54 protein-coding genes (2 of these 54 cut by a window edge) are annotated in these 57,671 nt (G+C 44.4%); 31 read left to right on the top strand and 23 right to left on the bottom strand.

Annotated features, from left to right (window positions below):
* From tkt to PN466_RS12410, 3 genes are all read right to left on the bottom strand, one after another.
* On the bottom strand, positions 1-885 hold the beginning of the coding sequence (tkt, locus tag PN466_RS12420) for a transketolase (RefSeq protein WP_271939950.1). The gene continues 1,119 nt to the left of window position 1, outside the view; only the first 885 of its 2,004 coding nucleotides appear in the window; it begins with the start codon at positions 883-885; the stop codon falls past the left edge of the window.
* A gap of 144 nt (positions 886-1,029) precedes the next feature.
* A complete protein-coding gene (fabF, locus tag PN466_RS12415) occupies positions 1,030-2,289 on the bottom strand; it encodes a beta-ketoacyl-ACP synthase II (protein ID WP_271939949.1) in 1,260 nt (419 codons plus the stop codon).
* A gap of 107 nt (positions 2,290-2,396) precedes the next feature.
* Positions 2,397-2,642 carry an acyl carrier protein gene (locus PN466_RS12410; RefSeq protein WP_271939948.1) on the bottom strand — a complete coding sequence of 82 codons (246 nt, stop codon included), beginning with the start codon at positions 2,640-2,642 and terminating at the stop codon, positions 2,397-2,399.
* A gap of 279 nt (positions 2,643-2,921) precedes the next feature.
* On the opposite strand from PN466_RS12410, the gene PN466_RS12405 reads away from it, so the two are divergent.
* A complete protein-coding gene (locus PN466_RS12405; RefSeq protein ID WP_271939947.1) occupies positions 2,922-3,839 on the top strand; it encodes a CoB--CoM heterodisulfide reductase iron-sulfur subunit B family protein in 918 nt (305 codons plus the stop codon).
* 26 nt (positions 3,840-3,865) lie between these two features.
* Here the strand turns inward: PN466_RS12405 and PN466_RS12400 are convergent, their stop codons facing one another.
* The gene (locus PN466_RS12400; RefSeq protein ID WP_271939946.1) at positions 3,866-4,765 is read right to left on the bottom strand and encodes a tRNA (5-methylaminomethyl-2-thiouridine)(34)-methyltransferase MnmD; all 900 of its coding nucleotides are present in this window, start codon (positions 4,763-4,765) and stop codon (positions 3,866-3,868) included.
* Positions 4,766-4,920: 155 nt separating this feature from the next.
* Here PN466_RS12400 and PN466_RS12395 point away from each other — a divergent pair, with 155 nt between their 5' ends.
* Positions 4,921-5,778, top strand: coding sequence for a sulfurtransferase (locus PN466_RS12395; RefSeq protein WP_271939945.1), 858 nt, complete (start codon positions 4,921-4,923; stop codon positions 5,776-5,778).
* Between the two features lie 354 nt (positions 5,779-6,132).
* Positions 6,133-6,648 carry a LabA-like NYN domain-containing protein gene (locus PN466_RS12390; RefSeq protein WP_271939944.1) on the top strand — a complete coding sequence of 172 codons (516 nt, stop codon included), beginning with the start codon at positions 6,133-6,135 and terminating at the stop codon, positions 6,646-6,648.
* 101 nt (positions 6,649-6,749) lie between these two features.
* On the opposite strand, the gene PN466_RS12385 is transcribed toward PN466_RS12390, so the two are convergent.
* Positions 6,750-12,113, bottom strand: coding sequence for a protein kinase domain-containing protein (locus PN466_RS12385; RefSeq protein WP_271939943.1), 5,364 nt, complete (start codon positions 12,111-12,113; stop codon positions 6,750-6,752).
* 182 nt (positions 12,114-12,295) lie between these two features.
* Between PN466_RS12385 and PN466_RS12380 the strand changes: the two genes are divergently transcribed.
* A complete protein-coding gene (locus PN466_RS12380; RefSeq protein WP_278003079.1) occupies positions 12,296-13,900 on the top strand; it encodes a 2-isopropylmalate synthase in 1,605 nt (534 codons plus the stop codon).
* 270 nt (positions 13,901-14,170) lie between these two features.
* Here the strand turns inward: PN466_RS12380 and dacB are convergent, their stop codons facing one another.
* The 5 genes from dacB to PN466_RS12355 all read right to left on the bottom strand — a co-directional run bounded on the left by dacB (position 14,171) and on the right by PN466_RS12355 (position 20,544).
* Positions 14,171-15,622, bottom strand: a complete 1,452-nt coding sequence (dacB, locus tag PN466_RS12375; RefSeq protein ID WP_271939941.1) for a D-alanyl-D-alanine carboxypeptidase/D-alanyl-D-alanine endopeptidase — start codon at positions 15,620-15,622, stop codon at positions 14,171-14,173.
* Positions 15,623-15,751: 129 nt separating this feature from the next.
* Positions 15,752-16,963, bottom strand: coding sequence for an acetate kinase (locus PN466_RS12370; RefSeq protein ID WP_271939940.1), 1,212 nt, complete (start codon positions 16,961-16,963; stop codon positions 15,752-15,754).
* Positions 16,960-19,080: a phosphate acetyltransferase gene (pta, locus tag PN466_RS12365; RefSeq protein ID WP_271939939.1), complete on the bottom strand. Its 2,121-nt coding sequence runs from the start codon at positions 19,078-19,080 to the stop codon at positions 16,960-16,962. The genes PN466_RS12370 and pta overlap by 4 nt, the downstream gene beginning before the upstream one ends.
* A gap of 42 nt (positions 19,081-19,122) precedes the next feature.
* Positions 19,123-19,761: a histidine phosphatase family protein gene (locus PN466_RS12360; protein ID WP_271939938.1), complete on the bottom strand. Its 639-nt coding sequence runs from the start codon at positions 19,759-19,761 to the stop codon at positions 19,123-19,125.
* A gap of 204 nt (positions 19,762-19,965) precedes the next feature.
* The gene (locus PN466_RS12355) at positions 19,966-20,544 is read right to left on the bottom strand and encodes a hypothetical protein (RefSeq protein ID WP_271939937.1); all 579 of its coding nucleotides are present in this window, start codon (positions 20,542-20,544) and stop codon (positions 19,966-19,968) included.
* A gap of 494 nt (positions 20,545-21,038) precedes the next feature.
* On the opposite strand from PN466_RS12355, the gene PN466_RS12350 reads away from it, so the two are divergent.
* The 4 genes from PN466_RS12350 to PN466_RS12335 all read left to right on the top strand — a co-directional run bounded on the left by PN466_RS12350 (position 21,039) and on the right by PN466_RS12335 (position 24,970).
* Positions 21,039-23,447 carry a phosphoketolase family protein gene (locus PN466_RS12350; RefSeq protein ID WP_271939936.1) on the top strand — a complete coding sequence of 803 codons (2,409 nt, stop codon included), beginning with the start codon at positions 21,039-21,041 and terminating at the stop codon, positions 23,445-23,447.
* Between the two features lie 99 nt (positions 23,448-23,546).
* The gene (gene coaE / locus PN466_RS12345) at positions 23,547-24,146 is read left to right on the top strand and encodes a dephospho-CoA kinase (protein ID WP_271939935.1); all 600 of its coding nucleotides are present in this window, start codon (positions 23,547-23,549) and stop codon (positions 24,144-24,146) included.
* Positions 24,147-24,232: 86 nt separating this feature from the next.
* Complete coding sequence (locus PN466_RS12340; protein ID WP_271939934.1) at positions 24,233-24,583, top strand: hypothetical protein; 351 nt, start codon at positions 24,233-24,235, stop codon at positions 24,581-24,583.
* 36 nt (positions 24,584-24,619) lie between these two features.
* The gene (locus PN466_RS12335; RefSeq protein ID WP_271939933.1) at positions 24,620-24,970 is read left to right on the top strand and encodes a cupin domain-containing protein; all 351 of its coding nucleotides are present in this window, start codon (positions 24,620-24,622) and stop codon (positions 24,968-24,970) included.
* On the opposite strand, the gene PN466_RS12330 is transcribed toward PN466_RS12335, so the two are convergent.
* Positions 24,934-25,863, bottom strand: coding sequence for a LysR family transcriptional regulator (locus tag PN466_RS12330; RefSeq protein ID WP_271939932.1), 930 nt, complete (start codon positions 25,861-25,863; stop codon positions 24,934-24,936). The genes PN466_RS12335 and PN466_RS12330 overlap by 37 nt on opposite strands.
* A gap of 222 nt (positions 25,864-26,085) precedes the next feature.
* Here PN466_RS12330 and ycaC point away from each other — a divergent pair, with 222 nt between their 5' ends.
* Both ycaC and PN466_RS12320 read left to right on the top strand, forming a co-directional pair.
* Positions 26,086-26,712: an isochorismate family cysteine hydrolase YcaC gene (gene ycaC, locus PN466_RS12325; protein ID WP_271939931.1), complete on the top strand. Its 627-nt coding sequence runs from the start codon at positions 26,086-26,088 to the stop codon at positions 26,710-26,712.
* A gap of 61 nt (positions 26,713-26,773) precedes the next feature.
* Positions 26,774-27,379: a nitroreductase family protein gene (locus PN466_RS12320; protein ID WP_271939930.1), complete on the top strand. Its 606-nt coding sequence runs from the start codon at positions 26,774-26,776 to the stop codon at positions 27,377-27,379.
* Positions 27,380-27,394: 15 nt separating this feature from the next.
* Here the strand turns inward: PN466_RS12320 and PN466_RS12315 are convergent, their stop codons facing one another.
* The gene (locus tag PN466_RS12315; RefSeq protein ID WP_271939929.1) at positions 27,395-27,706 is read right to left on the bottom strand and encodes an MGMT family protein; all 312 of its coding nucleotides are present in this window, start codon (positions 27,704-27,706) and stop codon (positions 27,395-27,397) included.
* A 142-nt stretch (positions 27,707-27,848) separates the two neighbouring features.
* Here PN466_RS12315 and PN466_RS12310 point away from each other — a divergent pair, with 142 nt between their 5' ends.
* The 5 genes from PN466_RS12310 to PN466_RS25660 all read left to right on the top strand — a co-directional run bounded on the left by PN466_RS12310 (position 27,849) and on the right by PN466_RS25660 (position 32,725).
* A complete protein-coding gene (locus tag PN466_RS12310) occupies positions 27,849-28,367 on the top strand; it encodes a GNAT family N-acetyltransferase (RefSeq protein ID WP_271939928.1) in 519 nt (172 codons plus the stop codon).
* Positions 28,364-30,328 carry an amidohydrolase gene (locus PN466_RS12305; RefSeq protein ID WP_271939927.1) on the top strand — a complete coding sequence of 655 codons (1,965 nt, stop codon included), beginning with the start codon at positions 28,364-28,366 and terminating at the stop codon, positions 30,326-30,328. The genes PN466_RS12310 and PN466_RS12305 overlap by 4 nt, the downstream gene beginning before the upstream one ends.
* 37 nt (positions 30,329-30,365) lie before the next feature.
* Positions 30,366-30,935, top strand: coding sequence for a cytochrome b (locus PN466_RS12300; RefSeq protein ID WP_271939926.1), 570 nt, complete (start codon positions 30,366-30,368; stop codon positions 30,933-30,935).
* Between the two features lie 481 nt (positions 30,936-31,416).
* Positions 31,417-31,980 carry an antibiotic biosynthesis monooxygenase gene (locus tag PN466_RS12295; protein WP_271939925.1) on the top strand — a complete coding sequence of 188 codons (564 nt, stop codon included), beginning with the start codon at positions 31,417-31,419 and terminating at the stop codon, positions 31,978-31,980.
* 31 nt (positions 31,981-32,011) lie between these two features.
* On the top strand, positions 32,012-32,725 hold the full coding sequence (locus PN466_RS25660) for a rubrerythrin family protein (protein ID WP_278003075.1): 714 nt from the start codon (positions 32,012-32,014) through the stop codon (positions 32,723-32,725).
* A 205-nt stretch (positions 32,726-32,930) separates the two neighbouring features.
* Here the strand turns inward: PN466_RS25660 and PN466_RS12280 are convergent, their stop codons facing one another.
* A complete protein-coding gene (locus PN466_RS12280; protein WP_271939924.1) occupies positions 32,931-33,440 on the bottom strand; it encodes a 6-pyruvoyl trahydropterin synthase family protein in 510 nt (169 codons plus the stop codon).
* 91 nt (positions 33,441-33,531) lie between these two features.
* Positions 33,532-34,083, bottom strand: coding sequence for a Uma2 family endonuclease (locus PN466_RS12275; protein WP_271939923.1), 552 nt, complete (start codon positions 34,081-34,083; stop codon positions 33,532-33,534).
* Positions 34,084-34,449: 366 nt separating this feature from the next.
* Between PN466_RS12275 and PN466_RS12270 the strand changes: the two genes are divergently transcribed.
* Positions 34,450-35,313, top strand: coding sequence for a hypothetical protein (locus PN466_RS12270; RefSeq protein WP_271939922.1), 864 nt, complete (start codon positions 34,450-34,452; stop codon positions 35,311-35,313).
* 64 nt (positions 35,314-35,377) lie between these two features.
* Here the strand turns inward: PN466_RS12270 and PN466_RS12265 are convergent, their stop codons facing one another.
* From PN466_RS12265 to PN466_RS12255, 3 genes are all read right to left on the bottom strand, one after another.
* Positions 35,378-36,613, bottom strand: a complete 1,236-nt coding sequence (locus tag PN466_RS12265; protein WP_271939921.1) for an NAD(P)/FAD-dependent oxidoreductase — start codon at positions 36,611-36,613, stop codon at positions 35,378-35,380.
* A gap of 313 nt (positions 36,614-36,926) precedes the next feature.
* A complete protein-coding gene (locus tag PN466_RS12260; RefSeq protein ID WP_271939920.1) occupies positions 36,927-37,355 on the bottom strand; it encodes a hypothetical protein in 429 nt (142 codons plus the stop codon).
* 21 nt (positions 37,356-37,376) lie between these two features.
* Positions 37,377-39,047 (bottom strand): CTP synthase, encoded by a 1,671-nt coding sequence (locus PN466_RS12255; protein ID WP_271939919.1) that lies wholly within the window; start codon positions 39,045-39,047, stop codon positions 37,377-37,379.
* Positions 39,048-39,269: 222 nt separating this feature from the next.
* On the opposite strand from PN466_RS12255, the gene PN466_RS12250 reads away from it, so the two are divergent.
* The gene (locus tag PN466_RS12250; RefSeq protein ID WP_271939918.1) at positions 39,270-40,079 is read left to right on the top strand and encodes a 2-keto-4-pentenoate hydratase; all 810 of its coding nucleotides are present in this window, start codon (positions 39,270-39,272) and stop codon (positions 40,077-40,079) included.
* A 12-nt stretch (positions 40,080-40,091) separates the two neighbouring features.
* On the opposite strand, the gene PN466_RS12245 is transcribed toward PN466_RS12250, so the two are convergent.
* A complete protein-coding gene (locus PN466_RS12245) occupies positions 40,092-40,475 on the bottom strand; it encodes a DUF423 domain-containing protein (protein WP_271939917.1) in 384 nt (127 codons plus the stop codon).
* A 53-nt stretch (positions 40,476-40,528) separates the two neighbouring features.
* Here PN466_RS12245 and PN466_RS12240 point away from each other — a divergent pair, with 53 nt between their 5' ends.
* Positions 40,529-40,786: a hypothetical protein gene (locus tag PN466_RS12240; protein WP_271939916.1), complete on the top strand. Its 258-nt coding sequence runs from the start codon at positions 40,529-40,531 to the stop codon at positions 40,784-40,786.
* Here the strand turns inward: PN466_RS12240 and PN466_RS12235 are convergent.
* Complete coding sequence (locus tag PN466_RS12235) at positions 40,783-41,394, bottom strand: DNA-methyltransferase (RefSeq protein WP_271939965.1); 612 nt, start codon at positions 41,392-41,394, stop codon at positions 40,783-40,785. The genes PN466_RS12240 and PN466_RS12235 overlap by 4 nt on opposite strands.
* Positions 41,395-41,661, bottom strand: a complete 267-nt coding sequence (locus PN466_RS12230; RefSeq protein WP_271939915.1) for a hypothetical protein — start codon at positions 41,659-41,661, stop codon at positions 41,395-41,397.
* A 147-nt stretch (positions 41,662-41,808) separates the two neighbouring features.
* On the opposite strand from PN466_RS12230, the gene PN466_RS12225 reads away from it, so the two are divergent.
* Together PN466_RS12225 and PN466_RS12220 are read left to right on the top strand one after the other, a co-directional pair.
* Positions 41,809-43,335 (top strand): phosphomannomutase/phosphoglucomutase, encoded by a 1,527-nt coding sequence (locus PN466_RS12225; RefSeq protein WP_271939914.1) that lies wholly within the window; start codon positions 41,809-41,811, stop codon positions 43,333-43,335.
* 39 nt (positions 43,336-43,374) lie between these two features.
* Complete coding sequence (locus PN466_RS12220) at positions 43,375-43,575, top strand: hypothetical protein (RefSeq protein WP_271939913.1); 201 nt, start codon at positions 43,375-43,377, stop codon at positions 43,573-43,575.
* 393 nt (positions 43,576-43,968) lie between these two features.
* Here PN466_RS12220 and PN466_RS12215 read toward each other — a convergent pair whose 3' ends face one another.
* Entirely contained in the window at positions 43,969-45,531 is a 1,563-nt protein-coding gene (locus PN466_RS12215) for an NAD(P)/FAD-dependent oxidoreductase (RefSeq protein ID WP_271939912.1), read from the bottom strand.
* Positions 45,532-45,728: 197 nt separating this feature from the next.
* Between PN466_RS12215 and PN466_RS12210 the strand changes: the two genes are divergently transcribed.
* The 8 genes from PN466_RS12210 to PN466_RS12175 all read left to right on the top strand — a co-directional run bounded on the left by PN466_RS12210 (position 45,729) and on the right by PN466_RS12175 (position 53,530).
* A complete protein-coding gene (locus tag PN466_RS12210; RefSeq protein WP_271939911.1) occupies positions 45,729-47,210 on the top strand; it encodes a hypothetical protein in 1,482 nt (493 codons plus the stop codon).
* Between the two features lie 74 nt (positions 47,211-47,284).
* Complete coding sequence (locus tag PN466_RS12205; protein WP_271939910.1) at positions 47,285-47,947, top strand: hypothetical protein; 663 nt, start codon at positions 47,285-47,287, stop codon at positions 47,945-47,947.
* 15 nt (positions 47,948-47,962) lie between these two features.
* Positions 47,963-48,229 (top strand): UPF0175 family protein, encoded by a 267-nt coding sequence (locus PN466_RS12200; RefSeq protein WP_271939909.1) that lies wholly within the window; start codon positions 47,963-47,965, stop codon positions 48,227-48,229.
* Positions 48,226-48,708 carry a DUF3368 domain-containing protein gene (locus PN466_RS12195; protein ID WP_271939908.1) on the top strand — a complete coding sequence of 161 codons (483 nt, stop codon included), beginning with the start codon at positions 48,226-48,228 and terminating at the stop codon, positions 48,706-48,708. Before PN466_RS12200 ends, PN466_RS12195 begins: the two co-directional genes overlap by 4 nt.
* Positions 48,709-48,758: 50 nt before the next feature.
* A complete protein-coding gene (gene purD / locus PN466_RS12190; protein WP_271939907.1) occupies positions 48,759-50,042 on the top strand; it encodes a phosphoribosylamine--glycine ligase in 1,284 nt (427 codons plus the stop codon).
* A 161-nt stretch (positions 50,043-50,203) separates the two neighbouring features.
* Positions 50,204-52,294: an ATP-binding protein gene (locus tag PN466_RS12185; protein ID WP_271939906.1), complete on the top strand. Its 2,091-nt coding sequence runs from the start codon at positions 50,204-50,206 to the stop codon at positions 52,292-52,294.
* 48 nt (positions 52,295-52,342) lie between these two features.
* The gene (locus PN466_RS12180) at positions 52,343-52,873 is read left to right on the top strand and encodes an Npun_F5560 family protein (protein WP_271939905.1); all 531 of its coding nucleotides are present in this window, start codon (positions 52,343-52,345) and stop codon (positions 52,871-52,873) included.
* A gap of 9 nt (positions 52,874-52,882) precedes the next feature.
* Positions 52,883-53,530 (top strand): hypothetical protein, encoded by a 648-nt coding sequence (locus tag PN466_RS12175; protein WP_271939904.1) that lies wholly within the window; start codon positions 52,883-52,885, stop codon positions 53,528-53,530.
* On the opposite strand, the gene PN466_RS12170 is transcribed toward PN466_RS12175, so the two are convergent.
* Positions 53,516-53,872 carry an STAS domain-containing protein gene (locus PN466_RS12170; RefSeq protein ID WP_271939903.1) on the bottom strand — a complete coding sequence of 119 codons (357 nt, stop codon included), beginning with the start codon at positions 53,870-53,872 and terminating at the stop codon, positions 53,516-53,518. The genes PN466_RS12175 and PN466_RS12170 overlap by 15 nt on opposite strands.
* Before the next feature lie 336 nt (positions 53,873-54,208).
* Here PN466_RS12170 and PN466_RS12165 point away from each other — a divergent pair, with 336 nt between their 5' ends.
* From PN466_RS12165 to PN466_RS12155, 3 genes are all read left to right on the top strand, one after another.
* A complete protein-coding gene (locus PN466_RS12165) occupies positions 54,209-54,826 on the top strand; it encodes a DedA family protein (RefSeq protein ID WP_271939902.1) in 618 nt (205 codons plus the stop codon).
* Positions 54,827-54,917: 91 nt separating this feature from the next.
* Positions 54,918-56,252, top strand: coding sequence for a UDP-N-acetylglucosamine 1-carboxyvinyltransferase (murA, locus tag PN466_RS12160; protein ID WP_390889994.1), 1,335 nt, complete (start codon positions 54,918-54,920; stop codon positions 56,250-56,252).
* A gap of 129 nt (positions 56,253-56,381) precedes the next feature.
* Entirely contained in the window at positions 56,382-57,428 is a 1,047-nt protein-coding gene (locus PN466_RS12155) for an adenosine deaminase (RefSeq protein WP_271939901.1), read from the top strand.
* Positions 57,429-57,523: 95 nt separating this feature from the next.
* Here PN466_RS12155 and psb27 read toward each other — a convergent pair whose 3' ends face one another.
* Positions 57,524-57,671, bottom strand: the 3' portion of a protein-coding gene (gene psb27 / locus PN466_RS12150; protein WP_271939900.1) for a photosystem II protein Psb27. Its footprint extends 251 nt past the window's final position; only the last 148 of its 399 coding nucleotides appear in the window; its start codon lies off the right edge, out of view; its stop codon occupies positions 57,524-57,526.

The following is a 57,671-nucleotide window of genomic DNA, read 5'->3' as shown; positions in this document are numbered from 1 at the left end:
TGGGGGCAGTTCAAAGGGAGGATAAGTCCAACCTAAATGGTCGCGGGTTGCTTGGACTTCATCTCCTCCTAGAGCTGCTCCATGGACTCCGTGGGTATTGGCTTTGTTAGGAGAACCGTAACCAATGGTGGTGGTGACTTTAATCAGTGAGGGTTTATCGGTTACGTCTTTAGCGTCTTGGATAGCAGCGGCGATCGCATCTAGACCGGTATTTCCCTCGGGAACGTGCTGTACATGCCAACCATAGGCTTCAAATCGTTTGCCTACATCTTCGGTGAAGGAGATATTGGTATGACCATCAATGGAGATGTGGTTATCATCATAGAGAGCAATCAGTTTGCCCAGTCCTAAGTGTCCAGCCAGGGAACAGGCTTCACCTGACACCCCTTCCATGTTACAACCATCACCTAGGATTACATAAGTGTAATGGTCAATCAGTTTAGCGTCTGGCTTATTAAATTTAGCTCCTAAGTGAGCTTCAGCCATGGCCAAACCGACTCCATTGGCAATCCCTTGTCCTAGGGGGCCAGTAGTAACTTCTACGCCTTCGGTCTCAAAGTTTTCCGGATGTCCGGGAGTAATTGAACCCCATTGGCGGAATTGTTGTAAGCTTTCTAGGGTCACTTGATCGTAACCGGTCAAGTGCAATAGGGCATACTGAAGCATACACCCATGACCCGCCGATAGGACAAAGCGATCGCGGTTGACCCAATGAGGATTTTTAGGATTAAACCGCATAAATTGATCCCACAGCACAAACGCCATGGGAGCGGCTCCCATGGGTAAGCCAGGGTGACCAGATTTGGCTTTCTCAACGGCATCAATAGCTAGAAAGCGGATCGAGTTAATACAGAGTTGTTCAACGGATTGGGTTGCAACGGCCATAGTTCTTTGCTGGTTATACTGTTGTACAGAGGCTGGACAAATTAGACCTCTCCTAATCTCAAGATCTTAGGATTAGCCCATGCTCTACATCCATGTTCCCATTAGGGGGATCGATGGGCAATCAATTGAGGTTATGTGCAAGGTTTAGGAACGATATTTGCGGAAGACCAGGGTCACGTTATGACCTCCAAAGCCAAAGGAGTTAGATAGAGCCACCTCTACGGGCATTTTCCGAGATTCATTGGGGACATAGTCGAGGTCACATCCATGTTCTTCGTCTGGGTTATCTAAATTCAGAGTTGGCGGTACATGATCTTCGGCGATCGTTTTTACCGTAGCTACGGCTTCTATACCTCCTGAACCTCCCAATAAGTGTCCCGTCATGGATTTAGTCGAACTCATGGCGATTTCATAAGCCCTTTTGCCGAGTACCGTTTTTACCGCTTGAGTTTCTGTGGGATCGTTAGCGGAGGTACTCGTTCCATGGGCGTTAATATAACTGACTTGATCGGGCGTAATCCCAGCATCTTTTAAGGCTAAGGAAATTGCCCTAGCGGCTCCTTCCCCTCCAGGAACTGGTTTGGTCATATGGTAGGCATCACAGGTCATCCCATAACCGACCATTTCTGCATAAATTCTGGCTTTACGCTGGAGAGCATGTTCGAGTTCTTCGAGTAACAGAATCCCTGTCCCTTCTCCCAACACAAACCCGTCTCGGTCTCGATCAAAGGGACGAGAAGCTCGACTGGGGTCATCATTGCGAGTAGACAAAGCTTTGGCACTAGCAAATCCAGCGACGGACAAAGGCGTGACGGCTGCTTCTGCACCTCCACAAATCATGACCTTTGCATATCCTTGTTGGATCAGTCTAAAGGCATCTCCAATGGCATGGGAACCGGCAGCACAAGCGGTTACGGTACAAGAGTTCGGCCCCTTAGCCCCTGTTTTAATAGCTGTTAATCCGGCTGCCATATTGGCAATCATCATCGGAATCATGAAAGCACTACATTTCTTCGCGCCTTTTGTCAAGTAAGTTTCTTGTTGATCTTCCAGAACTTTGATTCCACCTACTCCTGTACCAATAATCACACCCACTTGATGAGCATTCAAATCGGTAATTTCAAACTGAGCGTCTTCAAGGGTTTGTTGACTTGCACAGACAGCAAATTGGGCAAAGCGATCCATCCGTTTCGCTTCTTTCTGCCCTAGATACTCATGGGGATCGAAGTTCTTCACCTCTCCCGCAATCTGACAAGCATGGTTAGACGAATCAAAATGGGTAATCGGCCCAATTCCACTTTTGCCCTGTAGCAGTGCGTCCCAATAGTCTTTTAGCGTATTGCCTATAGGGGTGATTGCTCCGAGTCCGGTCACAACTACCCGTTTTTGTTCCAAATGTGTCATGGGTTTTTCTTAAAACTTGCGTCATTCGTCATTTGCCATTCGTCGATTGCCATCTGGACAAAGGACAAAGGACGAAAGACAAAGTTAGCGATCAATAAAAGTCAGATTTAGGCAGGGGTTCCTTGCTTTTCGATATAGTCTACAGCGTTTTTGACGGTCTCAATTTTCTCGGCGGCATCATCGGGGATTTCAAGATTAAACTCTTCCTCTAGAGCCATAACTAGCTCTACGGTATCGAGAGAGTCAGCACCTAGATCTTCAGTAAAGCTGGCTTCTAGTTTGACTTTTTCCGCTTCTACTCCGAGCTGGTCGGCAACGATTTTTTGGACTCTGTCGAATGTTGTCTCTGACATGGCTTAATTTCTTCCTTAATAAATTGGCTTAACTGGTTTACTGTGCAACTTATCATTCTAAGCATTTTTTGATCTTATCGGAAAGGGTTACTTTGGAGGTAATTTTGCAGCGAGTTTTGAAGATGGGCCTCTAGGTTGGCTGGGGTAACCTTCTGAGATCTCGATTATGACGGCTCTTACCTTGAGGTTAGACCTTAACTTTAGATGAAGATTACCCTAGTCGGTTGCCAGAGCGATACAGTGTTAAAGGTCTTGTGTTGTGTGAATAGAGAACAGCCCATGGTTACATCATCCCTCTCCTCCTCCCTGAAATATGCTTATTTTCCTGGCTGTGTTGCCCAGGGAGCTTGTCGAGAGTTATACCAATCAACGGGAGAAGTTGCCAAAGCATTAGGCATTGATTTGTTGGAACTCAAAAAGGCTTCTTGTTGTGGTTCGGGCACGTTTAAGGAAGATTCGCAACTCTTAGAAGATACGGTAAATGCCCGGAATATTGCTTTGGCAGAAGAACTTAATTTACCTCTTCTGACCCATTGTAGCACTTGTCAGGGCGTGATTGGCCATGTGGATGAGCGATTAAAGCACTCTCAAGAGGAGAATCCAGATTACTTGGAACAGGTCAATGGGTTGCTCAAACAACAGGGATGTAGCCCATACCAAGGTTCAACTCAAGTGAAGCATTTACTCTGGGTACTGGTGGCTGATTATGGTTTAGAGGCGATTCAGAAGCGGGTGAGTCGTTCCCTAAAGGGCTTAAATTGTGCGGCGTTCTATGGCTGTTATCTGTTGCGCGGACAGGACACGGCTTGGGAAAATCCCCACGATCCCCGGTCAATGGAAAACTTGTTTGAGGCTGTGGGGGCGAGTCCGGTTTATTATCGGGGCAGGACTCAATGCTGTGGTTGGCCGATTTCTAGCTATGCGACGACGGAGTCGTTTAAGATGGCAGGGGGGCATTTGCAAGAGGCGATCGCCGCTGGAGCCGATTGTTTAGTCACTCCCTGTCCCCTCTGTCACCTGAATCTGGATTCCCGGCAACCGGAAGTTGCGCGGGTGGTTGAGCAACCTTTGGGTTTACCTGTCCTCCATTTACCCCAGTTAGTGGGTTTGGCTCTGGGACTTTCTCCCCAAGACTTGGGGTTAGAGCGCCATGTAGTTTCCACAGAACCCGTTTTAGAGAAATTGGGCTTACTTTAATTAGGGAATAGGTAAAAGACCATGGGTCATTTCTCTGCGTCCTCGCTTCTCCCCCTCCCACTATAATTCCAACGCTTTTTCCAGTGAGAACTTGGCTCTAGGGTACTGGTTTGTTGCTCCTGTTTTCGGCGATCGCGAATTACTTCAGCCGTATCCGCTAAGGTAGGATCTCGATAGGGAATGGCGGCGCGAGTTTGCAGATGTTCCTGTTCTTGCTCGGATAAGCGCATCAGATCGTTAGAGCAAAATCGGGCTAAGGTTCCGGGTGATTTCCTGCCGACTGGGGAGGTTGTTCCGATCTGAAATCCAACTAACTTCAGAGCAGTACGAACTGAAACTGCACAGGAGTAAGTCGCTAAGTAGCCATCGGGTTTGAGGACTTGGGCGACTAAGTTGAGAAACTCCACTGTCCAGAGTTGGGGACAGGTGGGAGGAGAGAAAGGATCGAGAAAGATAGCATCCGCTTGGAAGCCTTGGGCAATGACAGAGGCTAGGGTTTGGCGAGCATCGCCGATGTGGAGTGTGCCGGTAAATTGGGGCGTAGTGGCTTCTCCAGTGCTGGCGAGTTGGGGCAAAATGGCGTTAATGGGATGGGGCCAGTTTGCGTGAAATTGATGGGCGATCGCCGTTTCTGCCACCCGTTTATCCCGTTCTAAGCCTACCCAATTCACCTGACACTGGGGATTCACCGACCACAGAGTTTCGAGGGCGCTGGCGCTATTGTAGCCCAGTCCATAGCAGATATCGAGCAAACTGACCTCACCTTTGAGGGAGCGCTCCGCCAGTCGAGTCGGTTCCACAAACTTCTTTTTCGCTTCCTGCTTCGCTCCGTGGTGGGAATGAAACAGTTCCCCAAATTCCGGGGAAAAGAATGTCCACGATCCATCACCAGTGGGTTGAGGGGTAAAAGGCGTTATTTGATCCATCAGGGAATAGGCACGAATAGCAATAGGAAATAGGCTATCACCTCAACAGCCTGAGCCTCTTGCTGGAGAATCCGCGATCGCGGTAAATTGAACATTGCCCTCGTGACGAGTAAACTTACCCCAAACCCATTTTTAAGTTTTAATGTTTAATTGATATGACCTTTCCCTCCCTTCTCGTTACTCCACAATGGTTATCTGAACACCTAGAAGACCCTCAAATCGTCATTATTGATTGCCGCTTCTCCCTTGCCAACCCGCAACAAGGGCAACAAGAATACGAAGCGGGGCATATTCCTGGAGCCTTTTATCTCCACCTGAATGAAGACTTATCCAGTTCCGTACAAACTCATGGTGGTCGCCATCCGTTGCCCGATCCAGACGCATTGGCAGCCAAACTCTCTCAATTAGGGGTTAAATCCGAGGAGACGTTAGTTGTTGCCTATGATAACTCCCGTATGGCATTTTCCTCCCGCTGTTGGTGGCTACTGCGCTATCTAGGCCACGAACAAGTTGCAATTTTAGATGGGGGTTGGAGAGGCTGGCAAGAAGCCGGATATTTGACCAGTCGTGAACCCAGTGTAGCAAAACAGCCCGGAAAATTTATACCTCAGATTCAATCCAGTTGGGTTGTTGATTGTGAAGCGATTAAGCAATTAGGAGAGCGATCGGATGTGACTCTGATAGACTCCAGAGCCTATGACCGATACATCGGCAAAACCGAACCCATCGATCCGGTAGCCGGTCATATTCCTGGCGCAATGAATTACCCATGGCAAGAGATTACGACTGAATCAGGATGGACGCAATCCGTAAACTACCACAAAGCTCGATGGCAAGACTATCCTGTCGATTCAGAATTCTGGGTATATTGTGGTTCTGGAGTCACAGCTTGTGTTAACTTATTTTCCTTAGCTCTAGCTGGAAGACCCCAAGAAAAACTCTATGCTGGCAGTTGGAGTGATTGGTGTTCTTATCCGCAACACCCCATTGCCACAGAATTTCCTAACTCTTGAGCAAAAGCTAAGACTTTCTGTCATAATAGAAGCAGAATTTAGAGATCTAAATCGGATTAGAGACCCTTCTCTAATCGATTCTGCCTCGTTATTCTTGTATGATTTTTAGGCGACTTTATCGCTTTGTTTTTTCTATTAAAACCCTTACAACTCAATTTTTACCCTCAATTCTATTGACTCCATTTTCAGGTCTAAATTTCTCCTGAATTTTCTACTTTAACGCTCAATAGTGCCCCCCCAAATAGGCCTAAACGGCCCAATTGGATGGGGTGGGTTTTTTGTTGGAACGGTTAGCGACTTTGCCGACCGTTAATGGCCTCATATGCACCTCAAATAGTCTAGGAAGAACATTTTATGGGATATAAAAATCGTGTATCAATCTTTGTTGATGGAAACAATATGTTCTATGCCCAACAAAAAAATGGCTGGTTTTTCGATCCAAAACGGGTTTTAGAATACTTTGCCGGCAAAGAAGAAATGGATCTCGCCAATGCCTTTTGGTATACAGGAATTAAAGACCCTCAAGATCAAAGAGGATTTCGAGATGCCTTAATTAGTTTAGGTTATACCGTACGGACAAAAATTCTTAAGGAATATTATGATGACCATTCAGGTCGCTATTCCCAAAAAGCAAATTTAGATATAGAAATTGTTATTGATATGTTTAATACGGTCGAGCAATATGACCGGGTAATCTTATTTAGTGGGGATGGGGACTTTGAGCGAGCAATTGAGTTACTGCGTTCCAAAAGTACCCATATTACAGTAGTATCGACGGAAGGCATGATTGCTAGGGAACTGCGCAATGCGACGGATCGCTATATTGACCTTAATGATATTCGACCGTTAATCGAGAAAACGGATTTATAGTACTGGTTACTGGATAAAGAAAACCCGATTTTATCCTTTGATTTCTGGGCAGATAATAGACAGATCGCTAGATTTTTGAGGAAATCTAGCCAACCTAAAGTTTATCGTTGTTTTAAGACCACCAACGTAATATCATCAAAGACCTTCTGTTCTCCAATGAACTCGCGCACATCCTCAATAATCCGATCGCGAATTTGAGAGGCTGAATGTTGACCGTGTTGTTGTACCAATTGAGTTAACCGTTCTAGTCCGTACTGTTGGTTGTCTAGATTTTCTGCTTCCGTAATTCCATCCGTGTATAAGATTAGCACATCATCTCGATTTAAGACCAACTCCTGTTCATGGATAAAGTCACTGATGTGCCAATCTAAACCCATTGGAAACCCTAAGTCTAGAGTATCAATTAACTCTAATTCTCCATTCGCTCGCACCAGGATAATTTCTTCATGTTGTCCACTCAGTTTAATTAAACCCTTTTGATAATTGAGAATTGCCAAACTCATATTTTTATCCGAGTTCATGCGCTCTAAGTTTTGGCAGAGGGTTTGGTTAACAATTTCTAAAAAGTGGATGGCATTGCTTTCATGCATATTTTGTAGCGTTCTCACTACTGTTTGAGCCATGAGCATTAACACCCCACTTTCTAAACCATGACCGGTTACATCCCCAATACTAATTTTGATCCGATCCCCTTCATTTAAGATATCGTAATAATCGCCTCCTACTTCATCGGCCGGTTCCATATAGCCAGCGATTTCTAAATCTTCAATACCTTCTAATTCCGTGATTTTTGGTAATACCATCTGTTGAATCTTTTTCGCCACATCCAACTCGGAACTTAAGCGTAGGTTTTCCGAGGTTAATTGTTCATTTAAGGTTTTAATCTCCGCGTTAGCTAAAGCCAGTTCCGCTGTTCGTTCTGCCACTTTCTGCTCTAGATTTCGGTATAAATACGCATTTTCTAGGGCGATCGCCGCCTGTCCGGAAATCACCTGTACTATATTAACTCGTTCATCTGTAAAAGCCCCAATTGTTAAGTTGTTTTCTAGATAAACAATACTGATTAAGTTACCTTGATTAACCAGAGGCACACAGAGAATCGATTGAGGTTGATGGGTTTGAATGTAACTATCCTGAGTGAACGTTCCAGAATGTGACGCATCATTCAATACCACACTTTCTTGAGTTCTCGCCACATAATTGACAATAGCATGGCAAACTAAAGTTGATTCTTCCACAGGCAATTCTTGAAGCACCTTAATCTCTTCAGAGTTAATATTTCCCCAGGCTTGAATCACTAAATTTCCTCGATCGACCATCATCAAACAGCCCGTTTGCGCCCCAGCATTTTGGAGGATAATTTTCATCAACTCGACGAGCAATTTATCTAAGACAATCTCTCCCGAAATTATCCGATTCGCCTTAAATACGGTTTCTATATCTAAGGTTTTATGCAGATTTTTTTCACTAGATGTTTGGGTTTGGATCTCAGAAAAACCAGAATCCTGTTTGGGTAAAGCAGTGAATAAAGTTGAATACTGGTGGTTTAAGCGGTTAACTTTAGTCGAAGCGCCCCAAAGCGTATCAGCATAGCTTACTTCCATCTGTTCCAGGTGCTTTACCTTCGCTGTTGCTCCCCAATGAGAGTAGCAGTAATGAGCCTCCATTATGTGAGCGCGAGCAGCGATTGCCTGACCCCAATCTAGATAAAATTTGGCAGCCAGTTCGTTGGCTAAAGCTTCTTCTTGGATGTATTCGTTTTCTTTGGCTCCAGAGATCGCCTTGTTGTATAGCTCGATTGCCTCTGCTTTTTTCCCTAATATTCGGCATTTTTCCGCTTCTACTAAATCCACCTTATGTTGGTAGTTCATGGGAGCATAATGTGCCCATTGCTGTTGCAGTTCTGTTTGGTTTTGTTCAACTTGTTGGAGTCCCTCTAATATTTCCTCCTCGGATTCCGAATTCAAAGCAGCGATCGCGGTTAAAGAAGCATAGAATAGAAAAGCAGGTTCGCCAACGGTTCCAGAGCTAGCCATTAAATAGCACTTTACTTCATAAACAGCACTTTGAGCTAATTCTATTTCCTCAAATAAGTAGCAAAGCATTAGCTTGTATAAATAGAGCATAAACAAGCCAAGTAAGTCCTGGGTAGCGATGAGTCTAGGCACAAATTCTGCTTCTTGAAAAGCCTCTCCAGACAAACTACTTGGATCATCTGCAAACCCCAGCAAATTCAAAAGGGTTTGCCAATGGATTCGACAGTAATTCGCGGTTATTGATTGATTCAGTTGCACCAAAGTCAGACAGTAGGTACTCGCTTCATGATTCAATGTATTAAGGGACTGACCGCACCAGAAAGCATTGAGACAAAAATTGTGAGCCGCATATCCGATATCTTCTAATTGGCCAAATTCGCTAGCTGATGTATAAGCCTCCTGCATTAGGGATAGGGTTTGTTTAGTATGAAATTTGCGGTGTAGTACAGAAAAAACGATTATGCATAAGACTTTAGCGGTTATGACCTTTTCATCCAGTTTTGATACGATCTGTAGTGCCAACTGACCCAACTTTACCCCTGTATCGACATCTTGGAGGCGAATACAAGATAGCGCACCATAGTAGGCGTAAGCATAAGCTGAAGTCGATGTATTGCCATATTGAATCGATAGCTTGACTGATAAGGCAATCAGTAATGGCAATAAGAGAGGAGAAGAAATATGAGCTGCTGATATAATACTATTAATCACCTCCATAATGGCGATCTTTTCTCGATCGGTCATAATTGGCAGGTTAACTAAGTCTTCAGTTTTTCTTGCCCCAATTATTTCTCCAATTTCTGCAAGTGCCTTTTGAATATCATTCTCGGTCGGAGTTTCAGGGAAAGTAACCCCTAACTGTTGCAGTAATTGTCGGGCTATGGCAATAGCTTCTTTAAGTTTATTTTGAGAGACTTTTGAGACGATCGCGATCCGATAAACCTTAACCTTTTCTAGGATTTGTTTGGCCCGGGCAATCACGAGTTCAATAAACGTTTCCATCGCCTCAAGATCGCCGCATAGCGAAGCCAATTGAGCCGCGAGTTCGTGGAATGCTAGAGTTATGTCATATTGCCGCTGCCAACCGGTCTCACCTAGCAACGATAATCCTGTGTTGGCATACTCTCTAGCCGCTTGATAGGCGTTAGCATCCTTGGCTTTGCGACAGGCCACGAGATTCAGTTCGGCAAGTTCGTCCCGTTCTTTTTGCTTGGTGATTAAAGCCGTTGCATCATTTAATTGGCCGACTAGCTCAAAAATGTTCTCTTCTCTGTCTTCTGAAGGTATGTTTTGGAGCAGTGTTCGTCCGATCTGGTAATGAAGCGATTCTTTTCTAGCGTCAGAAATCAGAGCATAAGCGGCCTGTTGGATGCGATCGTGACCGAACTTATAGGACTTAATCAACAGGTTTTCATCCAGTTCTGACAGAGGCAAGATGAAGCCGCGATCGAGTGCTATTTTTAGCAGCTCGAAAGTTTCTTGAGGCGATCGCTCGCAAACCCAGGTCAGAAGCTCTAAGTCAAATTCTGCACCGCAACAAGCAGCTAGGGATAAAATCTCTTGGCTCGATGGAGGTAATTTTTGCAGTTTCTCTATCATCAATTCTACGACATTATCGGTGAAGCCCCTCGCCGCGATCGCGGCCATATCCCATTGCCAACTTCTCCCTTGTCGATCGAATTGCAACAAGTCTTCGTCATACAATGCTTGTAAAAACTCATTGACGAAGAAAGGATTTCCCCCAGTTTTTTCTAGCGTTAACTGAGCCAAGTCGCTAACAGCTTGAGACGTTTGCTGGAGGGTATCGCCGATTAAAGCCACAATTTGGTCGAGGGGCAAAGGGTTTAAAGTAACCTGTGCGATCTCCTCGCTCTTATTTTGCCGGAGTTTGGCCAGGGATATTGCCAAAGGATGACCGGCAGAAACTTCATTATCCCGATAAGCACCTAACAGCAAGAGATATTCGGTTTTCCCTTCGAGCAACATCCGCTCCATCAGTTGCAAGGTTGCCAAATCCGCCCATTGCAAGTCGTCGAGGAAGAGAGTCAAAGGATGCTCTTTATCGCAGAAAACGTGGATAAAGTTTCCAAAAACCAGATTAAAGCGATTTTGGGATTCCTTGGCTCCTAGGGTGGGAACGCTCGGTTGCTTGCCAACAATCAGTTCCACTTCGGGAATCACATCAATAATAACTTGTCCGTTATTTCCCAGCGCCTTCAAGATTTTTTCTCGCCAGACTTGCAACCGAGCCTCAGTTTCTCCCAATAATTGCTCCACCAGGGAGCCAAAAGCAGCAACCAGGGCTGAATAGGGAATATTGCGTTGAAATTGATCGAATTTCCCGGCAATAAAATAGCCCCGATGTGCAGTGATGGGCTTGTAGAGTTCCTGTACTAGAGAGGATTTGCCAATACCGGAGTAACCCGCGACCAACATCAGTTCGACTGTTCCTGTCTCAGCTACTCGCTCGAACGCTTTGAGCAAAGTCGTGGTTTCTGCTTCACGTCCGTAGAGCTTTTGAGGAATCTGAAAGCGAGCAGCAATATCTTTTTGAGCTAGGGGGAAGGGGGAAATATTTCCTGTCTCTTCTAATTGTCGGCGGCATTCTTCTAAATCAGCTTGCAATCCCTCGGCACTCTGATAGCGTTCTTCGGCATTCTTCGCCATCAATTTTAAAACGATATCTGCCAGAATTGGCGGAATTTCTTCCCCGTTCTCTGCTGCCCGTTGCCCATTCCCTAATTCCTCGGGCATTTTAGCAATATGACAATGAACTAATTCCAAGGCATCTTCAACGATAAAGGGTAATTTCCCGGTTAACAGTTCGTAAAAAGTGACTCCCAAGGAATAAAAATCCGTGTGATAGTCTAAACTGCGATTCATTCGACCCGTCTGTTCCGGAGAAATATAAGCCAAGGTTCCCTCTAAAACGTTGGGATTTTTTAGGGTTGGATTTTCTCGACTCAGTTGGGTGGATATACCAAAATCAATGATTTTCACTTCTTTGGTCTCGGTATTTAGCACAATATTGGCTGGATTAATATCCTTGTGAATAATATGTTTTGCGTGAATTTGTCCCAAGCTCTCGGTAATGGCGATCGCCAGCCCTAAAAATTCTTCCAAAGAAACTAGCTCACGCTCTTGCAGCCATTGTTTTAGGGAAATTGCTCCAAAATCTTCTAGAACCATCGCCAAGCTTCTTTGCCATTTTTCAAGGCTATAAGCTTTGACTATCTTGGCAGATGCTAACTGGTTAACAAGCTGATATTCTTGTTTGTAGCGTCGAATCTGCTCTGAGGTGGGATAGTCTCGGTTGAGAAATTTGATGATGACCGGTTGGCGATCGCTAATTCTTCGAGCGCGATACACTTGCGAGTTATCACTATTGTGAATGAGAATTAAGTTCTCGTATCCAGTAAGAGTGACCATAAAAATAAACCACTAGAGAGACTTTTCTCCTCAATATCTTAACTCCGAAAAGCTATAGATGAACTTTATAAAGTAAACTTTAAGTCCTCCAACGTCAAAAAAGCGATCGCTTCAATATACTCAGAACTAGAATTTGGGCTAGAATAATATGAATCTGTTTTTGTCGAATAGCTTGTATGAATATGCAACCTCAACACGACCGTATCATCATCTTTGATACCACTCTCCGCGACGGTGAACAATGTCCAGGGGCAACCCTGAATGGCGATGAAAAACTGGCGATCGCGAAACAACTGGCCCGTCTGGGAGTTGATGTGATTGAGGCCGGTTTTCCGTTTGCGAGTCCGGGGGATTTTGACGCAGTTCAGAAGATTGCCGCTACAGTGGGAACGGAAACGGGGCCAACCATTTGCGGGTTGGCTAGAGCGACTCGCCAGGATATTAAGGCCGCAGCAGATGCGGTGAAACCGGCAGCTAAACCTCGCATTCATACGTTTATTGCCACTTCCGATATCCATTTGCAATATAAGTTGAAGAAGAGCCGGGAAGAGGTGCTGAAAATTGCGCCAGAAATGGTGGCTTATGCGAAGTCGTTTGTGGATGATGTGGAGTTTTCGCCAGAGGATGCGGGACGTTCCGATCCGGAGTTTCTATATCAGATTTTGGAAGTGGCGATCGCTGCTGGGGCAACCACAGTTAACATCCCGGATACCGTTGGCTATACAACTCCAGCCGAGTTTGGAGCCTTAATTCGGGGTATTAAGGAGAATGTACCCAATATTGACCAGGCGATTATTTCGGTTCACGGTCATAATGATTTAGGTTTGGCAGTGGCAAACTTCTTGTCAGCCGTGGAAAATGGCGCTCGTCAACTCGAATGTACCATTAATGGCATTGGAGAGCGGGCAGGAAATGCGGCATTGGAAGAGTTAGTGATGGCTCTGCATGTGCGCCGTCAGTATTATAATCCCTTCTTTGGCCGCGCTCCAGAGTCCACAGAACCTTTGACCCAGATCGATACGAAGCAAATTTATAAGACTTCGCGATTGGTGTCCAATCTAACTGGAATGTTGGTGCAGCCGAATAAGGCGATTGTGGGTGCGAATGCTTTTGCCCATGAATCGGGAATTCACCAGGATGGGGTTCTGAAGAATAAGCTCACCTATGAAATTATGGATGCTGAGTCCATTGGCTTGAGTGAAAACCAGATTGTACTGGGTAAACATTCAGGCCGTCATGCCTTCGGTAACCGTCTACAAGAGTTGGGCTTTGAGTTGTCGGACACCGATTTAAATAAGGCGTTTGTGCGCTTTAAGGAGTTAGCTGATAAGAAAAAGGAGATCAGCGACTGGGATATCGAGGCGATTGTTAATGATGAGATTCAACAAGCACCAGACTTCTTCCGTTTAGAGTTGGTGCAAGTCTCCTGTGGAGATCGCGCGCAACCGACGGCAACGGTAACCGTGCGGACTCCCGACGGAGAAGAGCTAACTGATGCGGCGATCGGCACTGGACCGGTAGATGCCATTTATAAGGCGATTAATCGGGTGATTAATGTGCCGAATAAGTTGATCGAGTTCTCGGTACAGTCGGTGACAGCGGGAATTGATGCGATCGGAGAAGTCACCATCCGCATCCAACATGAAGATCGAGTATACTCGGGTCATGCGGCGAATACGGATATTGTGGTCGCGTCTGCTCAAGCTTATGTCAACGCGCTCAACCGTCTTTCGGAAGCGTTGGAAAAAGACCGCCTTCATGCACAACATGAAACCGCTGTAGTTTAATTAACGGTCTGGATAAGGAGGAATTTTGATGTTCCTCCTTATCCGTTCAGAAATATCATTGTTTTGTAGATACTATCTTGGATATCAAGGGTTCCGAAACAGCCAAGTTTAGCAGATAAAGCCATCAATTCTGTAAACCCGCCCTCCCCCAATGGCCGCTAGAAATCGGGTTTCTTCCTTGGCGAAGGGTTCGGAATAACCTGATAGAGACGGTATTGAATGTTTTTGGATCACTCGAACTCAAAAATATTTGCTCAAAGCTATTTTAATTTAACCACAATATTTCAACTGAGTCAAAAGCAAAACAATTTCATCAATAGCAGTTCTTACCTCTTGGGTTTTCAAATCAGATTGATTAACCATAATGCTAAAAACCAAGGGTTCAAAATCGGGAGGTTGTAGATATCCTGCCAAAGATACAACTCCACTTAATGCTCCTGTTTTTGCTTGTACATTTCCCTCAGCCAAGCTATTTCTAAAACGCCAACTTAAAGTTCCACTTACACCAGCAATCGGTAAAGAATTTTGATAGAGATCTGCCCAAGGAGAATTAGCCATTATTCTGAGAGTTTGTACCAAAGATTCCGGACTGACTAAATTATGACGAGATAATCCAGAACCATCATTTAACCTAAAACTATTGGGAGTAACTCCTAACCGAGTTAAAATTAATTTTGCCTCCTCCAAGCTTTTTGCTAACGTATCATTATGAGGAGCAAAATTACTTCTCGCACCCAGTTGACGTAACAACGCTTCTGCATAAACATTGTTACTTTCTTTATTCACTTCTTCTATCAATTCTCCCACTGTAGGAGACTCAACAAAAGCTAATTCAGTTAAGCTTAAATTCGAGGTCGTTTGGGATTTTTCGACTATTCGAGAAACCCTAATTTCTTCTGACTCTAAAACCTGACGAAATTTATTTAAAAAATTATCCATAGGTTCGGCAACTGCTAGATAAACCGGTTCCGATACTGAACCCACTTGCAGTTGCCCCGATATACGAATTATGGGTTGAGTAAAACTTCGTCCTACTTGTACAAATTCTTTTTCATTCGTTGCAACTGTGACAGAGTTATTTTCTATTTGCCATTTTTCACGTTGCTCTGGATCGACAAACGTTACGTTCAAAGGTTGACCTAAACCTTGGGGAGACAAAATTAAATCTATAGAATTTTGATTCAAAATCAAACTATTAATGGGTGCTCCATAACCCGCTTGAACATCTTCCCATTCCCAATTAGAATTAATGGCTGTTCCCTGAAAATAACTATTATCCGCAATAAGCTGATTTATACTGGTTATGCCCCGTTTTTTGAGTTGTTCAGCTAATTTCTTAAGTTCAGTTTCGGTTAAACTAGGATCGCCTCTGCCAACCACATATATATTTCCGTTTCCATCACCATAAATAGACGTTCTAATCCTAAATTGAGGTCTGAATTTTTGTAACACTGCTGCGGTTGTTAATAGCTTGGAAGTAGAAGCAGGAATAAAGTAATATTCAGCATCTTGGCTGTAGATTCTATTTTTTCCAGATAAGGTCTCGACTAAAATACCCCACCGAGAGCGACGAAATATTGGGCGATTTATTACAGCGTTAATAGTATTACTTAGGTCGGAAGGGCAATTTTTTGATGTTGTTTCTTGACCCAGGGCAATTAATGGATTGAGAAATAAGATCAGGAAAGTAATTGTAATTTGTTTGAGGTAAATTTTAAACATTTGGGATTGACTCGAAATAGATGAAGTAGGGGCGGGTTCACCCAAGTTTAGGAGACAAAGCGATCGATTCTATAAACCCGTCCTCCCCTGTGGGCTGCTAGAAACCCGGTTTCTTCCCTGCCGAAGGGTTTATCGCAAACATTGCCAGGTTTGACGGGCGATCGCCCAATCTTCTTCCGTATGAATGACATAAACACGCACGGCAGAATCTGGAGTAGTAATATCCGTATCCATGGGAGAGTTCATATTTTTCTCTACATCTAACGTTAATCCCAAAAACTCAAAGCCTTCACAGGCTCTGTGACGCACATCTACTGAATTCTCGCCTACCCCTGCGGTAAAGACCAGAACATCTAATCCGCCCAAGCTAGCTAACATTTGACCGATCGCACTCCGCAGACGATGAATATAGAGATCGAAGGCTAATGTTGCTCGTTCATTCTTCTCATTCATCGCATGTAGAATGGTTCGCAGATCCGCAGAGAGTCCGGAAACCCCTTTAAAACCGGATTCTTTATTCAGCATTCGGTCAATGCTATTGACATCAAAACCGCGATCGCGCATTAGATAGAAGATGATCGCCGGATCAATCGAACCGCTCCGGGTTCCCATCATCAGTCCCTCTAAAGGCGTAAATCCCATGGTGGTATTGACACTAATACCATCTTTCACCGCAGCCAAGGAACAGCCATTGCCCAAATGACAGGTAATCATCTTCAACGACTCTAGGGGTTTTTCCATTAACTCAGCCGTGCGTAGGGCACAATAGCGGTGACTGGTTCCATGGAAGCCATAGCGCCGCACCCCTTGCTCAAACCACTCATAGGGAATAGGGTATACCGCCGCTTCTGGGGGCATCTGGCTGTGAAAAGCAGTGTCAAATACCGCCACCTGGGGCACATCGGGTAAGACCCTCTCCACAGCTTCTATCCCCTGCAAATTGGCTGGATTGTGCGATGGTGCCAGGGGGATGAGTTGGGTAATGGTGGCTTGGACTTCTGGGGTGATGCGGGTAGCTTCGGAATATTCCGTTCCGCCATGCACCACCCGATGACCGACAGCATTAATCTCCGAGAGGCTCTCTAAAACTTGGGTGTCTCCGCTCACCAGGGTTTGCAGGAGTTTAGAGATCGCCTCTTCCTTCGCATCACTGGATAAGTTGGTTTCCTGCTTGATCCCATTCGCCTTGACTTTCATTACCCCATAGTCCGTGGCCACTGTCCAGTCAATGGTCGCTTCCCACAGGGGATGGGGAGGATAGGCCGGGAGTTGGTCTCCGGTAATGTCATATAAACAGCTTTTTTGGGAGCTGGAACCCGCGTTTAAAACCAGGATTTTCATGGGCTTGGGGAATTCAGAGGACAAATGGTTTGGGTTTGGATGGCAGTAATGGTGACGGTATTGATAATGTCAGTAACTGTACAGCCGCGACTGAGGTCATTGACGGGTTTACGCAAACCTTGCAAAACCGGGCCGATCGCGATCGCTCCGGTTTCCCGCTGGACGGCTTTATAAGTGTTGTTCCCGGTATTTAAATCGGGGAAAACTAAAACAGTTGCTTGTCCCGCAACCTCAGAATTGGGCATTTTTTGAGCACCCACCTCTGGATCGACAGCAGCATCATATTGAATCGGCCCTTCAATTTTCAAATCAGGGCGTTTTTGTTGAGCTAAATGAGTGGCTTTTCTCACTTTTTCCACTTCTTCCCCTTTACCCGATTCTCCAGAAGAATAGGAGAGTAAGGCCACTCTGGGTTCAATACCGAATCGTTTGGCAGTATCAGCAGAAGAGAGGGCAATTTCTGCTAGTTGTTCGGCCGTGGGATTCGGATTCACGGCACAATCTCCGTACACTAATACCCGGTCTTCTAAACACATCAGAAAGACAGAGGAAACAATAGAACACTCCGGTTGAGTTTTGATAATTTGCAGCGCAGGACGAATGGTATGTTGGGTAGTGTGGACAGCTCCAGAAACCATGCCATCGGCATCTCCACTATAGACCATGAGTGTACCAAAGTAGGAGACATCCATGATTAAGTCTTTAGCCATATCAAGGCTGAGATTTTTATGTTTGCGGCATTCATAGAGGGTTTCGGCATAGTGATCGAAGTTTTCACTAATGGCAGGATTAATAATCTGGACTTGGTTTAAATCCAGGCGAATATTATGTTTTTTCAGCGTTTGTTCAATGCTTGAGAGGCTACCCAAGAGGGTAATATTCACTAAACCTTGGGATAACAGCACACTCGTCGCCTGCAATATCCGAGGATCGTTGCCTTCCGGAAGAACAATATGGCGTTTTTGGGCTTTGGCCTGTTGTACCAAGTTGTAGGTAAACATTTTCGGGGTCATGCCCTTGGTTTTTACCCCTTCAATACGCTCTTCTAGTTCTTGTAAGTTAACGTAGCGATCAAAGGTTTCTATCGCCACATGGATTTTTTCGTGATCGCCACAGGTGAGGGAAATATGTAGATCATGAATGGCTGAAGCCGTCGTATAGGTATCACTTTCGACGCACAAAATGGGCGGTGGATCGGGTAAACCATCCAGGAGTTTGGCAATCACTCGGTGCGGTTGAATACCACAGGAAAGAACCAAACCCGCTAAGTTAGGGTAATTTACGGATTGATCGGCCTGTACAACACCGAGAATAACATCCGAGCGATCGCCAGGGGTTATGGCTAAATTACCCTCCTTTAAACGCTCAAGGGCATGTTGCACTTGCATCGCGGCTACCACGTACTTGTTGGCTAGGTTATTGAGCCGTTTATGTCCATATAGGACTTCAGCATTCAGTTGTTCCACAACATCCCGCATGCGAGGACTACTGAGCCGACGGTCGTAGGGAATGACTGAAACTAAGCTCTCGGGCAAATCCAACTCTTTTACCAAACTAGCTTTGAGCGTATCCACCTGATCGGGTTGGGCTAAGTTCAGAATCACTCCAACCACATCACATTCCTTTTCCCGATACACATCCAGGGGCAGTTGTACGGAATTAATGGCTTCTTCTGGGGTGCGATCGCTGGCTTTACCCACAATTAAGACTGGACAGCCTAAGTTTTTGACAATTTCTACATTCAGATCGAATTCAAAAGCCGCTTCTTGACCTTTAAAATCTGAACCTTCACAGACCACAAAATCATATTTCTTTTCTAATTGTTTATAGCGCTCAATAATCCGATCCAAGAGGTCATCTAAATGATGATGACTTAGTAAATCGGTCGCTTCCTGCAAGTATAAGCCAAAGGCATCTTCTGGAGATTGTTTCAGCCTAAAATGGGTGAGAATCAGTTTAATATCATCATCAATATCCCCCACTTCGGGTTTACGAATGATGGGCCGAAAAAATCCAATATTGCTCGTTTTCCGGGATAAGCATTCAATTACCCCTAAGGAAACAAGAGCTTTTCCACTGGCGACTTCTGTTGTACTAACGTATAAAGAATGGGCCATAGTCTACTCACCTTAAATATTGCAAAAGAAAAAGAATGGATACTAAGTTCCAGGCCGCGATCGCAGTGCGCTCTCTAGATGGGAGCGATCGGCTAATTGGTGTAATAAGGGGCCATGGGGGCGCATTTCTACGATGCTCACCCCACCGACTGGCATGGCAATGCGATCGCGAAATCGTCCCACATCAATCCCCAATAAGCGGCATAACATAATCCGAATGGTGGCTTTATGGGAGACCACCAGCACATTGCCAGAGGGATAACGACCCTCAATTTCCTGGATAGCCGCAGACACGCGTCGGGAAACATCAATACCCTTTTCACCTCCTGTGGGGGCATTCCAGCCTGGATCGGTTAACCAGCGAACATAGTCATCATGATAAGTTTGGTTTACAGTTGCGGGCTGTTCTCCTTCCCATTGTCCGTAATTGAGTTCCTTGAGTCCTTCCCGCAGTTCCATCTCTAGGTTCAGGGTTTGGCACAAGGGGGTTGCTGTGGCGATCGTCCGTTTCATCGGACTGACATAAGCTGCTCTCCAATCCAATTTTGCATAGGCTTGGGCAAACTGTTGAGCCATTTTTTCTCCATCTTCGGTCAACTCAGGATCGAGGACACCACAATAACCTCCCTCTTGACTGTAGGTCGTTTCTCCATGTCTAAGAAAATATAAAGTTAGGCTCATAGGATTAGACGGGTCACAGATGGAATGCTTGTTCCCATTATGTTCTAGCAAGAGAAACTTGGTTTAAAACTACCAAACTCCTTAATTTTTTGATATTAATATAAAGTTAAGTCTCTCTTAAGATGACCCGTCATCTTATTGTTCTATGAAAATCTACTTAACAAGGTGCCCCAGCCTCTTGTCTATCAAAGACCGATTCGTAGACTATTGTTGACTTTGGATATCAAAGGTAATCTCGATCGACTGGCGATGGTATTTCGTAATGTAAATTAGCAAGGCATGGATCAGCACGATTAAACCCGTCACTTCCAGCATTTCTTCCGTACTAGCGAGCAAGGAATAGACGAGGTTTTGCATTCCTCCTGCAATTCTAATCCAGATACTACCCATCATTTCCAAACCTAAAACGCCGAACACGTAAAGAATTCCCGAGGCGATCACCATCCTTTTAATTTGTCTTGGTAAATGATTGACAAACTTAGAAAAATAATAGATTAATCCCAAAGTGACAACGCCATAGGGAATCACCCAAACAGCAGCAAAGATACCTGGTAGATGTTGGCCTACTTCCGGGATAATCATAATTTCGTGAATCTGTAAACCTTCATCTAATGCCATAAAGGCAAAAATAAAATGCAAGACTCTCCAGTAAGAAGCAAAGGGCAATTTTTCACGCTTCTCCAGTTGGAAGATAAGCTTAAACAAAAATGAGCAGAAGGCCAGCAAGAGTACCGTATATAGAGTGGGAAAGTTCATTTCCCGATCCATATTAAAAATAACCATCCATTCTTGACGATAGTTAAATCCATACTTTGCCAGTTGGATAACGAGGTTAACCAGACTAAAAAGAAGAAAGAAAACAGTGAGGATTCTGGTAATACTGAATGGAGAAAAAGTGTTTTTTATATTCATTGCTGCGAGCAATATACGAGATAGCGCTGACTTGCAATCCCATTCAGTAGCAAGTATTTCTCAGGTAGATTTCTTGACTCTAGAATGTGGAGATTAAGATAGCAGACATAAATTTAATCTTACCTTAAAGTTTCTCCAAAAGCAATATCATTAGAGTTCTATAGAGCGGGTTGATAGAAGAGGGATAAACGCCACTCTGGGAACCCAAAGGAAATCTTAAGATTTTTGGACTCTGGGGACATTTCGCTGGTAAAGGAGTTTAAGATACCAAAAGTTCAGAAGCATGGCTTGGAACTGAAAAGTGACGGCTCAAAATTGACACAACTTCAAGCATTTGGCCCTTTCGTTAAGATAGATTAGAACTTATGGTAGCTTCACCTGAAAGACTCAGTCCCCAGGAAAATTCACTCTCCCCCGATGAGTTAAAAAAAATGGATGCCTACTGGCGGGCTTGTAATTATCTTGCTGTAGGTATGATCTATCTGCGAGACAATCCATTACTAAAAGAAACTCTTAAACCCGAACATATAAAATACCGCCTCCTCGGTCATTGGGGAGCATCCCCAGCCCTCAGTTTCAGCTATGTTCACCTCAATCGGCTGATTAACAAATATGACCTCAACGCAATCTACCTAGCCGGTCCCGGCCATGGTGCCCCTGGAGTTTTAGGCCCCGTTTATCTGGAAGGAACCTATTCTGAAGTCTATCCAGACAAAAGCGAAGACGAAGAAGGGATGCAGAAATTCTTCAAGCAGTTCTCGTTCCCCGGTCATATCGGCAGTCATTGTACCCCAGAAACTCCCGGTTCTATCCACGAAGGGGGAGAACTCGGTTACAGTGTTTCCCATGCCTACGGAACAGTGTATGATAACCCCGACCTGATCGCGGCTGTGGTGGTTGGAGATGGAGAAGCGGAAACCGGCCCTCTGGCTACAGCTTGGCACTCAAACAAATTCCTGAACCCAATCCGGGATGGGGCGGTTTTGCCTATTCTTAACCTGAACGGCTATAAAATTGCCAACCCAACGGTTCTCTCTCGCATCAGTGCAGAGGAACTTGAAAGCTTATTTATCGGCTATGGGTATACCCCCTATGTGGTTGAAGGTGATGACCCGGCCATTATGCACCAAAAGATGGCCGGAACGATGGAAACTTGTATTAACCATATTCGGGCAATTCAAGAAGAGGCTCGTCGAACAGGAAAAGCCAAACGCCCCCGCTGGCCAATGATTATTCTGCGGACTCCTAAAGGCTGGACGGGGCCCAAAGAAGTAAATGGTCACAAAGTAGAAGGCTTTTGGAGAGCGCACCAAGTGCCTATGGGCGGAATGCACAGTAACCCAGAGCATGTGCGTTTGTTGGAAGAGTGGATGAAGAGCTATAAACCGGAAGAACTGTTTGATGAGAACGGCAAACTGATTCCAGAATTAAAAGAACTGGCTCCAAAAGGCGATCGCCGCATGAGTGCGAACCCGAGTGCTAACGGTGGCATCCTCCGCAAAGATCTAAAAATGCCAGACTTCCGCAACTTTGCTGTAGAAATCCCCAAACCGGGCACTGTGGAAGTGGAAAATACGAAATTCCTCGGCTACTTTCTGCGGGAAGTTATGCGCGACAACCCAAATAATTTCCGGCTCTTCGGCCCCGATGAAACGGCTTCTAACCGTCTCCATCCGGTCTACGAAGTGAGCAAAAAAGTCTGGATGGCTGACTTTCTTCCCGAAGACCTCGACGGTAGCGAACTCTCTACGGATGGTCGGGTCATGGAAATCCTCAGCGAACATACCTTGCAAGGATGGTTAGAAGGCTACTTACTGACCGGTCGTCATGGACTCTTCCATACTTACGAAGCCTTTGCCCATGTAGTGGATTCGATGTTTAACCAACATGCCAAATGGTTAGATATCTGTAAAAATGAAGTCCCCTGGCGGGCCTCCGTATCTTCCTTAAATATTCTCCTCTCTTCCCTCGTTTGGCGACAAGATCACAACGGTTTTAGCCACCAAGACCCTGGATTTGTAGACCTGGTAACCAACAAAAGTCCCGATGTGGTTCGCGTTTACTTCCCCCCCGATGCCAACTGCTTACTCTCGGTTTCTGACCACTGTTTATGCAGCACTGACTATGTAAATGTGATCATCTCGGATAAACAAATGCACCTGCAATATCTCAATATGGAGGATGCGGTTAAACATTGCACCAAAGGGATTGGCATCTGGGAATGGGCCAGTAATGATGACTGTGGCAAAGACCCGGATATGCCGGATGTGATTATGGCTTGCTGTGGCGATATTCCGACGATGGAATCTTTGGCTGCAACTGCTATTTTGCGCGATGAATTCCCGGATCTTAAAGTACGGTTTATTAATGTTGTTGATTTGTTTAAACTGATGTCAGAAGGGGAGCATCCCCATGGTTTAAGCGATCGCGACTTTAACAGCCTTTTCACCGTTGATAAACCTGTAATGTTCAACTTCCATGGTTATCCTTGGTTAATCCACAAACTGGTGTATCGCCGCGCTAATCAAGACCGGATTCATGTTCGCGGCTACAAAGAAAAAGGAAACATTAACACCCCTCTGGAATTAGCGATCAATAACCAAGTCGATCGCTTTAACCTCGTAATTGATGTAATTGACCGCGTGCCGAAACTCGGTTCTGCGGCTGCCTATGTCAAAGAACGGATGAAAAATGCCATTATCGAAAACCTCCAATATGCCCGCGAACAAGGCATTGATAGGGAAGAGATTGTCAACTGGAAATGGCCGTATTAATCATTTAATACGAATAGGGGCGAAATTCTTTTCGCTCCTTCCTTGTTCTATATATTTCATTGTTATTGGAAATGACGAATAAGAGGGACGATCTCAACGATGAGCCAAAAACAAGCGCAAATTGGAATTACGGGGGGAATTGCGACTGGGAAAAGTACGGTTACTGGATATCTTGAACAACGTTATGGTTTACCCGTGTTTGATGCCGATCGGTATGCACGAGAAGCAGTGCAACCGAAATCGCCGATTTTCCAACGCATTGTGCAACGATATGGAAAGACTATTGAGTTACCAGGAGGCGGATTAAATCGTCAGCAGTTAGGGGAAATTGTCTTTAGTAACCCCGTAGAGCGGCAATGGTTAGAGGAGCAAATTCATCCTTATGTGCGCGATCGCCTATACCATGACCTCAATCAATCCTCTCCCCAGGATACCCTAGTCTTCTCCATTCCCCTCCTCTTTGAAGCCCAGATGACCGATCTAGTCGAGGAGATTTGGGTGGTCTACTGTTCTGAAGCGCAACAAATAGAACGGTTAATGCGCCGCAATCACTTGACTTTAGAACAAGCGCAGATGAGAATCAACTCTCAAATGCCCTTAGCTGAAAAATGCCAGCGAGGCGATCGCCTGTTAGATAACTCTTCCACTGAGTCCGAATTGTTTCAACAAATCGATCGAATCCTCCAATCCAACTTTTAATCGATGGGATAGCGGCGATCGCCAGTTTTCGGTTACAGTAAAATATAATTCAATCACCCTAACATAGGTAAACAATTCAATCACGGATGGACAAGGATTTAGACCCTACTCTACAACCCTGGGAACAGGAACTCAACGCCACTCTAGAGCGGATACAAAGCCTAGCCGCTACACATCAAAAGGATGCCGTTACCTTATTAGCTATCCTTCGCAGTCTCGAAGACATGCATCGTTATATTCGAGAAACCTGGTTTCAAGACTCCCTTCCCAATAACCGTCAAGCCTTGTATACCCTGCTGCGAGACATGGAAACCGAAGGAGGATGGCCCTATATTAGTCGAGTACAGTTACAAACTATTCTCAGGGTTTGGTTTCAAGCCGAGGTCATCCGCAATTTACCGAAGTCCTTAGAGTCTGAATCTCTAGATGAACCATAATGCGTTTATTCCCCATTCCCTATTCCCTATTCCCTAATGAAAATCACGACCTTAAACGACATCCCCCAAGAAGGCGTTTCGCATAATGCCAATATCCATAAACAAGTCATGTTACGTATTGGGGACTTACCCCATTTAACCAACTTTTCCCAAGCCAAATTTCCCCCTGGAGAAGTCGCGAATGGTCACGCCCATCAAGATATGTGCGAAGTCTTTTTTATTGAATCTGGCACAGGGATTATTACCGTAGATAACCAGGAGTATACCCTTTCTCCAGGCACTTGCATTGCCATTGATGTTGGAGAAATTCATGAATTACGAAATACCGGTTCAACGGAATTAGTAGTAACCTATTTTGGCTTAAGAGTTCCCGTTTCTGAATCCTGACATTTAACCTCATCCAATGCCTGTTGCATAAATTGAGTAAATAGCTTAACCTTCTTGGAAATGCTCGAACTTACCGGATACACGACATATAACGTCAATTCTGGAACGTTATAGTTCGACAAGAGAACCTGTAAATTTCCTTTCCTTAAATCTTGTTCGACAATAAAGTTGGGCAACATTACAATGCCCAATCCATTGACAGCCGCATCTCGCAAAACTTCTCCATTGTTAGAACAAAAGACCCCATCAATAGAAATAAGTCTTTCTTCTCCTTGATAAATGAAGGGCCAACGTTCCCCAGTTGCCAAATATCCATAATGCATACACGAATGTTGTTTTAAGTCTTCAATCTCAGTCGGAATCCCTCTGTTGTTGAGGTAACTCGGGGCTGCACAAATGACGCGAGAAATAGTGGCAATGGGGTGAACAATCAAACTTGGAGATTTTAGAGGTAAGCTGATGCGAATAACCAGATCGTAACCTTCAGCGATCGGATCTACAAAACGATCTTCTAACGTCAATTGGATTTTAACCTGTTTATATTGAGTCATAAACTCAGCTATTTTTGCACCTAAAAAGGAGAGACCAAAAGACATCGGAGCATTGATTTTCAGATTTCCTTTCGGTTCAGTCTGTTGCTCAGAAATACTGAATTCTGCTTCTTCTAAGCGATGAAGAATATCAAGACAGCGTTCATAAAATGCTTGACCATTATCGGTCAGTGTAACTTGACGCGTTGTACGGTAGAGCAATGGCACTCCCAAATACTTCTCTAAAGCAATCACCAGCTTATTCACTGCTGAACGCGAGAGCTGCATTTTTCTCGCCGCCGCAGCAAAGCTACCTTCTTCAACGACTTGTGTGAATGCATGTATACTTTCAAACTTATCCATCAGACCCTGAATTGTAAACAAAATAGAGACAATGTGTCTCTAAAATACTATATTGTCTTTTTTAGAGAACCATTTTATGATGAGGGTGGCTGGTACAAAATTCATCTGCTTGTGTAGCAGCCCTTAATTAATCACTTAACGACCCATTACTTTGTAAAGATCGAGCTAATGTTATTTAGCTTGATAACACCGCTATGTTGTCTCAATCTGTAATCAATAATCATGCCTGATTCTTATCAATACAAACGTCTATCTAAAGATGATGCCGTCGTTTTACTTATCGATCATCAAGCGGGTTTAATCTCATTAGTCCAAGATTATTCACCCAATGAATTTAAGAATAACGTTTTGGCTTTAGCAGAATCAGCGAAATTCTTTAATCTTCCAACCATCCTAACCACCAGTTTTGAAAATGGCCCTAATGGCCCTTTAGTTCCCGAAATTAAAGAATTTCATCCCAATTCCCCTTATATTGCTCGTCCCGGTCAAATTAATGCTTGGGATAATGAAGACTTTGTGAAAGCCATCAAAGATACCGGTCGTAAACAACTGATTATGGCGGGAGTTGTGACGGATGTTTGTGTGACGTTTCCTGCTTTAAGTGCCCTGGAAGAAGGCTTTGATGTTTTTGTGGTAGCTGATGCGTCGGGTACATTTAGCAAAGATGTACGAGATGCAGCATTATTGCGGATGCAAGGGGCTGGGGTACAAATGATGAATTGGTTTAGTGTCGCCTGCGAACTCCATCGTGACTGGCGCAATGATATTGAAGGTTTGGGGGCTTTACTCTCTAAGTACATTCCCAACTATCGAAATTTGATGACCAGCTATTTTGCTACACAACAGTAATTCCAGTATTCTAATAGATTAATTCGTGAAGCATTAAACCAATCAAGAGGAGTTTGACTCAATGGATACTTTACAGGCGATTTATCAACGTCGTTCGATTAAAGGTTTCGATCCCAATCATAAACTGACTCCAGAAGAAGAGGGAAAACTTCTGGAAGCTATGATTCAAGCTCCAACGAGTTTTAATATTCAACATTGGCGTTTTGTAATTCTTCGCGATCCCGAATTACGTGAAAAAATTCGCAAAGAGTTGGGCAATGACCAAGCACAAATGACAGATGCTTCTTTACTAATTCTGTTTACAGCAGATATGAAAGCCTGGCAGAAAGCCCCCGAACGCTATTGGCAAAATGCCCCCAAAGAAGTGGCTGATTTATTAGTAGGTTGGATGGGGCCGTTTCATGAGGGACGGGAATGGCTACAGCGGGACGAGGCTCAACGCTCGATTGGTATGGCGATGCAAACCTTGATGTTAGGAGCTAAAGCAATGGGCTATGATTCTTGCCCAATGATTGGCTTTGACATTGAAAAAGTTGCAGAACTGATTCATTTACCCGCAGACCATGTAATGGGGCCAATGGTTGCCATTGGTAAAAAATTTAAAGAACCTTGGCCAAAACCCGGACAATTGCCGTTGAGCGAATTGGTGATTGAAAATAGGTTCTAAACCGTTTGAATCGGTTTAAAATTGATAAAGGACTTCACTCAAATTTTCGATCCGATTATTTTTGATCGTAATGCCCTCGTTTAGGAGTAATTCCTTTTTACGAGGTACTCCTAAACGATAATTACCAATTTCGCCATTGCTTTTGACCACTCTATGACAAGGGATGACAATCGGATTGTCATTACGAGCCATCGCATTTCCCACGGCACGATAGGCTTTAGTATTGAGGGCTTTTGCGATTTCTTTATAGGTTGTGACCTGACCTTGGGGAATTTTTGTTAAAAGTTCATAGCACTTTTGATGAAAACTAGGCGTTTGATTTTTCATACTGTTGATCTGGCTCTGAATAATGCCCTGAATATTTGATTCAATATAGCACAAATCACCAAGCATTGTAATGGATAAGAGATTGCCTAACCCTGGAAGGTCAGCCTAAAATAACCTCTGAAAACAATCCCCTTGATGCGTGATGATTATTCGACCTCTAGAACAAGCTGACTGGCCAGCAACTTGGCAAATTATCGAGCCTGTATTTCGTGCAGGTGAGACCTACAGCGTTGCAACTCATATTACAGAAGAAGAGGCATTTAAAGTTTGGGTTGAAATGCCAGTAGTTACCTGCGTTGCAGAAAATTCAGATGGGTTAATACAGGGAACTTACTATCTAAAGGTAAATCAACCCGGACCGGGTTCTCATGTTTGCAATTCTGGCTACATCGTGGCAGAAGCAGCTCGTGGGAAGGGCATCGCTTCTGCTCTGTTCAAACACTCTCAGACAGAAGCTGTAAGACTTGGATTTCGGGCGATGCAATACAACTTTGTGGTGTCAACCAATACGGTTGCTGTTCGGCTCTGGCGGAAACTGGGCTTCGAGATTGTGGGGACATTACCGGAAGCGTGTTTACATCCGTCACAAGGCTTTGTTGATGTCTATGTGATGTACAAGAAACTTGACCTGTCATCTAACAGTATGACTAACTCATTATGAATCAATACCACAAATTCCACCGACGAGATTTTTTTAAATGGGCTTTAGCCGCAGGATTTTCGACGTATCTATTAGATAAAGGGAAATCATGGGGACAAAACCCTACTGATACGAGTCAAAAAGCCGATCTAATTCTTTATAATGCCCGGATTGCTACCCAAAACGATCGCCGCTCCTTTGCTGAAGCTGTCGCAATTAAGGGTAACCGTTTTCTCGCAGTGGGTACGGAAAAGGAAGTGATGGCGTATCGCGGCGATCGCACCCAAACCATTAATCTGAATCGTCGCACGGTCATTCCCGGCTTAAATGATAGTCATACTCACTTGATTCGAGGTGGTTTAAACTATAACATGGAACTGCGCTGGGATGGTGTGCCCTCCCTCGCGGATGCCCTGCGAATGCTCAAAGAACAAGCCGCGAGAACCCCTGCCCCTCAATGGGTACGGGTGATTGGTGGGTGGAGTGAATTTCAGTTTGCTGAACGCCGGATGCCGACGTTGGCAGAAGTTAATGCGGTATCGAGAGATGTACCCGTATTTATTCTCAATCTATACAATCGTGCCCTGCTCAATGGGGCTGCATTACGCGCTCTAGGGATAGACCGTAATACTACACCCCCTCCCGGTTCAGTCATTGAAAAAGATCGCAATGGTAATCCGACAGGAATGCTGATTGCTAAACCCAATGCGGCCATTCTTTATGCAACGATCGCCCAAGGCCCCCTATTAAGTTTAGACGATCAAATCAACTCCAGTCGTCACTACATGCGGGAAATGAACCGTTTGGGGATTACCAGCGTCATTGATGCCGGTGGTGGAGGACAAAATTATCCCGATGACTATCAAATCATTGACCACCTCCACAAAGAAGGATTGATGACTGTTCGGGTCGCTTATAACCTGTTTACCCAAAACCCAGGGGCAGAAAAAGCCAATTTTGAACGCTGGATTAACATTGCCAATCCGGGACAAGGAGACGATTTTTATCGCCTCAATGGTGCAGGAGAAATGTTAGTCTTCTCAGCCGCAGATTTTGAAGACTTTACCGAACCTCGTCCCGATCTCAATCCCAACATGGAAGCCGAACTTACAGAGGTGATTCAACTTCTGGCTGCTAATAAATGGCCATTCCGACTCCATGCCACCTATAATCAATCGATCTCGCGGTTTTTAAATATATTTGAGAGAGTGAACCGCGAAATTCCCTTTAATGGAATGCACTGGATTTTAGATCATGCAGAGACGATTAGCGATCGCAATATTGAGCGAGTCAAAGCGTTAGGTGGTGGCATTGCCTTTCAACATCGGATGGCGTATCAAGGCGAATACTTTCTTGACCGATATGGCGTGCAGGCTGCTAATCGTACTCCTCCCATTAAAAAAATCATGGCGATGGATGTGCCAGTATCCGGGGGAACAGACGGCACGCGAGTCGCCAGTTACAATCCTTGGGTCGGTTTATATTGGTTAGTAGCTGGCAAAACTGTTGGCGGCACAACCCTTTATTCTGAAGCCAACCGTCTCGATCGCATGGAGGCTTTAAGGCTATATACCACGGCTGCCGCTTGGTTCTCCAATCAAGAGGGAAATAAAGGCGCAATTATGCCCGGTCAATTGGCAGATTTAGCCGTCCTATCAGAAGATTTTTTCTCTGTACCCGAAGAGAGAATCAAACATCTTGAATCCGTGTTAACCCTTGTCGATGGTCAACCCGTTTATGGCAGTGAAGAATTTAGCAACTTATCTCCTCCACCCTTACCTATTAGTCCAGATTGGTCTCCGGTAAAATATTTTGGGGGATATCATAATGATTCTCGGATCAGTGTTATTCCTGCATCTGAGCAGAGGTGGACTTCAGGTATTCACTCACCAAAACGACCCAACTTAAAGTTATTCTCTTTGAATCAACCGGGTAGTCTATCTCAATTTTGGGGAGGTCTAGCTTGCGCCTGTTGCTACTAAGATCAATTAAAAATTAAAATCGAAAAGAAATGCGATCATGACAACAAAACAAAACAAACCTCGAAAAACTTCAGCTTTTCAACACTTAATGAGCGTGCATTGGTGGATGGCGGGCTGTTATCTTATTTTGTTTTGCACTGGGCCAATCATGGCTCGTTTGCCACGAGATCTCCCTGGTCGTAATGGACTCTACGACTTTCATAAATCGATCGCAATTATCTCTCTGATTCTCTTAGCTTGGCGTGTTATCACCTTAGTTCGTGTTTGGGGGAAAAAATATGCCAAGCGCTTTCCCAAAACCACTCCCAAATGGTGGCAGAAGACCCTTTTACACCTGAGCCTGTACATCTTGATGGTGGGGGTTCCCCTGACTGGTTTTTTCTTCTCCAACTCTTTCCAAGCCAATGGTGTAAAATTATTCGGGCTGGTGGTTCCAGATTTGTTTCCCCCCAATGAAGACCAGGTAGAGTTGGGGCGTGCGCTCCACTTTTGGTCATCTTATGGTTTTTTGCTATTCGTTACCTACCACACTTACCAACAATGGCATTATGTACGAGGAACCTGGCGGCGCTGGCAGGGATTTCGGCAAGGCAGCAGGGCAAGGTAGGATAGCATCAAATCCTTAAATGCTTGATACCAATGCATACTAACGAGGTATAGTACTCAAGCAGAGACGGAAAGGGTGCAAAAATTGAGAGTGGAGTATTGGGAGAAAATTAGAGATATAGACCCAGAAAACCTAATTTTTATAGATCAAACGGTTATTCTTATACGGGGAAGCGTCCCTTATTGTCGCTCAGAAAAAGGGACAAGATTCAGGGAAATGAAACTCTTTTATCGAGGGTCAAAAGTGACTTTAGTTGGAGCTATTACCCAGGATAGAGTTGAAGTCTTTTATTTCTAATTTCTCTCCTACTACCCGCTCTATGATTGATACTCTTCTGGCTGTAGCCCTGGACTTAATTGATCGGAAATATTTAAGGAATTGGTTTGCTCATTGTTGCTACTGTACTTCATGACAGCGCTTCGCGCTGTCACCTTTTAATCCTATGATTAAATCCCCCTATCCCCCCACTCCCCCAGAAAGTATGAATGACGCAAATAATCAAAATCAACAAGTGACTGCTGTCATTTCCCATTATATTCGCCCAGGTCGCGAATCTGGATATGAAGAGTGGTTGCAAAGCATTTCTGAAGTGGCCAGAGAATTTGAGGGTCATCAGGGGGTAACTATTCTCAGACCTCAATCAGGTTCGAGAAAGGAATATGTGATTATTCTCCGTTTCGATCGCTATCACAATCTCTGTCACTGGCTGCGATCGCCAGAGCGAAAAGAATGGATTGAACGCGCTCAACCCCTGACTGAAAAGCAAGAAAATGTACAGATTCTCACCGGATTAGAAGCGCTGGTTTCTCTCCCCAATACCATATTTTCTCCTCCTCCAAAATATAAAACCGTCTTAGTGACTTGGCTGGGAGTTTTTGTCTGTTCATCAATCTTGGGTTATCTGGTTACCCCTCATTTATCTGCCCTGCACTTTCTTCTCCGCCAAGCCATTATGACCGGATTAGTTGTTGTTTTATTGGCTTATGTTGTTATGCCGAGATTAACCCGTTTATTTCATAAATGGCTGCATTCTACTAAGATATAATGACCTGCTCAAACAAAAACAAACGTGAACTATGGATTTATCCAATAACAACACCGCTAAAAATCTCGAGGCTGCCTTTGGTGGAGAGTCAATGGCAAACCGTAAGTATTTATTTTTTGCTGAAGTGACGAAAAAGTTAGGGATGCCAGAATTGGCGAAACTCTTTCGAGAAACAGCAAATCAGGAAACTGAACATGGGTTTGCCCATTTTCGCCTCATTCATCCCGAACTGGTAGTTGATGATACTGAATCGTTGACAGAAGAGCAGAAAAAGGCGATCGCCTCCCGATGCTTAGAACTAGCCATTGAAGGAGAAACTTACGAATACACCACCATGTATCCAGAGTTTGCTCAAGCAGCCAGAGAAGACCGTGACAGCGATGCAGTAGCTGAATTTGAAGCTCAAACCCAAGAATCCCAAGAACACGCTCAAATCTTCCGTAAAGCAGCCCACAATTTCGGCCTGCTCACCAGTATTGAACAGCATCACGCTCGTCAATATACGGATGCTCTCAAGGTTTTAGAGGGTCAAACTGCAACCAAAAAAGCCCCCAGCGATGATGAAGCGACGCAAAAATGGATTTGTCGTCAATGTTCGATGATCTACGATCCAGTAAAAGGCGACCCTGATTCTGGAATTGCTCCCGGAACTCCCTTTTCTGCGATTCCCGATGATTGGAGTTGCCCTATCTGTGGAGCGCAGAAAAAGCTATTTATTCCCTATGAAGAACCTGCCGCAGCGTAGTGGGCTGTCTCAGCTAAAATAGGGCATTAGGTGCGATTGATTGTAGCGCTAGAGTGCTAAAATAGAGGAAAGAGTATAGGAGAGACCCTTCTCTTTTCTCTATCTTTTTCTAATGCATACAATCAGATAAAATACTGTCAGTTAAGTTCATTAGCGATAGTATAACGTACACAATTATTTAGATGTCCACCGTAATTATTAATCATTAATTACTTTCTACTACAGCAGAATTTCGTTCATGTTCCCGAAACTCAACACGCTTAACTCTTACTCTACCTGCAGTTTCCGTCTGCACAAATTCATTAAGCTTAGTCAACACCAACTCAGCAAACTTTTCTGCACTGACTGCTTGAAGCACTCGAAGCTGAATCACCCCCTGTTCTTGTAGTTGATAAAAACTCGGTAAATAGGGGTCATCTTCTGCTACAATCACCGTATGATCAAACATATACTCCATCCATGCTTTCGGATTCATGCCATCAATTTGAGTCCTGGCTTTTTTCATCCCACCAAAATCCCAAACCCAACAATGGTGATCTAGCTCTCCTTCAAACCAAACCTTAAACGAGACGCTATAACCGTGTAAAAAATGACAATGAGAACCTTGCGATCGCCACTGTCGAAAGCAAGTAGAAAATCCATCAAAAACTTTTGTCGATTGGTACTTCAATTTAGGCTGTTTATCAATAGGTTCAGAAACAGAAACGATCTCCATTCAGATAGATCAAAGCGAAAAACCAAGATGCAGCCTGAGTAGAGATCAGCCCGTAGTATAACATACTCAGTCACAATGGGATCGGCTCCATTTAATCAAATTCCGGGGCCCAGATTTCGACCACCGGTAATTCCCATCCAGGGAGCAATTCCGGAACCGTAAAAATATCTCCATCACCTAACGTTATCGGGTCTTGATTGAGTTGATAAACTTCCATGGTACGAGTTCTTGGATCGACCAATACTCCTACCTGAGTTCCTAATGCTATAAATTCTTGAATTTTATCGCGCAATTTGGTGAGACTATCGGTTTTCGACTTAACTTCAAACATGAGATCTGGCACTAATTCAGCATAACTATCAGTGGTGCGAGGTAAACGTTGAGCGAGGATAAAAGAAGCATCTGGTGCGCGAACATCTCCATCAGCATTGGGTAAACGAAATCCACCACTAGAGGCAATGACTCGCCCTAATTTTCGCGGTCTCACCCAATGGGATAATTCAGCGACAATAGCAGCAGCGACTTCATCTGATTCTAACCCCGAAGGACTCATAAAGATAATTTCTCCTTGAACTAATTCCATCCGATAGTTGGGATGCTGGGTTTGGAGATATTCTAAGTCTTTGATGGTTAATTTAGGCATAGAATTTATAGTGTGAGCTTGATGTTGGATTCTAATATAGCGCTTTGGGCGATCGCGCGATTCATCCCTAGTACGCTGGTAATGAGTAGTCAACGAAACCCTGTTTAGCCGCTATGTCTAGAATTCCTCTCCTTAGGTAAATAGTAGTCATATCAGTATGAGATTGATCCAATTGCCTCTTGTAACACTTGATCTCGAATAAAATATTCAGTACCCTGTAAGCCAAAAAAATCCCACAGAGCCTCAAACTCTGCTACTATTGACGCGAGATAGTAATGGGCCAGGAATTGAAGACTTAACCTGAGTCACCATTGTCTGTCTCACTCCTCCTTGTCCAAATTCATCCGGTTCAGGGTACTCAGCGCCATGGCACAACCTAATCCAGCAGAGATCACCGATGCTCTCAACAGTGTCTTACAACCCCAAGGGGTTACCGCCAAAGCACTGGTTAAAGAAGGCTGTTTACATATCCTCCTGGAAGGGGAAAACATACCCGAACAGGAAGAATATGTGGCGATCGTTCATGACGAAATCCTCAATATGGGTATTGACTCGTTCCCAACCCTACAGATCTACGGCCGTCAAATTGGATCGAAAAAGCCGAGTTGGAGCGATACAATTGACTTGTTGCAAGGGAAAGAAGATGAGGAAGAGCTACCCAATTTTGCCCTTGACGATCCGGATGAGGATTTAAATTCTTATAACGGTAACGATCTCGATGGTGCGGAACCTTTAGACTCAGAGCTTGATGAATCTGGAGAGCAGAAGAAATCAGGGGCGAAGAAGTTCTTGCCTTTGTTGGCAATCCCTATTGTTGCTGTCATTGGTGGCGCAGTTTGGTGGTTTTTCCTACGTCCGGCTCCAGCTCCTCTCCTGCCTGCAACTGCACCGGAAATTGCTCCTGACACAGCAGCCCCTGAGACAGCCGTAGAAAGCCCACCAGAAACGACAGAACCGGAAGCCACACCTGCAAATCCGGCATCAGTTCCCCCAGCTTCAACCGATCCGTGGAGAGAGGGGATTAACCTAGCGATGAGTGCTGCTGAACTGGCGCAAACGGCTAGTACCCGTGCTGAATGGGAAGAGGTTTCTAGTCAATGGCAGCAAGCACGGGATTTAATGGCTCAAGTGCCAGAGGATAGTGAAAACTATGGAGCGGCTCAGGAGCGGGTTATTACTTATGGTGAGAATGCAAATTCAGCTCAGATCTGGGCCGATCGCAGTAATTGAAGATAGAAAAATCTGCATGTAGGGGCGAAAAATTTTTCCCCCCTACAAAATGTGTGGTTATAACCTATTTTTTTAGCAGCGATCGCTCAAAATTCTTACCTTTGAGCATACGATTCCAGTACAGGAACGGCAAACCGTAGCGCTTGAGCAACCACATGCTATAGCGTTCCTCCGTTGGTTCGAGGGGAAATGTAGGACTTGGATTTTTATCATAATCAAACTCGGCAAAGATCACCTTGCCATATCCCGTCACTAAGGGGCAACACGCATAACCATCATACTGATTATTCAGGGATTTAGACTCCATCAGAGCCAACAAATTTTGCACCAGTACAGGTGCTTCTGAACGCACAGCAGCAGCGGTTTTGGACGTAGGCAGAGATGAGGCATCACCGAGGCCAAACACATTAGGATAGCGATTATGCTGGAGGGTAAACTTATTCACATCGATCCAACCTTTAGCTGCTCCTTCCGTACCCGCTAAAGGACTATTCTTGACAAAATCTGGAGCGCTCATTGGTGGACTGACATGGAGGAGATCGAAAGGAATACTCACCGACTCCACACCCTCATCTGTCGTCACCTCAAAAATGGCCTCTTTGGGATCGGTTTTAATAGTTTTCAGGTTATATTTAACCCGCATCTCAATATCTTTGCGCTTAACAATTTCCATCAACGGTTTGGCATAGGCAGGAACGCCAAAAATCCCACCGGTTGCCGTGCAATACATAACCTTAGAGCGATCGCGAAGCCCATTTTTCCGGAACGCTTCATCGGCTAAATACATAATCTTTTGGGGGGCACCGGGGCATTTAATCGCCGTACCTGGATAAGTAAAAATCGCGGTACCGCCCTTGAAATTGCGAATCATTTCCCAAGTTTTGGGGGCTTGCTCAAAGGCATAATTACTACAAACCCCATTTTTCCCTAATGTTTCGGGTAGCCCTTCCACCCAATCCCAATGGATTTGTAGCCCAGGACAAGCCACCAAATAATCATAAGAAACCACACTTCCATCCTGGGTAACCACTTGATTTTGATCGGGCTGAAATTCCTGACAATAGGCTTTAATCCAAGTTGCTTTTTCTGGAATACATTCTTTTTCGGGTTTGACCGTATCTTCTGCGGCAAATGCTCCACCACCGACTAATGTCCAAGCCGGTTGATAATAATGCTTTTCTGACGGTTCAATAATCGCCACATCTAAATTAGAGTTTGCATTTAAGAGCTGGGCTGCTACTGTAATTCCTGCGGAACCTCCGCCAACAATTACAATTTGATGATGGGTTGAATTTACCATAATTTCTCGATCTATGCTGAAACAGTTTTTAGCATACTATAATAACCTAGTCTGGTCGGATTAAAATTTAAGAAAAGATAAAGAACCTCTCTCAACAGAAGAAAAAATGCTGTAGGGGAGAAAAAATTTTTCTCTTCCACTTGAGTATCTTAAGGTTTGAGAGACCTTTTTTTTAGAAGGAATAACCATAAGAAGACAGGATGACTGAATTACTATTTATTTCCTGCTCACTGATGTCAAGAGGTCTATAGTGTTTCTCTTTTCTATGAGGTACAGCTTGAAGCCTTAGAACCTAAGCCATACAAGCTATTGCTTATTCATCATCCAAAGAATAATGAGTTTGTTGTCGAATATACTCAATGACTTCATGATAGGCTTGCTCATGAAATTTCGGATTGAGGACAATTTCTGTCTGACTATTGGGCAACCAAAAGGTCAACTTTTTATTCCCTGGATGATAGGCAAACAAACTGATCTGAATCAAATTGATAAAATAGTCATTGCGCTCATAGTGGAACTTGAGCCAATTTCTATCCTTCCGATTCTCTAAACAGTTATGAATATACTTTTGAACTTTCAAGTAACTTTCCAATTCGCCTTGGGGAGTCAGGACAATGGGCGTTTGACTATCGGGTAACCAAAAGGAAATTTTACCATTCGTGGCACAAATAAACGTATCTATGCGGTCTAAATCGATCACATAGATTTGACGCTCAAATGGAATTTTAGCCCAGAATGCCACCAGTTTGCCTCCAGATCGTGCTTATACTAAATTGGCTGGAAGTGGAGTTTTAGGAGTAAAATCTTCCTGTATTTCTGAAGTTCCCAAAGGTTCTCCTGTATAGTCTTGGGCAGCTTTGATAAACCCTTGGAATAGGGGATGGGGATGGCTAGGACGAGAGTGAAATTCAGGATGAAATTGACAAGAAATAAAGAACGGATGTTGGGGATATTCGATAATTTCCACTAACCGTCCATCGGGAGAAGTTCCACTGATCACATATCCCGTTTCTAAGAAAAGGTTGCGATAGGCATTATTAAATTCATAGCGATGTCGATGGCGTTCATAAATCACTTCTTTTTCATAGAGTTGGGCAGCTAAGGTATTGGGCAATATGCGGCAAGGATACAGTCCTAAACGCATGGTTCCGCCTAAGTCCACCACATCTTCTTGTTCGGGTAATAGGTTAATGACGGGGTTAGGCGTTTGGGGTTCAAATTCGGCACTATGGGCAGGGTTTAATTGGGCGATATTTCTCGCCCACTCAATGACGGAACATTGCATTCCTAAACATAATCCCAGAAAGGGAATTTGATGGGAACGGGCATATTCAACGGCTTTAATTTTGCCATCTACACCGCGAATGCCAAAGCCTCCAGGAACAACTAAGCCATGGATACCTTGGAGATGGGTTTCGGCTCCGTCTTTTTCTAAGTCTTCAGAGTTGACCCAGTGAATATTAACATGGGAATTAATGGTGATGGCGGCGTGGCGTAGGGCTTCAATGACGGAAAGATAGGCATCGGTGAGGCGGACATATTTACCGACGATCGCCACTTCCAGGGAGCGAGTAGAATTAGAGAGACACTCGACAAGGCTTTGCCATTTCTGGAGTTGGGGAGGACGTTGCTCTAAACGCAGTAAGTCAATGACTTGGGTGGCTAATCCTTCTTCTTCCATTCTCAAGGGTACTTCGTAGATGGTACTAACATCTTGAGCGGGAATCACACATCCGACGGGAACATCACAGAATTCAGAGACTTTGGATTTTAGGGAGTCGGGTAGGGGGCGATCGCACCGACAGACTAAAATATCAGGTTGAATGCCAATCGAGCGCAATTCCTTCACTGAGTGCTGGGTGGGTTTCGTCTTCATTTCTCCCGCCGAAGGAATCCAAGGTACGAGGGTAACATGGATATAGAGCACCTGATTGCGCCCTACATCTTTGCGGAATTGGCGAATCGCTTCTAAAAAGGGTTGAGATTCAATATCACCAACTGTTCCACCAATTTCGGTAATCAGCACATCTGGGGTAGAGTTGCGAGCGACACGGTGAATGCGTTCTTTAATTTCATGGGTAATGTGGGGAATTACTTGTACCGTTCCCCCGTGGTAGTCTCCCCGACGCTCTTTATTAATCACAGCTTGATAGATAGAGCCTTGGGTAACACTATTGAGGCGAGACATGGAGGTATCGGTAAAGCGCTCGTAGTGTCCCAAATCTAGGTCAGTTTCTGCTCCATCTTCGGTAACGAAGACTTCCCCATGCTGAAAAGGACTCATCGTGCCGGGGTCTACATTAATATAGGGATCAAGTTTGAGGATAGAAACAGAATAATCCCGTGATTTGAGCAGTCGTCCTAAACTGGCGGCGAGAATTCCTTTACCAATACTGGAAACTACACCCCCTGTGACAAATACGAACTTGGTCATGTTCTGAACTCTACCCTATTCTTTCGCTTCCCATTTATTGTGCCACATCACGCTCGATCATTAGACTTCTTCGAGAAGTCAGGGAATAGGGAATGAGGAATGGGGAATGGGCCTGTGCCAAAATGTGAGAGAGTGAACCCATAATTAGGGCGTGGAGACTAGATGATGATGGCGTGGAGATCGAGGAAAGCATTAGTAGCAGGACTTTCTGGGAGCATCCTTTTGACCGGCAGTGTCTGGGCTGAAGTGCGTTCGATGCCGAGTTCTGTAGAGCGCTTGGTGAGAGATTATATGAATCATACTCCAGTTTCGGCGATCGCTCCCAATGGCACTCTAGAACAAGCTGCTCAATTTCAGCAACAATTTGTACAAGCCCTCATTCCCCAACTTGGGCCCATTGTCGGCTATAAAGCCGCTTTAACCAGTCCTGTGGCTCAGGAGCGGTTCGGGGTTTCCCATCCTCTGCGGGGAACTTTATTAAAAGAAATGTTACTCTCGAGTGGTGCAACTGTTCCCGTCAACTTTGGCGCTCGTGGCGTATTTGAAGCGGATTTGATGGTGCGCGTGGGAGATGCGAAGATCAATCAAGCGAAAACTCCCCAAGAGGTATTAGAGAGTTTAGATGCTGTCATTCCCTTTATTGAATTGCCCGATCTGATGTACGATCGCACCGTAACCTTAAATGGCCCTGCCTTAGTCGCTATCAATACCGGAGCCAGGTTAGGGGTTTTGGGGGAACCGGTAGCACTCGAAGGGACTCCCGAATGGGAAAAGCGGTTAGGCTCCATTGCGGTAGTCATGGAAAATGGCAAAGGAGAGACGTTATCGGAGGGGAGCAGTAGCGCTTTATTAGGGCATCCCTTGCAAGCCGTATTATGGCTAAAAGAAGATTTGAGAGCTGCTGGAATTGATTTAAAACCGGGAGATTTGTTATCTTTAGGAACCATTACCCCCTTAACTCCGGTAAAAGAGGCCATGATAATTCGAGCGCGATATGAGGGTTTGGGGGAAGTTTCGGTAACATTCGAGTAATGAATATTGGGTTTAACCAGCCGTTTTCAACCATGTAGACAGGGCTAAACATCCCCAACCAATTAAAAATGCTACACCGCCGAAAGGGGTAATGGCTCCGAGGATTTTGATTCCGGTGACGCTGAGGGCATATAAGCTACCGGAAAACAAGAGAATTCCAGCGACAAATGCCCATCCTGCTGTCACCATCCAAGTATTTCCCACATGCATAGAATTCAGCAATAGGGCAACCAAGATAATGCCGAGGGCGTGATACATTTGGTACTTGGTGGCGGTTTCAAAGATTTCCAGGGAGCGATCGCTCAGTTGATCTTTAAGTGCATGGGAGGCAAAAGCGCCGGCAGCAACGGCGATCGCTGCGAATAGCGATCCTAACGTCAGAAAAACTTGACTCATTTCCCTCTCTCCTCTGCCTTTGTTCTAGTCATGATCGTAACACACAAAACACCATGAAAGTTATTAAACACGAACAGCTAATCAGTTCTCCAGATATAGCTAGTTTTGTCGTTGTTCTTTGTCGCAATTTAGCCCAATATTTAACTGACCGCATTGGCAACTTTGAAGAACTCGAACCGTATTTTGATTTTTGGCGCAATTGTGGAGCATGTTATCAAGGAAGTTTACTCATTTTTGGAGTCGAACACGATCAAACCAGTTACGAAGTACCCAGAATACCTAAAGGAACTGATGGACGCGCTAAAGCTTAACCTTCCACATAATCGTTATTCTCATGATAGCATAAATTATGCTCAGTTAGCCTTTCAATAATCACATCACAATTTTCAATTTCCATCCCTATCCAATTGCGTCCCGTTACTTCACAAACAGCATAGGTTGTCCCACTTCCACCAAACGGATCGATAATGAGATTTCCGGGTAAACTAGATATTTGGATAACTCGTTCTAACAGCTTAGTCGATAACTGATTTGTCTTTCTCTTCGGACTCTTAAATTTCCAATGACGCACCGGAGGAATATCATTCCAAAGATCAGTTAAATTAACCCCTAGCGGATTTATCAATTTACGATGTCCCCCATAGTCTTTAATTTCTTTACCACAATGGCGACAGGTTTCTATTGGTGTTCTGATTTTCCGAAACACATTCGGTTTACCTTTAGAATAATACAGCAAACTATAATGGCTCGGATATAATCGACCAGGGATCGGCATACTAGATTTAACGTTAACAGAAATCCAATGGCGGAAATCTAGACCATTTTGCATCAAAGTATTGCCTAAAATGATATTCCACTTCGATAAATTATATACAAAAAAGCTTCCTCCTGGCTTGAGAACTCTACAACATTGTTCGATCTAGGAAAAGCACCAAGATAAATATTCATCATCAGAGCGTGAATCATTTGATTTCTGGCCGTAGGCTTTCCCTAGATTGAACGGAGGATCGGCAAAAACAACATCAGCCACTCGATCTTCAATATTTTCCAAAATGGTCAAGCAGTCTTGCTCAAACAAAACACCTAGACTAGAATCTAAACAGGGTTTCACTTTAAAATCGGGCTTAAAAAAGGATTGATAGGAAAATTTTTCATTCTGATTCAAGTCTAGACTAAGCTGTTTCATGATAACCAGGTGTAGCGTCTTTATTCTAGTTTAATGGAGTTCAGTTTTTTGTCAATCTAGGGCAGATCGGTAAATTATCTTAAGCTTAGAGGAAAAAAGCGAAACTTAGGGTACTCTGAAAGTTAGCTTTATGTATGCTTACTAGCTATGGTTAACGATATCAATTGGAAAAAATTACAAAATGGCTCGGATATTCGAGGAGTGGCACTTCCCTTGATCCCCGATGAGCCGGTTAATTTAACGCCCGACGTTTGCCGTAAAATTGGTCAAAGTTTTTGCACTTGGCTCAGTCAAACTTTAGAAAAACCAATTACAGAATTAACTCTAGGGTTGGGACGCGATAGCCGTATTTCTGGGCCAGAATTGATCGATGCGATGATGGAAGAGATCGCTGCCCTGGGTGCAACAGTGTATGATTTCGGACTGGCTTCGACCCCTGCCCTATTCATGAGTACAGTAACCCCTGGGTTTATGTGTGATGGGTCAATCATGTTGACAGCTAGCCATCTCCCCTCAAATCGCAATGGATGTAAATTTTTTACGGCTAAAGGGGGATTAGAAAAACAAAATATCAGTCAGATTCTGAGCATTGCCTCCGAAACCCACTTTACACCCGCACCTACCCCCGGAATCATTACCTCCAAAGACTTTATGAGCGTTTATGCCGGTCAACTGGTGCAAAAAATCCGGGAAGGCACGAACCATCCCACCAATTTTGAACAACCCCTGAAAGGTCTCAAAATTGTCGTTGATGCCGGTAATGGTGCAGGGGGATTTTATGTCAGTCAAGTCTTGCAACCCTTGGGTGCAGACACCACAGGGAGTCAATTTCTTGACCCAGATGGCCATTTCCCTAACCATGTACCGAACCCCGAAAATGGCAAAGCAATGGATGCTATCTGTAAAGCGGTCACGGAGAATCAAGCGGATTTGGGGATTATCTTTGATACTGATGTAGATCGCGGGGGAGCCGTAGATGGCACGGGTAAAGAACTGAACCGCAACCGTCTCATTGCCCTCATTTCTGCTATTGTGTTGCGGGAACATCCCGGATCGACTATAGTTACGGACTCCATTACCTCTGATGGTTTAGCGAAGTTCATTACCGAAGACCTCAAGGGAACTCATCATCGGTTTAAGCGTGGGTATAAAAATGTTATCAATGAAGCCCAACGATTAAACGCAGAAGGTCAGGAATCTTGGTTAGCTATTGAAACCTCCGGTCATGCAGCAATGAAAGAAAACTATTTTCTTGATGATGGAGCTTACTTAGTCAGTAAACTGGCGATCGAATTGGCAAAAGCGAAATTAGAAGGGCGATCGCTCAATGATTTAATCACTAACCTCAAAGAACCTGTCGAAAGCCAGGAATTCCGTATTAAACTTGCCCTGAATGACTTCAAACCCTATGGTAATCAGGTGATTGAAGCCTTGCAAACCTTTGCTAACGCTCAACCGAACTGGAGTGTAGTTCCCAATAACTATGAAGGCGTGCGAGTTTCCTGCACTGCTCCAGAAGAAGATGGATGGTTTCTCTTGCGTTTGTCCCTCCACGATCCGGTGATTCCCCTGAATATTGAATCCAATGTTAGCGGTGGTGTGGTCAAAATTGCCCGTAAACTGCTCGCATTTTTCCAATCCTTTGATGCCCTAGATCTTTCAACGATGAAGTAATATCATATTTGGCTAATTCATTATAAAAGTCATTGCGAATTGACATACATCTGTAGGGGCGAAAAATTTTTCACTCCTACTGTTGTAATACCCTTTCCCTATGAAGCTCAGCTTCATGGGAAAGGGTATGACTGGATTTTCGAGTTTCTGTTAGGAAAAAATGTCGCGATCGCCGATACTGCAAGAGTTTTAGAAGTCAGTCAAGACAAATGTTTTCCCAGTTTGACAGAAGAGGGATAGTTTGACGCTTCGGTACTTCTTCCTCCCCAGACACTCGCCAGTTCAGCTAGGTTCACAGTTTTATAGTTGTTTTAATTAAGGATGGGACATGGTTGTAGGGGCGAACGGCCGTTCGCCCCTACAGATACCGTTGTTGTAGATAAATCTTGGTGTGTCAATCTTAATTAAAATGACTATAGCTCGGAACACAACGATAATGAACAAGGCGATCAAGGAGAGTCTGTCTCCATGCCAGCCCAGATGGGATCGTCATTGCTCTCGAATGGAGTCACTGTATTGCATGAGGGTCTGATTAGTGTTGTGCTAACTTCCATCAAACCCTCTCCTTGCATCCTTTTCAACTTTTTTGTCCTGTACTGAGATTATCAACGCATCCTACAATTTTGTTGATTATTAACTGTGATAATCCCGTCCTGAGCCGTAGTGCCAACTATCAAGCCAACGATGATAGGTGTATAATTGCTCTGGAGACAAAAAATTGAGATAGCGTTCTAAGGATTTACCGATTAAATCTAAGAGAGTATAACTGGCTAAATTCTGATAATGGAGCGTCCAATTGAACAAAGTAGACAAACCAACTTGAGGAATTATTTTTAGAACAGAAATGGGTTGCTGAATCCAGGTTTGAAGTAAGGTTTGGGTTAAGCCAGGAAACTGTACTACATCTTGAAGAAAGGGATATAAGACTTCATTACCTGCTTCTTCCATGATGGCAAAAACACCACTGAGTAAGTCATTGGGAGGCACAAGAAAGTCTTTACTTTCCATTTTTAAACTCATAGAGCGCTGGAAGAGCCAAGTGACCGATAAACTGGGTTGATAGGGTTGGAGAAGAGTTAAGTCTTTCTGTTTGAGAGTATCGAGGGTTAAGGCTTCTTCAATACCCAAGGTTAAACGCTTTAAGTGACGGATCATGGCTCCAAAACCACCAAAACTGAGGGGGGACTGGCTGCTGCTACTATCACCGATGGGTAAAATACGGTCAAAGGGCAATTTAAGGGGACTGTTTTGATAACAGGGAAAAAAGCCAAAGAGGGCACGTTGAAAGGTGAGTTTATCGAGGGAAATATTTTGGTATTCTGGCAGCAAGCGCAAATATTCCTCATAGAAAAATTCGAGGCTAAATCGGTCAGGATGGGCATCTAAGTAGGTAAATAAATAGGTGGTGCGACCATCTTTTGCCGGAAAAGCTTCCCAAAAATATTGACAGTGATTGATAGGTGGAGTGAAGGAGACAAAGAGATCTCCAGTGTCACTTTTAGGATATCCTTGAGCGACGCTACCAACGACTAAACAAACGGCATCGGGTTTTGCTCCTGCTCGCGCTTGTTGACTAATAGGGGAAAAGTGACCCATGGCATCTAGGAGTAAGCGAGCGTTAAGATAGAGATCGCCCACTTTAACCATAACTCTATCTGGATAAATGGTTGCTCCTTGAAATAGTGTTTGCTCTAATAGGGTTCCTCCCGCTGCTAGAAAACGCTGCTTGAGAGACTCCAACAGAAATACCGGATCGATACCAATATTGAGGATATCCTTAACCCAAATATCGTCACCACCCGGAAAACTAACCCGAGCTGGGTTATACTCAGTGGCGATCGCCTCCTCTAACTGTTCTGGAGTCAGTAACCCCAACTCTACCAAAACCCCTAACTCCCGACGGGAAATATTCCACTCCTGTATCCTGCCACGCAAAATCCCCCGCTCTACCACCGTTACCTGTATCCCGCGCAACTGCAAGGCACAGGCCATCATAATCCCTAGTGTGCCTCCACAAATGACCACGTCTGTATCTAAGGGTTGATGGGGACTAGAACCTTCTCGATCTGCTACAGTAACGACTGAGGAGACAGGAATCTTGCCCGATCGCAAACTCGACCAAAGCCCATCCACCTTTCGCAACTCTCCCAGCACATCCCCTGGTAATTGGGATAAAATCTCTTCAGTTTTGCTCATAGCCTTATCATCAGTAACCCCGGATCTAGGGTAACGTGAGTTGGAGAAGAGGATCGGCAATCAAACTTTTTTGATCTCGTGTTTTGTCTTTCTTTATACGGATATTGATTTGAGGAACTTACCAAGGATAATCTGTTAAAAGCACTGTTTTTTGTTATGATCGGGCAATCTTGATATAGAAGTCGAGGAATAAAAAAATGCAAGACTTAGAAAAAAAACATTTCAACTGCCAAGAGTTTGAAGATTTTTTAGTTGATGACGTTATCCTAGAAAATGTTTTAGTTAAATCAAATCAAATATGGTTTCGCTATCTTCTAGATGGAGAAGAAGTTGATTGTTCGGTCGAGTATGACTCGATCAGTTTTGAAGATCAAAATTTAGCCTCTCCTGCTCGGGTAAAATGTTTTGCTGTAGTTATTGCCGTATTATTTAGCCTGCGCTTTTCTAGTTTACTTCCCCAAAAAGTTGATTTTAGCAAATACAGCCAATTCATCGATCAAGAATTGCTGAATTTCCTGCAAACTACGATCCCCAAATGCTGGAGTGAAACTCGCTACCAAGTCGGCAAACTTGTATACCAAAGTCCAGAAATAAAAGTTAACGAGTCATTACTTGGTCAAGAGGTTCACTATCCTATTTTCAATTTAAAAACAGAACAAAATACTGTAGATGCAATTATAGGATCGGGTTCGGGTAAAGATAGTTTGCTATGCAGTCTAATTTTACAAAAGGCTGACATTAATTACGATATTTTAACTTGCTTATATAATTCCTATGGCAACATTGAAGAACAAAAAGAACTTTTTACTCAAGCCAGCGAACATTTAAACTATAGAAAGCAGCATTATATCTACTTCCAAGACTCTTATTATCCTTGGCTTAAACAAAGGGTAAATCGTTATAACATAGTCGATCGCACCCAAAAGTATTTTGATTATAAAAAACCTTTTCATAATATTGCTGCAGAAAATGTCATCCTTCCTTTTGTTGTAGCCCCCATTCAGGCAATGCATAAAATACCTATGCTGCTAGTTGGGAACGAAAAAAGTGCTGATGCTCATAATTTAATCGATAAATATTCAGGAGAAGCAGTCGCGCATCAATGGGTAAAAAGCTTAGAAGCTACTAAAAAAACACAAGACCAGATGGCCGGAATGTTTAATAATATTAATCATGCTAGTTTAATTAAAGCCATTCACGATGTGAAAATATTTGAATTAGTTTTTAAATTAGCAGACCAACTACCTTACGCCACAAATTCTTGTAACATCCAAAAACCTTGGTGTTGTCGTTGTGAGAAATGCTGCTATGTATTTGCTGGTTTTTGTGCTTATGGAGATCGAGAAAAAGTAATTAAAGCTTTTGGGAAAGACCTCTTCGTTATGGAAGAAAATTTACATATCTGGTCAGAATTACTGGGATTAAAAGGTTATATACCTTGGGAATGTGTAGGAATGCCCGAGGAAAATCAACTTTATTTTTACAAGCTTTATCAACAAGGGGTGAGAAATCAGGCGATTACCCTGTTTGAAAATGAAATTTTGATCCCCTTACAAAATAGGGGGAACTCTGTAGAAGATTATTTCCAGCAAATTCAGAATCAGTTCGGTCAAGTTGATGAAAATCATCATACTATGCCTGAATGGTTGTGGAATAAAATCCGTCCAGTTTTAGAATAAATACTTGTTTGTGTCCATAGCGATCGCGTTAGAATAATCCTAGATGTTGAAAACACAGACATAGAAACATTAGGATGAAATTTGCAACCGATCGCCTTTGGATGGCAGGGCTAGTATTGATTGTAGGCTGTACATCTCCAGAAGCCTCAGAACCGAACCCAGGGAGTGTTGCCGTCAGTTCTGTTGACTCTCCGTTAGCGAGCAATTTACCCGAACGTAAGACAGAAACCGTTTTTGTTGAGGGAGAACCACAAGAAATTACCCTCAAGCTCTATCAAGAAGACCAAATTCCCGTGCTTACCTATTACCCTGACAATATCAGTGTCAGGAGTGCGTGTAGCCATGAAGGATGCGGAGTATCTTTTGAGCTTCTTCAAGGTCTGTCTGTATCTGGTTCCCCCACAGACGCACCCTTACGAGCTAGAGTACATGTATTTGTTCCCTCCGCAGGCACAACCTTAGAGGAGTTAGAAGCGGGAGTAACTGGAGATGGGGGAGTATTTGCAGGCAAAGGCTGGCAACAAGGAGTATCTAGCGGTTCACTTTCGTATCCTTGGGAGAAAAAGAACATGAACTTTTATCATTCTGAACAAAATCTTTTAGGTTCAGTGCATCTAGGTCAATCCCAAGGTCAGGCTTTCCGCGTTACTGTCGTTTTTCCTGGGGATATGGGAGATGGCTTTGCTCCCCGTGCTAATGTCATCCTTAACAATCTACAAGTAGACTCGATTCAATAATTGATCTTTTGTAAAATGCAAATCACTATTGAAATTCCTGACAAAATTGCCCATCAACTCGATCAAGATGAAGAACATTTATCTCATCATCTCTTGGAACTGATGGTTGCAGAGTCTTACCGTTTAGGTAATATCAGCACGGCTGAAGTTGGTCAAATTTTGAAATTACCAACGCGCTTGGCGACTCATGCTTTTCTCAAGCGTATGGGGGTCTATCTAAATTACGATCGAGCTGAATTAGAGGTAGATCTTCAAACCCTTGAGAGGTTTAGAGGTCAGTGATTGTTGTTTTTGATACTTCTACAATTTGTTATCTGCTGCTGATCGATCGCATTGATATATTGTCGATACTGTACCAAACCATTACTATCCCCCAAGCAGTAGCTGATGAATTAACGGCCTCCGAATCTCCACCTATTGTTCAATCTTGGATTGATCGACCACCGAATTGGTTAAATATTGAGGCTCCTGAAACAACTCAAGATCATGGGTTAGAAACCCTCGATTTAGGAGAGCGTGAAGCTATTCTATTGTCTGAACAACTGAGAGCAGAGTTGGTGATTTTAGATGATAAAGCGGCTCGGAAAATTGCTAGAGAGCGTGGATTAAACATAATCGGTCTTTTGGGAATTATCAAAGATGCAGCTTCACGTGGATGGCTTGATTTAGAGATAACATTCCAACAGTTGCAAAATGCGGGCTTTTGGGTTTCACCGAGTTTGCTCGACAGTTTACTCAGAAATGGGGAAATAGAGAGATAGGCACATTACCGATTAAAATTAAGCAGGTGAGTGTGATTAAATAACAGAACGTGAAAATTATTGTCATCGGTAGTGGAGGGCGAGAACATGCGATCGCCAAAACCCTCCTGCAATCTCCCCAAGTTCAACAAGTGGTCTGTATCCCAGGTAATGGGGGAACAGCCCGGTTAAAGCGCTGTGAAAATCTTCCCCTCAAGATCGATCAATTTCAGGCGATCGCCGATTATGCTAAAACCCACGCTATCGATCTAATTATTGTCGGCCCAGAAGCTCCCCTTGCCCTCGGTATAACCGATGCCCTGCAAAGCCATAACCTCACTGTATTTGGCCCCACCCAAGCCGGGGCACAAATTGAAGCGAGCAAAGCCTGGGCAAAAGCCCTGATGAGTGAAGCATCCATTCCTACTGCTGCCTCCGCCGTGTTTACCGATGAAACAGCCGCCCGCGCCTATCTCCAGAGCCAAGGCGCACCCATCGTGATTAAAGCGGATGGTCTCGCTTCTGGTAAAGGGGTAACTGTGGCCATGACCTTAGAAGAAGCAAACGCAGCGATCGCCGAAGCTTTTGCAGGTAAATTTGGATCAGCCGGTCAAAAAGTCGTGATTGAAGAATATCTCACCGGTCAAGAAGCCTCTATCCTAGCTCTGACTGACGGCGAAACCATCCGTCCCCTGATTAGCGCCCAAGACCACAAACGCATTGGTGAAGGGGACACAGGGCCCAATACCGGAGGCATGGGAGCCTATGCTCCTGCACCCGTTGTGACCCCAGAATTGAGCGATCGCATTAACCAAGAGATTCTCCTCCCCACCATAAAAACCTTAAAAAAATGGGAGATTACCTACCGGGGAGTCTTGTATGCAGGTCTGATGATTACCCCAGAAGGCGATCCCAAAGTGATCGAATTTAACTGCCGGTTTGGCGATCCGGAAATTCAAGCCATTCTTCCCCTGTTAGAGACTCCCCTAGAAACCCTACTCTTAGCCACTGCACAAGGAAAATTAGCCCAGCAAGAGATTACCTGGAAGCCTGGCGCTTGCGCTTGTGTGGTTGCGGCTTCTGATGGATATCCCGGTAGCTTTGAACAAGGATTCCCCATTACTGGCATAGAAGTGGCTGAAGCTCAAGGTGCGATCGTTTTTGAAGCTGGAACCAGCTTAAACGATAATCGCCCTGTCACCAGTGGCGGCCGAGTCTTGGGAGTCACTGGGGTGGGAGCAACCCACGATCTAGCCTTTGACAAAGCGTATCAGGCGATCGCCTCGATTTACTTCCAAGGTTTATACTACCGTCGAGATATCGGCCATCGGGTGCGGCAAAAACAGAGCCAGTAACCCATAATATAAACACGGCAAACAACTAAACCTCTTGTATAAGTGGGTAGAAAATGAATAGTAATGCAGTAATCATATATTCTTATGATTATTGCCTATTGCCTTTTGCCTGACTTCTGCAAGAAGTCTACTGTAGGTCTTCAGATCAATGTATCGGTATTATGGTGGCTTTACTGAAAAATATTAAAGGAGCGATCGCCCATTGGTGGTCAGAATTTACCCTGCAAACTCGACTCATGGCAGCCGCAACCCTAGCGGTATCCCTAATCATGAGTAGTCTAACCTTCTGGGCCGTCAATACCATTCAACTGGATGCTCGCCTCCATGATACCCGTTTTGGTCAAGACCTGGGACTCCTGTTAGCTTCTAACGTCACCCCCTTAGTTGCAGAAAATAACCTCACGGAAGTTGCTCGGTTTTCCCAACGCTTTTATAACAGCACCTCCAATATTCGCTATCTCCTCTACGCAGATCGAGACGGTAGACTCTTTTTTGGTCTCCCCTTCTGGGACTCAGAAGTACAAACGTCCCTGAGTATCGAGCGTCGAATTCAACTTCCGGAAAATTACATCACTTCCTCACAAATTCCCCTGGTTCGCCAACATCAAACCCCCGATGGGGAAGTGACTGATGTCTTCGTTCCCTTGATCGATGACAATCAATATCTCGGCGTATTGGCGATCGGTATTAATCCCAATCCCACCGTTGTCACCTCCTCTAACCTCACCCGCGATGTTACCCTAGCCGTTTTTGTCTCCATTTGGTCTATGGTCATTTTAGGAGGAGTCTTTAATGCTCTCGCCATTACCCAACCGATTAAAGAACTCTTAGCTGGCGTTAAAAGTATCGCTGCCGGTAATTTTAAGCAGCGCATTGATTTACCCTTAAGCGGAGAATTGGGCGAACTCATTTGTAGTTTTAATGATATGGCGGAACGGTTAGAGAGTTATGAAGAGCAAAATATTGAAGAATTAACGGCTGAAAAAGCTAAATTAGAAACCTTAGTCTCTACCATTGCTGATGGAGCCATCTTATTAGATACCGATCTCAATATCATTTTAGTTAATCCTAATGCTCGCCGCATGTTTGATTGGGATGGAGAATCCGTGGTGGGCAAAAACGTTTTACGCTATGTTCCTCCCCCCCTACAAGTTAAACTCACTCGTCCTCTCTATGAAATTGTCCAAGGGAAATTTTCTCCGTCTGATGGTGCATCTATCTATGAGTTTCGCATCACCTTAACCGAACCTGTTAAACGCACAGTGAGAATTTTACTCACGACCGTGTTATCCCATCGCGCCACGGGAGAAAATGCCCTATGTCAAGACTGCTTACACGATGCGAATGACACTTGTGTGGTTCCAGAACGCCCCCTAGCCCAAGAATGTGTCTTGTATGAGCATCATATTAAACCGAATTTAGAAAATGCAAATATTGGCAACTTGAAAGGGATTGCTATAACCGTTCAAGATATTACCCGCGAAGTAGAACTCAATGAAGCAAAAAGCCAATTTATTAGTAATGTTTCCCATGAACTGAGAACACCATTATTTAATATTAAAGGATTTATCGAAACCCTTTATGAATATGGAGAAGAATTGAGTGATGTGGAACGGCGAGATTTTCTGGAAACCGCCAATCATGAAACCGATCGCCTCACCCGGTTGGTCAATGATGTCTTAGATTTATCTCGCCTAGAATCGAGCCGCACTTATCATTTGGATGCAGTTTATGTGGGACAACTGATTGAGCAAACCCTACGCACGTATCAACTCAATGCCAAAGATAAAGGGATTGAACTCGGACAAGAAATTGAAGCCGATTTACCTAAAATTTGGGGCCATTATGATTTACTCCTCCAAGTCCTCACGAATCTAGTGGGAAATTCTCTTAAATTTACAGAGTCCCAAGGTAAAGTTATGATTCGTGCCTATTGTCCTCAGAGCAATCAGAACGTTGTCCGTATTGAAATATCTGATACGGGAATCGGCATTGACACGGAAGATCAAGCTGCTATTTTTGACCGGTTCTATCGAGTGGAAAACCGGGTGCATACGTTGGAAGGAACGGGACTTGGATTATCTATTGTTCGCAATATTATTGACAAACATAATAGTTGTGTACAATTGGTCAGTGAAGTGGGAGTCGGTACAACCTTTTGGTTCGATCTAGCCTTGTATGAGGAGGCGATCGAGCCGGAACCGGTCAGTTCCTTGGAACCTGTATATGGAGGATCTCCCATCAATACCTAACCTATTTTCCATTCCCTATTCCCCATTACCCAAAGGAGACCTAAAAACATGACCCATTCTTCTGACTCGGAAGCTATTCAGGAATTTCAAGCCGAAATGACGCGCTTGCAGGAAGAGTTAACCTTAAGAGATCAATTGGTACAACAGTTGTCTCAAGAACTGTTTCGCTTAGTGAAAGGAAACGCCTCATTTATCCCGGCTCAAACTGGGTCAGCAGATCAAACCGAAAATTTGCGATCGCTACAAGAGCAACTGCAAAAGGTGGAAGAGCAAGTACAGTTTTATCAAGAACAAATTCAAGAGCGAGATGGTGAGATTTATCAACTGCGCCAGTCCGTGCAAGAATTAAGCGATCGCTCTGGAATGCTCGAACAAGTCGTACAAGAACTTCCCCATCTCTATCGGCAAAAATTTGCCGAACGCATGGAACCCATCCGGGAAAAGGTTTCCCTCCTGCAACGGGAAAATAGGCAACTCCATGCTGAATTACAAAGCGTCAGTTATCGGTTAGCCATGAGAACCCGTAACCCGTCTCGCATTGATTTACCTAACTTTCCCATCACCTCTCCCCAAACCTAACCGATCGCCATGATCTATTCCTCTGTACAGATCGTTGTCGAGTCAGAGCGCGATCGCTCGGCTACTCTACCCATCAAATTACAGGACACAATACAACGGATTTCACCCAAGATTGACACAACGATTCAATCGATCCAAACGCTCAAAGCTTCAGAGGAGGTTTTGTTCTGTCCACTCACCCTCAATATTCCCGATCATCTTCCGTTTTTGGGTCAAAAAACTTACGAATTTTGTCGCTCCATAGAGTCCTTGCAGCAAACAGTTTCCATCTGGGGATATCCGATCGGTGAAGGAAAAAATTGGTTACCAATTATTCTCAGCGCCAAAGGCCCGCTTTATGGTGAAGCGATTCAAAATGGGAACCTGACCTATCATCAACCCCTACATCTAGGCGATCGAACTCGTCAAACCCTGTACCAACTCGGTTATCAATTGCTGCGCCATATTCAAGCTATTCCTGGCGTTTATCTGCTTCAGTTTGGAGGCACATCCAATCCCTGCTTCGATCGCCTGATTCCGTTTCCTGATACCCCAGTCTTAGCCAGTTTGGGGGTTCAAGAGCCAGACTTACTCACCAGTTATTGGTATTGCCAAATCGGAACCCCCCTCATCGACTTGCAAATCAAACCGCTTCCGCTTCCTTCAAACAGCGCTTAATGCCATCAATTGATCCGGTTGAAACACCTCTAATACTTTTTCGTAGGAAGGGTAAATTTCAAATACACCTTCTAGTCTAGCGATATCTAATATTAATTTCACCTGTCCTGGAATATTGCACAGAACCAGGCGGCAACCCTGCTGGCGAGCTGCTTTGAGTCCATGAACCAATTTACCTAAACCCGCACTATCCATAAAACCCACCCCAGCCAAATCTAGACAAAGGATAGACATTTGAGAGGAGATCTCCTCAATCTGCCGAGAAATCTGTTCACCCCTCTGAGCATCAAAAGACCCTTGAGGGTGAAGAACCGTAAACTGACCCATTGCTGTACTTGTCATCGTGATTATCCTTTTAGTAAGTCCCTAGGAGGTTGAGTTCCTTGACCAATCTAAGATCTAAAGCTAAAAAAGTTGGTAAACTGAGTGACCGAACTCTAGCTTTAAGTAATCATACTCTAGCGATCGCCTCTTAAGACCTTCTTAATATAAGCGTGAAAATTGAGAATTGTCAGCCCCAAAAACAACACTTTCTCAGAACTTCACCAGATTACCCAAACTTTCCTGAAGCATTGATCCCCAATCCAGATTGACAGTACCTGGATTACACGCCAAGATCGAAAAAAGCTTAATCTGACAACGTAACTCATACGTTCTCTTCTCACCTACCTGGTTTGCATGTCCTTAGAATTTCTCTCACTCGATACAATTCAATCCCTCGCCAGTCAATACGGATACTGGACCATCTTCCTGGGCATAATGCTCGAAAATACCGGACTCCCCCTACCCGGTGAAACCATTACCCTCGTTGGTGGATTTCTAGCGGGTAGCGGTGAAATGGTATATTGGCGAGTTCTCATTAGTGCGATCGCCGGAGCGGCGATCGGGGATAGTTGTGGATATTGGATCGGCAGAACCGGAGGATGGCCCCTACTGCTCAAAGTAGGCAAATTCTTTCGAGTCGCTGAACATCAACTGGAAAATGCCAAAAGCAAATTTCAGCAAAATGCCGCTCGCGCCGTCTTTCTCGGTCGCTTCATTGCCCTGCTGCGGATCTTTGCTGGACCGATCGCAGGTATTGTAGAAATGCCCTATCCTAAATTCCTCCTCTGTAACGTTGCTGGAGCCACCCTTTGGGCAAGTGTTATGGTGAGTCTCGCGTTCTTTGTTGGTCACCTCATTTCCCTCGAGCAACTCATCGCTTGGGTGGGACAATTTGCGATCCTCGCCCTACTTCTCCTCATCGCTTGGATTGTCGTTCCCCTATGGCTAGAAGCCCGTGCCTCTGAAAACTGAATAAAAGATCCGGAGATTGGATTAGCGTACTGGAAAACTTTCCGGTACAATCAAACCAACTTCGGAACCTATGGTAAGAATTACTTAATTTTTGGAGGATAGAGCTATTAATACCGTGATTTCAACTAATGTCGCGCCTGTGGCAGCGGCAAAAACCCCTTCTATGCTTGAAATTGAAGGCAAATTCCGCTTAAGCGGCCAAGTGCAGATCAGTGGAGCCAAAAACTCCGCCTTAGCTATTCTCGCAGGCGTAGTACTTTGCTCCCAAACTTGCCGATTACGCAATGTACCCAACCTGGTTGATGTCAATCGCATGGGCCAGATTCTAGAATCTTTGGGCATTCAGCTCCAACGCCAGGGAGACACCCTAGAATTGGATGCCACTGACATCACTCAAGGACAAGCACCCTATGAAGTAGTTAGCCAACTGCGAGCCAGTTTCTTTATTATTGGCCCCTTATTAGCCCGTTTGGGTACAGCCCAAGTCCCCTTACCCGGTGGCTGTGCGATCGGCGCTCGTCCTGTAGATCTGCATGTGCGCGGACTCCAAGCCATGGGGGCCCATGTCCAAATCGAACATGGAGTTGTGAATGCCTATGCTCCCCAGGGTAAACTCAAAGGAGCTAAAATCTATCTGGATTATCCCAGTGTGGGGGCAACGGAAACCCTGATGATGGCAGCGACCTTAGCGGATGGGGAAACCTGTATTGAAAATGCTGCGCAAGAACCCGAAGTTGTAGATTTGGCTAACTTCTGTCGTTCTATGGGCGCTCGCATTAAGGGAGCTGGCACAAAAACGATTTGGATTGAAGGGGTTTCTCAACTGCATAGTACCGACTATGAAGTCATTCCCGATCGCATTGAGGCTGGAACCTTTTTAGTCGCGGCTGCCATTACCCAATCCGAATTGTTGCTCAATCGGGTGATTGCCTCTCACCTGACTCCAGTAATCGCTAAATTAGAAGAAACGGGCGCAAAAGTAATCAAAGAAGGAGAAAGACAATTACGCCTTCTTCCCGCAGAGCGCATTTTGCCGACAGACATTGAAACCCTTCCTTATCCTGGCTTTCCCACAGATATGCAAGCCCAGTTTATGGCTTTGCTCACCGTAGCCGATGGTAATAGTATGGTCACCGAAACCGTGTTTGAAAATCGTCTACGCCATGTGGCTGAATTACAACGCATGGGAGCCAATATCCGTGTTAAGGGGAATATAGCTATTGTTAAAGGTGTACCCCTGTTATCAGGTGCGCCGGTATTAGCCACAGATTTACGGGCTTCCGCTGCTCTAGTTTTAGCGGGATTAGCTGCTGAAGGCACCACAACCGTTCAAGATTTACAACATCTAGACCGGGGATATGAACAGCTTGAAGTCAAACTGCGAAATCTAGGGGCCCGCTTAACCCGAATTGAAAGCGTCTCTTAAAAATTTTTGATCTTTGGAGTAACGGATTGAAATTTGTCCTGAAGGGTGCTGAACTAAATTTTCAGGATTACCATAGGAGGTGAAATGTGATTAAATTCCATCGATCGCAGATTTTAAGAGGTTATCCTTGTGGCTCTTTATGCTGAACTCCACCGACACTTAGGCGGTTCGGTCGTCCCTCGCATTCTCTGGCGCTATTTTCACCGTAGTGGCTCAGAATGGTCTGAGCAGTTTGCTGAGTATCCTGAGTTTGAAGATTTCTATACCCGTCCTCGGAAAACCTTAGATGAATATTTAGAACTCCATACCTTAGTTGAGAAAACCCAAACTTTAGACACATTACCCTATTTTATTTATCGCTTGATTCGAGGGGCTTATGTGTTTGAAAATTTAGCCTATTTGGAATTACGCTATACGCCTTACCTACGGACTCCAGAAGAGTATAGCCAGAATGATCGTATCGATCGCATGGCGGCTATTGTGGAAGCTGTAGGTCAGGCGAGCCAAAATCATAACTATAGTATTATTACAAGCCAGATCCTCTGTACCCATTCTCGTCTGCCTGATGAGGTAAATCGGGCGATTGTGGAACTTGCCGCCCAAATGCCTGAATATGTTTGTGGGATTGATCTTGCAGGTGGAGATGCCCATTATGGCGATCGCTTGTCGGAATTAATTCAGCTCTATGAGTATGCGCGATCGCTCGGCCTCAAAACAACCGGACATCTCTACGAAACCCATGAGGGTTGTTATCCTGAACTACTCCCCTATCTGATGCGTATTGGCCATGGGATTCAAATTCCCCTCCACTACCCTCATCTCTTACCGCAACTGGCGAGGCAAGGGCAATGTCTAGAAGTATGCCCGACTACCTACCTGAAAACAGGAACTCTAGACGACTTAAGTGAACTGAAAATTGTCTTTGATCGCTGTTTTGACGCTGGGGTAGACATTGCTATTTGCACCGATAATGCCGGACTCCATAATGTTCGTCTACCCTTTGAATATGAAAACTTACTAACTTTAGACATCATCGACTTTGAGCAACTCCAAGCCTGTCAAGATGCTTCATTCCGTCATGCTTTTGCTTGGCCTTACCCCGAACACCCAGCTTCTCTGTTAACGGGACTCTTGCAAAACGAACCAAACCCCAATCTAACCCCAGCCTTAACCTAGGAGTAATGAGGAGTGAGTAATGAGTAAAACTGGGTTTCTCTAGGGAAAAACCGTTTACCCATTACTTATTACCGATTAGCCTTGAGACTGGGCAATTAGGCTCCCCGTTTAAGCGCTGCTTCGACTTGGCGCAATTCCTGGTTAATCCGTTGTTTTAACTTTTCTGGAACCGGACGATTCGGATAAGAACTATAATGTCCTGCCAAACTGTTGAGTGCTGTGCGGATTGTGGTAAATGAAGTT

Source organism: Roseofilum reptotaenium CS-1145 (genome assembly GCF_028330985.1).
In the GTDB taxonomy this organism is placed as follows: Bacteria; Cyanobacteriota; Cyanobacteriia; order Cyanobacteriales; family Desertifilaceae; genus Roseofilum; species Roseofilum reptotaenium.
The sequence above is the reverse complement of the archived record's forward strand: the minus strand, read 5'-3'. Positions and strand labels throughout refer to the sequence as shown.

What these genes read in the sequence shown, in the direction of transcription:
- fabF (WP_271939949.1), bottom strand. Translation starts at nt 2,289, where the DNA reads ATGACACATTTGGAACAAAAACGGGTAGTTGTGACCGGACTCGGAGCA.
- PN466_RS12410 (WP_271939948.1), bottom strand. Translation starts at nt 2,642, where the DNA reads ATGTCAGAGACAACATTCGACAGAGTCCAAAAAATCGTTGCCGACCAG.
- PN466_RS12405 (WP_271939947.1), top strand. Translation starts at nt 2,922, where the DNA reads ATGGTTACATCATCCCTCTCCTCCTCCCTGAAATATGCTTATTTTCCT.
- PN466_RS12400 (WP_271939946.1), bottom strand. Translation starts at nt 4,765, where the DNA reads ATGGATCAAATAACGCCTTTTACCCCTCAACCCACTGGTGATGGATCG.
- PN466_RS12395 (WP_271939945.1), top strand. Translation starts at nt 4,921, where the DNA reads ATGACCTTTCCCTCCCTTCTCGTTACTCCACAATGGTTATCTGAACAC.
- PN466_RS12390 (WP_271939944.1), top strand. Translation starts at nt 6,133, where the DNA reads ATGGGATATAAAAATCGTGTATCAATCTTTGTTGATGGAAACAATATG.
- PN466_RS12385 (WP_271939943.1), bottom strand. Translation starts at nt 12,113, where the DNA reads ATGGTCACTCTTACTGGATACGAGAACTTAATTCTCATTCACAATAGT.
- PN466_RS12380 (WP_278003079.1), top strand. Translation starts at nt 12,296, where the DNA reads ATGCAACCTCAACACGACCGTATCATCATCTTTGATACCACTCTCCGC.
- dacB (WP_271939941.1), bottom strand. Translation starts at nt 15,622, where the DNA reads ATGTTTAAAATTTACCTCAAACAAATTACAATTACTTTCCTGATCTTA.
- PN466_RS12370 (WP_271939940.1), bottom strand. Translation starts at nt 16,963, where the DNA reads ATGAAAATCCTGGTTTTAAACGCGGGTTCCAGCTCCCAAAAAAGCTGT.
- pta (WP_271939939.1), bottom strand. Translation starts at nt 19,080, where the DNA reads ATGGCCCATTCTTTATACGTTAGTACAACAGAAGTCGCCAGTGGAAAA.
- PN466_RS12360 (WP_271939938.1), bottom strand. Translation starts at nt 19,761, where the DNA reads ATGAGCCTAACTTTATATTTTCTTAGACATGGAGAAACGACCTACAGT.
- PN466_RS12355 (WP_271939937.1), bottom strand. Translation starts at nt 20,544, where the DNA reads ATGGTTATTTTTAATATGGATCGGGAAATGAACTTTCCCACTCTATAT.
- PN466_RS12350 (WP_271939936.1), top strand. Translation starts at nt 21,039, where the DNA reads ATGGTAGCTTCACCTGAAAGACTCAGTCCCCAGGAAAATTCACTCTCC.
- coaE (WP_271939935.1), top strand. Translation starts at nt 23,547, where the DNA reads ATGAGCCAAAAACAAGCGCAAATTGGAATTACGGGGGGAATTGCGACT.
- PN466_RS12340 (WP_271939934.1), top strand. Translation starts at nt 24,233, where the DNA reads ATGGACAAGGATTTAGACCCTACTCTACAACCCTGGGAACAGGAACTC.
- PN466_RS12335 (WP_271939933.1), top strand. Translation starts at nt 24,620, where the DNA reads ATGAAAATCACGACCTTAAACGACATCCCCCAAGAAGGCGTTTCGCAT.
- PN466_RS12330 (WP_271939932.1), bottom strand. Translation starts at nt 25,863, where the DNA reads ATGGATAAGTTTGAAAGTATACATGCATTCACACAAGTCGTTGAAGAA.
- ycaC (WP_271939931.1), top strand. Translation starts at nt 26,086, where the DNA reads ATGCCTGATTCTTATCAATACAAACGTCTATCTAAAGATGATGCCGTC.
- PN466_RS12320 (WP_271939930.1), top strand. Translation starts at nt 26,774, where the DNA reads ATGGATACTTTACAGGCGATTTATCAACGTCGTTCGATTAAAGGTTTC.
- PN466_RS12315 (WP_271939929.1), bottom strand. Translation starts at nt 27,706, where the DNA reads ATGAAAAATCAAACGCCTAGTTTTCATCAAAAGTGCTATGAACTTTTA.
- PN466_RS12310 (WP_271939928.1), top strand. Translation starts at nt 27,849, where the DNA reads ATGATTATTCGACCTCTAGAACAAGCTGACTGGCCAGCAACTTGGCAA.
- PN466_RS12305 (WP_271939927.1), top strand. Translation starts at nt 28,364, where the DNA reads ATGAATCAATACCACAAATTCCACCGACGAGATTTTTTTAAATGGGCT.
- PN466_RS12300 (WP_271939926.1), top strand. Translation starts at nt 30,366, where the DNA reads ATGACAACAAAACAAAACAAACCTCGAAAAACTTCAGCTTTTCAACAC.
- PN466_RS12295 (WP_271939925.1), top strand. Translation starts at nt 31,417, where the DNA reads ATGAATGACGCAAATAATCAAAATCAACAAGTGACTGCTGTCATTTCC.
- PN466_RS25660 (WP_278003075.1), top strand. Translation starts at nt 32,012, where the DNA reads ATGGATTTATCCAATAACAACACCGCTAAAAATCTCGAGGCTGCCTTT.
- PN466_RS12280 (WP_271939924.1), bottom strand. Translation starts at nt 33,440, where the DNA reads ATGGAGATCGTTTCTGTTTCTGAACCTATTGATAAACAGCCTAAATTG.
- PN466_RS12275 (WP_271939923.1), bottom strand. Translation starts at nt 34,083, where the DNA reads ATGCCTAAATTAACCATCAAAGACTTAGAATATCTCCAAACCCAGCAT.
- PN466_RS12270 (WP_271939922.1), top strand. Translation starts at nt 34,450, where the DNA reads ATGGCACAACCTAATCCAGCAGAGATCACCGATGCTCTCAACAGTGTC.
- PN466_RS12265 (WP_271939921.1), bottom strand. Translation starts at nt 36,613, where the DNA reads ATGGTAAATTCAACCCATCATCAAATTGTAATTGTTGGCGGAGGTTCC.
- PN466_RS12255 (WP_271939919.1), bottom strand. Translation starts at nt 39,047, where the DNA reads ATGACCAAGTTCGTATTTGTCACAGGGGGTGTAGTTTCCAGTATTGGT.
- PN466_RS12245 (WP_271939917.1), bottom strand. Translation starts at nt 40,475, where the DNA reads ATGAGTCAAGTTTTTCTGACGTTAGGATCGCTATTCGCAGCGATCGCC.
- PN466_RS12240 (WP_271939916.1), top strand. Translation starts at nt 40,529, where the DNA reads ATGAAAGTTATTAAACACGAACAGCTAATCAGTTCTCCAGATATAGCT.
- PN466_RS12230 (WP_271939915.1), bottom strand. Translation starts at nt 41,661, where the DNA reads ATGAAACAGCTTAGTCTAGACTTGAATCAGAATGAAAAATTTTCCTAT.
- PN466_RS12225 (WP_271939914.1), top strand. Translation starts at nt 41,809, where the DNA reads ATGGTTAACGATATCAATTGGAAAAAATTACAAAATGGCTCGGATATT.
- PN466_RS12215 (WP_271939912.1), bottom strand. Translation starts at nt 45,531, where the DNA reads ATGAGCAAAACTGAAGAGATTTTATCCCAATTACCAGGGGATGTGCTG.
- PN466_RS12210 (WP_271939911.1), top strand. Translation starts at nt 45,729, where the DNA reads ATGCAAGACTTAGAAAAAAAACATTTCAACTGCCAAGAGTTTGAAGAT.
- PN466_RS12205 (WP_271939910.1), top strand. Translation starts at nt 47,285, where the DNA reads ATGAAATTTGCAACCGATCGCCTTTGGATGGCAGGGCTAGTATTGATT.
- PN466_RS12200 (WP_271939909.1), top strand. Translation starts at nt 47,963, where the DNA reads ATGCAAATCACTATTGAAATTCCTGACAAAATTGCCCATCAACTCGAT.
- PN466_RS12185 (WP_271939906.1), top strand. Translation starts at nt 50,204, where the DNA reads ATGGTGGCTTTACTGAAAAATATTAAAGGAGCGATCGCCCATTGGTGG.
- PN466_RS12180 (WP_271939905.1), top strand. Translation starts at nt 52,343, where the DNA reads ATGACCCATTCTTCTGACTCGGAAGCTATTCAGGAATTTCAAGCCGAA.
- PN466_RS12175 (WP_271939904.1), top strand. Translation starts at nt 52,883, where the DNA reads ATGATCTATTCCTCTGTACAGATCGTTGTCGAGTCAGAGCGCGATCGC.
- PN466_RS12170 (WP_271939903.1), bottom strand. Translation starts at nt 53,872, where the DNA reads ATGACAAGTACAGCAATGGGTCAGTTTACGGTTCTTCACCCTCAAGGG.
- PN466_RS12165 (WP_271939902.1), top strand. Translation starts at nt 54,209, where the DNA reads ATGTCCTTAGAATTTCTCTCACTCGATACAATTCAATCCCTCGCCAGT.